Origin of the sequence: Halomonas sp. IOP_6, from assembly GCF_021151565.1 — a bacterium.
Classification (GTDB): domain Bacteria; phylum Pseudomonadota; class Gammaproteobacteria; order Pseudomonadales; family Halomonadaceae; genus Vreelandella; species Vreelandella alkaliphila.
Genome location: NZ_JAIRBO010000008.1, coordinates 57,672 through 113,324, shown reverse-complemented (window position 1 = coordinate 113,324; position 55,653 = coordinate 57,672). Strand labels below are relative to the sequence as shown.

The 55,653-nt window shown below is 52.5% G+C and carries 62 protein-coding genes, 2 pseudogenes and 2 riboswitches (2 of these 66 running past the window's edge); of the genes and pseudogenes, 20 read left to right on the top strand and 44 right to left on the bottom strand.

The features are described 5' to 3' along the window. Together K7H08_RS15005 and K7H08_RS15000 are read right to left on the bottom strand one after the other, a co-directional pair. Positions 1-118, bottom strand: the start of a protein-coding gene (locus K7H08_RS15005) for a tetratricopeptide repeat protein (protein WP_231658416.1). 305 nt of this gene lie to the left of the window's left edge; 118 of the gene's 423 nt are visible here — the first part of the coding sequence; it begins with the start codon at positions 116-118; its stop codon lies off the left edge, out of view. A 100-nt stretch (positions 119-218) separates the two neighbouring features. Further along, a complete protein-coding gene (locus K7H08_RS15000; RefSeq protein ID WP_231658415.1) occupies positions 219-395 on the bottom strand; it encodes a hypothetical protein in 177 nt (58 codons plus the stop codon). A 64-nt stretch (positions 396-459) separates the two neighbouring features. On the opposite strand from K7H08_RS15000, the gene K7H08_RS14995 reads away from it, so the two are divergent. Genes K7H08_RS14995 through K7H08_RS14975 form a run of 5 tightly spaced genes read left to right on the top strand, consistent with a single transcriptional unit; the run spans position 460 to position 3,638 of the window. After that, positions 460-1,026 (top strand): isochorismatase family protein, encoded by a 567-nt coding sequence (locus K7H08_RS14995; RefSeq protein WP_231658414.1) that lies wholly within the window; start codon positions 460-462, stop codon positions 1,024-1,026. Further along, positions 1,001-2,026, top strand: coding sequence for a GlxA family transcriptional regulator (locus K7H08_RS14990; protein ID WP_231658413.1), 1,026 nt, complete (start codon positions 1,001-1,003; stop codon positions 2,024-2,026). The genes K7H08_RS14995 and K7H08_RS14990 overlap by 26 nt, the downstream gene beginning before the upstream one ends. A gap of 45 nt (positions 2,027-2,071) precedes the next feature. After that, positions 2,072-2,875, top strand: a complete 804-nt coding sequence (locus tag K7H08_RS14985) for a helix-turn-helix domain-containing protein (protein ID WP_231658412.1) — start codon at positions 2,072-2,074, stop codon at positions 2,873-2,875. Between the two features lie 52 nt (positions 2,876-2,927). Next, positions 2,928-3,386: a carboxymuconolactone decarboxylase family protein gene (locus K7H08_RS14980; protein WP_231658411.1), complete on the top strand. Its 459-nt coding sequence runs from the start codon at positions 2,928-2,930 to the stop codon at positions 3,384-3,386. A 45-nt stretch (positions 3,387-3,431) separates the two neighbouring features. After that, entirely contained in the window at positions 3,432-3,638 is a 207-nt protein-coding gene (locus K7H08_RS14975; RefSeq protein WP_231658410.1) for a YrhK family protein, read from the top strand. A 137-nt stretch (positions 3,639-3,775) separates the two neighbouring features. Here the strand turns inward: K7H08_RS14975 and K7H08_RS14970 are convergent, their stop codons facing one another. The 10 genes from K7H08_RS14970 to K7H08_RS14925 form a co-directional block, all read right to left on the bottom strand. Continuing rightward, positions 3,776-4,327, bottom strand: coding sequence for a GNAT family N-acetyltransferase (locus K7H08_RS14970; protein WP_231658409.1), 552 nt, complete (start codon positions 4,325-4,327; stop codon positions 3,776-3,778). Positions 4,328-4,394: 67 nt separating this feature from the next. After that, the gene (locus K7H08_RS14965) at positions 4,395-4,952 is read right to left on the bottom strand and encodes a dihydrofolate reductase family protein (protein ID WP_231658408.1); all 558 of its coding nucleotides are present in this window, start codon (positions 4,950-4,952) and stop codon (positions 4,395-4,397) included. Positions 4,953-4,967: 15 nt separating this feature from the next. Then, entirely contained in the window at positions 4,968-5,747 is a 780-nt protein-coding gene (locus K7H08_RS14960; protein ID WP_231658407.1) for an alpha/beta fold hydrolase, read from the bottom strand. A gap of 136 nt (positions 5,748-5,883) precedes the next feature. Further along, positions 5,884-6,462 (bottom strand): DJ-1/PfpI family protein, encoded by a 579-nt coding sequence (locus K7H08_RS14955; RefSeq protein ID WP_231658406.1) that lies wholly within the window; start codon positions 6,460-6,462, stop codon positions 5,884-5,886. A gap of 115 nt (positions 6,463-6,577) precedes the next feature. Then, entirely contained in the window at positions 6,578-7,123 is a 546-nt protein-coding gene (locus K7H08_RS14950) for a nucleotidyltransferase family protein (RefSeq protein WP_198349785.1), read from the bottom strand. Positions 7,124-7,180: 57 nt separating this feature from the next. Next, a complete protein-coding gene (locus K7H08_RS14945; RefSeq protein ID WP_084183690.1) occupies positions 7,181-7,612 on the bottom strand; it encodes a GFA family protein in 432 nt (143 codons plus the stop codon). Positions 7,613-7,667: 55 nt separating this feature from the next. Beyond that, on the bottom strand, positions 7,668-8,093 hold the full coding sequence (locus tag K7H08_RS14940) for an N-acetyltransferase (RefSeq protein ID WP_038483506.1): 426 nt from the start codon (positions 8,091-8,093) through the stop codon (positions 7,668-7,670). A gap of 38 nt (positions 8,094-8,131) precedes the next feature. Then, positions 8,132-8,596: an NUDIX hydrolase gene (locus K7H08_RS14935; RefSeq protein ID WP_038483503.1), complete on the bottom strand. Its 465-nt coding sequence runs from the start codon at positions 8,594-8,596 to the stop codon at positions 8,132-8,134. A gap of 152 nt (positions 8,597-8,748) precedes the next feature. Next, positions 8,749-9,144 (bottom strand): VOC family protein, encoded by a 396-nt coding sequence (locus K7H08_RS14930; protein ID WP_038483500.1) that lies wholly within the window; start codon positions 9,142-9,144, stop codon positions 8,749-8,751. Positions 9,145-9,286: 142 nt separating this feature from the next. After that, positions 9,287-9,712, bottom strand: coding sequence for a VOC family protein (locus K7H08_RS14925; RefSeq protein ID WP_231658405.1), 426 nt, complete (start codon positions 9,710-9,712; stop codon positions 9,287-9,289). A gap of 103 nt (positions 9,713-9,815) precedes the next feature. On the opposite strand from K7H08_RS14925, the gene soxR reads away from it, so the two are divergent. Together soxR and rlmF are read left to right on the top strand one after the other, a co-directional pair. Beyond that, positions 9,816-10,292, top strand: a complete 477-nt coding sequence (gene soxR / locus K7H08_RS14920) for a redox-sensitive transcriptional activator SoxR (protein ID WP_038483495.1) — start codon at positions 9,816-9,818, stop codon at positions 10,290-10,292. Positions 10,293-10,415: 123 nt separating this feature from the next. Continuing rightward, a complete protein-coding gene (gene rlmF, locus K7H08_RS14915) occupies positions 10,416-11,360 on the top strand; it encodes a 23S rRNA (adenine(1618)-N(6))-methyltransferase RlmF (RefSeq protein ID WP_231658404.1) in 945 nt (314 codons plus the stop codon). A gap of 223 nt (positions 11,361-11,583) precedes the next feature. On the opposite strand, the gene K7H08_RS14910 is transcribed toward rlmF, so the two are convergent. Then, positions 11,584-11,913 (bottom strand): DHCW motif cupin fold protein, encoded by a 330-nt coding sequence (locus tag K7H08_RS14910; protein WP_231658403.1) that lies wholly within the window; start codon positions 11,911-11,913, stop codon positions 11,584-11,586. 561 nt (positions 11,914-12,474) lie between these two features. Between K7H08_RS14910 and K7H08_RS14905 the strand changes: the two genes are divergently transcribed. Beyond that, positions 12,475-13,671, top strand: coding sequence for a DEAD/DEAH box helicase (locus K7H08_RS14905; RefSeq protein ID WP_231658402.1), 1,197 nt, complete (start codon positions 12,475-12,477; stop codon positions 13,669-13,671). Positions 13,672-13,725: 54 nt separating this feature from the next. Here the strand turns inward: K7H08_RS14905 and rho are convergent, their stop codons facing one another. The 8 genes and pseudogenes from rho to K7H08_RS14865 all read right to left on the bottom strand — a co-directional run bounded on the left by rho (position 13,726) and on the right by K7H08_RS14865 (position 21,960). Next, positions 13,726-14,682: a transcription termination factor Rho gene (rho, locus tag K7H08_RS14900; protein ID WP_231658401.1), complete on the bottom strand. Its 957-nt coding sequence runs from the start codon at positions 14,680-14,682 to the stop codon at positions 13,726-13,728. Positions 14,683-15,633: 951 nt separating this feature from the next. After that, positions 15,634-16,344, bottom strand: a complete 711-nt coding sequence (locus tag K7H08_RS14895) for a hypothetical protein (protein ID WP_231658400.1) — start codon at positions 16,342-16,344, stop codon at positions 15,634-15,636. Then, positions 16,325-17,311 carry an MvdC/MvdD family ATP grasp protein gene (locus K7H08_RS14890; RefSeq protein WP_231658399.1) on the bottom strand — a complete coding sequence of 329 codons (987 nt, stop codon included), beginning with the start codon at positions 17,309-17,311 and terminating at the stop codon, positions 16,325-16,327. Before K7H08_RS14890 ends, K7H08_RS14895 begins: the two co-directional genes overlap by 20 nt. After that, complete coding sequence (locus K7H08_RS14885) at positions 17,304-17,732, bottom strand: hypothetical protein (RefSeq protein WP_231658398.1); 429 nt, start codon at positions 17,730-17,732, stop codon at positions 17,304-17,306. The genes K7H08_RS14890 and K7H08_RS14885 overlap by 8 nt, the downstream gene beginning before the upstream one ends. Positions 17,733-17,861: 129 nt before the next feature. Beyond that, positions 17,862-18,356 carry a hypothetical protein gene (locus K7H08_RS14880; RefSeq protein WP_231658397.1) on the bottom strand — a complete coding sequence of 165 codons (495 nt, stop codon included), beginning with the start codon at positions 18,354-18,356 and terminating at the stop codon, positions 17,862-17,864. A 1,365-nt stretch (positions 18,357-19,721) separates the two neighbouring features. Continuing rightward, complete coding sequence (locus K7H08_RS14875; RefSeq protein ID WP_331460291.1) at positions 19,722-19,844, bottom strand: BrnT family toxin; 123 nt, start codon at positions 19,842-19,844, stop codon at positions 19,722-19,724. A 220-nt stretch (positions 19,845-20,064) separates the two neighbouring features. Continuing rightward, positions 20,065-20,991 (bottom strand): annotated as a pseudogene (locus K7H08_RS14870) (pyridoxal-phosphate dependent enzyme). A gap of 342 nt (positions 20,992-21,333) precedes the next feature. After that, on the bottom strand, positions 21,334-21,960 hold the full coding sequence (locus tag K7H08_RS14865) for a helix-turn-helix domain-containing protein (RefSeq protein ID WP_231658396.1): 627 nt from the start codon (positions 21,958-21,960) through the stop codon (positions 21,334-21,336). A gap of 185 nt (positions 21,961-22,145) precedes the next feature. Here K7H08_RS14865 and K7H08_RS14860 point away from each other — a divergent pair, with 185 nt between their 5' ends. From K7H08_RS14860 to K7H08_RS14850, 3 genes and pseudogenes are all read left to right on the top strand, one after another. Next, positions 22,146-22,523 (top strand): RidA family protein, encoded by a 378-nt coding sequence (locus tag K7H08_RS14860; protein ID WP_231658395.1) that lies wholly within the window; start codon positions 22,146-22,148, stop codon positions 22,521-22,523. Positions 22,524-22,573: 50 nt separating this feature from the next. Then, positions 22,574-23,653: a YkvI family membrane protein gene (locus K7H08_RS14855; protein WP_231658394.1), complete on the top strand. Its 1,080-nt coding sequence runs from the start codon at positions 22,574-22,576 to the stop codon at positions 23,651-23,653. A 15-nt stretch (positions 23,654-23,668) separates the two neighbouring features. Beyond that, positions 23,669-23,779 (top strand): annotated as a pseudogene (locus K7H08_RS14850) (FAD-dependent oxidoreductase); the annotation flags it as partial. A gap of 88 nt (positions 23,780-23,867) precedes the next feature. Here K7H08_RS14850 and K7H08_RS14845 read toward each other — a convergent pair. The 8 genes from K7H08_RS14845 to cbiE form a co-directional block, all read right to left on the bottom strand. Beyond that, positions 23,868-24,332 (bottom strand): hypothetical protein, encoded by a 465-nt coding sequence (locus tag K7H08_RS14845; RefSeq protein ID WP_231658393.1) that lies wholly within the window; start codon positions 24,330-24,332, stop codon positions 23,868-23,870. Positions 24,333-24,418: 86 nt separating this feature from the next. Continuing rightward, the gene (locus K7H08_RS14840) at positions 24,419-25,312 is read right to left on the bottom strand and encodes an AbiTii domain-containing protein (protein WP_231658392.1); all 894 of its coding nucleotides are present in this window, start codon (positions 25,310-25,312) and stop codon (positions 24,419-24,421) included. 90 nt (positions 25,313-25,402) lie between these two features. Further along, positions 25,403-26,386, bottom strand: a complete 984-nt coding sequence (locus tag K7H08_RS14835) for a hypothetical protein (protein ID WP_231658391.1) — start codon at positions 26,384-26,386, stop codon at positions 25,403-25,405. A gap of 497 nt (positions 26,387-26,883) precedes the next feature. Further along, positions 26,884-27,324, bottom strand: coding sequence for a YtoQ family protein (locus K7H08_RS14830; protein ID WP_009723617.1), 441 nt, complete (start codon positions 27,322-27,324; stop codon positions 26,884-26,886). Positions 27,325-27,399: 75 nt separating this feature from the next. Beyond that, complete coding sequence (gene cobF, locus K7H08_RS14825) at positions 27,400-28,164, bottom strand: precorrin-6A synthase (deacetylating) (RefSeq protein WP_231658390.1); 765 nt, start codon at positions 28,162-28,164, stop codon at positions 27,400-27,402. Then, on the bottom strand, positions 28,161-28,964 hold the full coding sequence (gene cobM, locus K7H08_RS14820) for a precorrin-4 C(11)-methyltransferase (RefSeq protein WP_231658389.1): 804 nt from the start codon (positions 28,962-28,964) through the stop codon (positions 28,161-28,163). Before cobM ends, cobF begins: the two co-directional genes overlap by 4 nt. A gap of 77 nt (positions 28,965-29,041) precedes the next feature. Next, positions 29,042-29,518 (bottom strand): cobalamin biosynthesis protein, encoded by a 477-nt coding sequence (locus tag K7H08_RS14815; protein ID WP_231658388.1) that lies wholly within the window; start codon positions 29,516-29,518, stop codon positions 29,042-29,044. After that, positions 29,515-30,723: a precorrin-6y C5,15-methyltransferase (decarboxylating) subunit CbiE gene (cbiE, locus tag K7H08_RS14810; RefSeq protein WP_231658387.1), complete on the bottom strand. Its 1,209-nt coding sequence runs from the start codon at positions 30,721-30,723 to the stop codon at positions 29,515-29,517. Before cbiE ends, K7H08_RS14815 begins: the two co-directional genes overlap by 4 nt. Here cbiE and K7H08_RS14805 point away from each other — a divergent pair. Beyond that, positions 30,722-31,459: a cobalt-precorrin-6A reductase gene (locus K7H08_RS14805; protein WP_231658386.1), complete on the top strand. Its 738-nt coding sequence runs from the start codon at positions 30,722-30,724 to the stop codon at positions 31,457-31,459. The two genes, cbiE and K7H08_RS14805, sit on opposite strands and share 2 nt — an antisense overlap. Before the next feature lie 3 nt (positions 31,460-31,462). Here the strand turns inward: K7H08_RS14805 and cobJ are convergent, their stop codons facing one another. The 9 genes from cobJ to K7H08_RS14760 form a co-directional block, all read right to left on the bottom strand. Continuing rightward, complete coding sequence (cobJ, locus tag K7H08_RS14800) at positions 31,463-32,209, bottom strand: precorrin-3B C(17)-methyltransferase (RefSeq protein ID WP_231658385.1); 747 nt, start codon at positions 32,207-32,209, stop codon at positions 31,463-31,465. Then, positions 32,206-32,931, bottom strand: coding sequence for a precorrin-2 C(20)-methyltransferase (gene cobI, locus K7H08_RS14795; protein ID WP_095604250.1), 726 nt, complete (start codon positions 32,929-32,931; stop codon positions 32,206-32,208). Before cobI ends, cobJ begins: the two co-directional genes overlap by 4 nt. Then, positions 32,928-33,557 carry a precorrin-8X methylmutase gene (locus K7H08_RS14790; RefSeq protein ID WP_231658384.1) on the bottom strand — a complete coding sequence of 210 codons (630 nt, stop codon included), beginning with the start codon at positions 33,555-33,557 and terminating at the stop codon, positions 32,928-32,930. The genes cobI and K7H08_RS14790 overlap by 4 nt, the downstream gene beginning before the upstream one ends. Positions 33,558-33,752: 195 nt before the next feature. After that, positions 33,753-34,904 (bottom strand): cobalamin biosynthesis protein CobG, encoded by a 1,152-nt coding sequence (locus tag K7H08_RS14785; RefSeq protein ID WP_231658383.1) that lies wholly within the window; start codon positions 34,902-34,904, stop codon positions 33,753-33,755. After that, positions 34,882-38,721: a cobaltochelatase subunit CobN gene (gene cobN, locus K7H08_RS14780; protein WP_231658382.1), complete on the bottom strand. Its 3,840-nt coding sequence runs from the start codon at positions 38,719-38,721 to the stop codon at positions 34,882-34,884. The genes K7H08_RS14785 and cobN overlap by 23 nt, the downstream gene beginning before the upstream one ends. Next, positions 38,721-39,842: a cobalamin biosynthesis protein CobW gene (gene cobW, locus K7H08_RS14775; protein WP_231658381.1), complete on the bottom strand. Its 1,122-nt coding sequence runs from the start codon at positions 39,840-39,842 to the stop codon at positions 38,721-38,723. The genes cobN and cobW overlap by 1 nt, the downstream gene beginning before the upstream one ends. Beyond that, on the bottom strand, positions 39,829-41,199 hold the full coding sequence (locus K7H08_RS14770; RefSeq protein WP_120387119.1) for a cobyrinate a,c-diamide synthase: 1,371 nt from the start codon (positions 41,197-41,199) through the stop codon (positions 39,829-39,831). Before K7H08_RS14770 ends, cobW begins: the two co-directional genes overlap by 14 nt. Then, positions 41,199-41,792, bottom strand: a complete 594-nt coding sequence (gene cobO / locus K7H08_RS14765; protein ID WP_038483381.1) for a cob(I)yrinic acid a,c-diamide adenosyltransferase — start codon at positions 41,790-41,792, stop codon at positions 41,199-41,201. The genes K7H08_RS14770 and cobO overlap by 1 nt, the downstream gene beginning before the upstream one ends. Next, entirely contained in the window at positions 41,789-43,561 is a 1,773-nt protein-coding gene (locus K7H08_RS14760) for an AAA family ATPase (protein ID WP_231658380.1), read from the bottom strand. Before K7H08_RS14760 ends, cobO begins: the two co-directional genes overlap by 4 nt. A gap of 268 nt (positions 43,562-43,829) precedes the next feature. After that, a riboswitch (cobalamin riboswitch) is annotated at positions 43,830-44,021 on the top strand. A 67-nt stretch (positions 44,022-44,088) separates the two neighbouring features. Between K7H08_RS14760 and K7H08_RS14755 the strand changes: the two genes are divergently transcribed. The 6 genes from K7H08_RS14755 to K7H08_RS14730 all read left to right on the top strand — a co-directional run bounded on the left by K7H08_RS14755 (position 44,089) and on the right by K7H08_RS14730 (position 49,137). After that, positions 44,089-44,271, top strand: a complete 183-nt coding sequence (locus K7H08_RS14755) for a hypothetical protein (protein ID WP_231658379.1) — start codon at positions 44,089-44,091, stop codon at positions 44,269-44,271. 84 nt (positions 44,272-44,355) lie between these two features. Next, positions 44,356-45,369, top strand: coding sequence for an ABC transporter substrate-binding protein (locus K7H08_RS14750; protein ID WP_231658378.1), 1,014 nt, complete (start codon positions 44,356-44,358; stop codon positions 45,367-45,369). Between the two features lie 15 nt (positions 45,370-45,384). Then, on the top strand, positions 45,385-46,449 hold the full coding sequence (locus tag K7H08_RS14745; protein ID WP_095604259.1) for a FecCD family ABC transporter permease: 1,065 nt from the start codon (positions 45,385-45,387) through the stop codon (positions 46,447-46,449). Further along, positions 46,449-47,213, top strand: coding sequence for an ABC transporter ATP-binding protein (locus K7H08_RS14740; RefSeq protein WP_231658377.1), 765 nt, complete (start codon positions 46,449-46,451; stop codon positions 47,211-47,213). The genes K7H08_RS14745 and K7H08_RS14740 overlap by 1 nt, the downstream gene beginning before the upstream one ends. Positions 47,214-47,317: 104 nt before the next feature. After that, positions 47,318-48,142: an AraC family transcriptional regulator gene (locus K7H08_RS14735; RefSeq protein ID WP_231658376.1), complete on the top strand. Its 825-nt coding sequence runs from the start codon at positions 47,318-47,320 to the stop codon at positions 48,140-48,142. A gap of 56 nt (positions 48,143-48,198) precedes the next feature. Next, a complete protein-coding gene (locus tag K7H08_RS14730; RefSeq protein ID WP_231658375.1) occupies positions 48,199-49,137 on the top strand; it encodes a DMT family transporter in 939 nt (312 codons plus the stop codon). 42 nt (positions 49,138-49,179) lie between these two features. Here K7H08_RS14730 and K7H08_RS14725 read toward each other — a convergent pair whose 3' ends face one another. From K7H08_RS14725 to K7H08_RS14710, 4 genes are all read right to left on the bottom strand, one after another. After that, positions 49,180-49,950 carry an ABC transporter ATP-binding protein gene (locus tag K7H08_RS14725; RefSeq protein ID WP_231658374.1) on the bottom strand — a complete coding sequence of 257 codons (771 nt, stop codon included), beginning with the start codon at positions 49,948-49,950 and terminating at the stop codon, positions 49,180-49,182. Beyond that, positions 49,950-50,945, bottom strand: coding sequence for a FecCD family ABC transporter permease (locus tag K7H08_RS14720; protein ID WP_231658373.1), 996 nt, complete (start codon positions 50,943-50,945; stop codon positions 49,950-49,952). Before K7H08_RS14720 ends, K7H08_RS14725 begins: the two co-directional genes overlap by 1 nt. Continuing rightward, positions 50,946-51,818 (bottom strand): cobalamin-binding protein, encoded by an 873-nt coding sequence (locus tag K7H08_RS14715; protein ID WP_231658444.1) that lies wholly within the window; start codon positions 51,816-51,818, stop codon positions 50,946-50,948. Between the two features lie 82 nt (positions 51,819-51,900). Next, the gene (locus K7H08_RS14710) at positions 51,901-53,703 is read right to left on the bottom strand and encodes a TonB-dependent receptor domain-containing protein (RefSeq protein WP_231658372.1); all 1,803 of its coding nucleotides are present in this window, start codon (positions 53,701-53,703) and stop codon (positions 51,901-51,903) included. A gap of 139 nt (positions 53,704-53,842) precedes the next feature. Next, positions 53,843-54,071, bottom strand: a riboswitch (cobalamin riboswitch). A 68-nt stretch (positions 54,072-54,139) separates the two neighbouring features. Here K7H08_RS14710 and K7H08_RS14705 point away from each other — a divergent pair. Then, positions 54,140-54,433: a type II toxin-antitoxin system RelE/ParE family toxin gene (locus tag K7H08_RS14705; protein ID WP_172420527.1), complete on the top strand. Its 294-nt coding sequence runs from the start codon at positions 54,140-54,142 to the stop codon at positions 54,431-54,433. A gap of 2 nt (positions 54,434-54,435) precedes the next feature. Next, on the top strand, positions 54,436-54,732 hold the full coding sequence (locus K7H08_RS14700; protein WP_231658371.1) for an addiction module antidote protein: 297 nt from the start codon (positions 54,436-54,438) through the stop codon (positions 54,730-54,732). 4 nt (positions 54,733-54,736) lie between these two features. Here the strand turns inward: K7H08_RS14700 and K7H08_RS14695 are convergent, their stop codons facing one another. Both K7H08_RS14695 and K7H08_RS14690 read right to left on the bottom strand, forming a co-directional pair. Then, the gene (locus K7H08_RS14695) at positions 54,737-55,165 is read right to left on the bottom strand and encodes a bifunctional adenosylcobinamide kinase/adenosylcobinamide-phosphate guanylyltransferase (RefSeq protein ID WP_231658370.1); all 429 of its coding nucleotides are present in this window, start codon (positions 55,163-55,165) and stop codon (positions 54,737-54,739) included. After that, positions 55,117-55,653, bottom strand: partial view of a histidine phosphatase family protein gene (locus K7H08_RS14690; protein WP_231658369.1) — the 3' portion only. It continues 117 nt past the right edge of the window; 537 of the gene's 654 nt are visible here — the last part of the coding sequence; the start codon falls outside the window, past its right edge; its stop codon occupies positions 55,117-55,119. The genes K7H08_RS14695 and K7H08_RS14690 overlap by 49 nt, the downstream gene beginning before the upstream one ends.

Sequence of the window (55,653 nt, the reverse complement as noted above, 5' to 3'; positions counted from 1 at the left end):
AAATCACCTGCAACTCGGCATAGAGCGGATCAAACGCCTCTCTGTCATCTTTAGCCGCGGCTTTCATTAGCCGTTCGGCTAGTTCATAAACCGCTTTATATATTTTGGTGTTAATCATTACCAGCCACCTTCCTTTCATTAAAACAAACATCAAAATCAACCAACAAGCCGACTTATCTAGGTATCTTCGATAAAAACCATGGAAGCCAGCTTGATAGCTAAAAGTCACGGTAGCGGTATTCCACCATAATCACGCTATTATAGCCTTTGATAGCGTACCACTGGGTGATCATTTTACAGCTTTCGATATCGGCAAGGTGGCTTTTCACTTCTTGCCGACACTTCCCGCCACCAGCCAATACTTGGCCGAAATTGACCGCTTTTAGACCGCGCAAGGTATCGTTGGCTGAAATGGGAATAGCTAATCTGTAGCCTCACTTCAACACGATGAGATTAGCCATGACCCAGTCTAAAACCGCTCTGCTATTAATTGACATTCAAGCCTCCTTCCCCGCCCGCGATTATTGGGTAGAATCTCTGGCGCAAGCATGGCGCCCCAAGCAACGAGCAGTGTTAGACGCGGCGCAGGCAAATAACATACCTGTTGTGCGCATTTTTCATGAAGCACCCGGTAGCCAAGGCGCTTTTGACCCCGCTAATGGCTTAATTCGCCCGCTTGATGGTTTTGACGATGAAGCGGCGGTGACCTTCCATAAGCGTGTTCATAATGCATTCAGCGATACTGAGCTTGAAAATTGGTTACGCGAACGCGACATTACGCAACTTGCGATTAGCGGTATTCGCACAGAACAATGCTGCGAGACAACCACCCGGGTAGCGTCAGATTTAGGCTTTAGCGTTGATTTTGTCAGCGATGCAACGCTAACGTTCCCTATGACGCGTAACGGCATTACATGGTCAGCCAATGATATTAAGGCACGTACCGAACTGGTACTTGAAGACCGTTTTGCGCGTATTATCAGCACACAAGACTTAATCAATGAGTGGCAAAACACGCGTGAGTGAAGAGCAACAAAACAGTCAACTGCTCTCCAAAAGAGCCAGCACCTTGCGGATTGCGGTATTGATGATGCCTGGCCAAGTGCCGCTTGACTTGGTCGGGCCTCTTCAGGTCTTGCAGTGTGCCGACCGACTGTCAATAGATGTTGAGGTTTGCTATGTCGGCCCAAAGACCGCTATGCCGTGGTTAGGACCGCTGACGCTTAGTGGCATTGACCCGTTACCCGAACAGCTGCCGCCTCAACACCTACTGCTAATTCCAGGACAGTATCGCAATAGCGTTGAGCCATTGGCGCAGCAAGAGTGTGTTAGTTGGCTTAAGGCAAACGCATGCTATGCGGACACACTGATGACAGTTTGCTCTGGAACGCTGTTACTAGCTGACGCAGGCTTGCTGGAGGGGCGACGCTGCACCACGCATCACACATTAATCGAGCAGTTACAGACCAAAGCGCCAAAGGCCAAGGTGCAAAGCGATTGTATTTTTATTGAAGATGGCCGCTATTTAACCAGCGCTGGGATTTCAACCGGTATAGATACCATGCTCTACTGGCTTACCCGCGCTTGCGGTCATTCATTAGCGCTAGCGGTGGCGCGAGAGATGGTGCTATATCTGCGCCGCAGTGGACAGGAGCCCCAGTTGGGAGCCTGGCTTGAGGGCCGCAATCATGTGGATGAACGGCTGCATCGCGTTCAAGATGCAATATGTGCCGCCCCCTCGCAAACCTGGCGTATTGAAACATTAGCCACTCAAGCAGCCATGAGTGAGCGCCATTTCCGGCGCCGATTCAAAAGTCTCACCGGCATGCTGGTGGGAGACTACATTATCGGGTTGCGCCTGCAACGCGCTAAAACGTTAATGACCGAGACGCCATGGACGCTGGCAAGGGTGGCCGAAGCAGCCGGTTTCGGTGATGAACGGCAGCTAAGGCGTATCTGGGCTCGCCATGAGAAAGTACCACCGAGTGTATGGCGCCGCGCCAGTTCTCAAAAGCTGCTGGATTAAGCCAATACGAGCTACCATTAGGAAAACATATTGCGGGTTGACCCCATGACCGATCTTATCCTGCCAAGCCACGCTAACTACCTCAATTTTCGGCATCGCCTACCTGATAAGCGTTTAGCCCCGTGGGTACAGTGCCTTTGGTCAATGGGTGGCTCAGGGGATGTTACTGGCCCCAGAACCGAAAAATTTTATCCCGATGCTGGCGCTAGTCTCAGTATCAAGCTAGCTAGCTCTCACCCCATCATTACGCTCTGTTTTAACAGGCGAACGCTAATAGAAACACTCGACGCCCAAACTCCCTGTCTGGGGATTCGCTTTAAAGCAACAGGCGTTCACTGCCTGTTAGGCTTGCTACCCGAAGCATTCGCAGATAAACCGCAGCGCTTAGATAACGAGCTTGAAACACCGGCGTTACAAGGGTTAATGCCCGTAGCGGAGCACCTCTACCGCCTGAACGCACAGCAGGGTTTACGCCTGTTAGAAACATGGTTGTTACACCGGCTAAAGAGCCAGTCACTCGTCAATAGCCGCACCCTCAGGATTGTTCAAGCGATTGGGGAACTAAAGCATCCTCCCCAACAGTTAGGCGCCACACTCGGGGTGACTAGGCGCACCCTGGAACGCAAATTAAAGCGCGAGGTGGGCGTTACGCCAGGCCAATTAGTCGCCTATGCCCGACTAGACCGCGCCCGTCATAGGCTACTTGAAACCACGCTGCCCCTAGCGGAAATAGCCCTACAATGCGGCTACTATGACCAAGCTCACTTCACTCATGCCTTTCAATCACTCGCCTATGAAACGCCCGCCGCCTATCGCAAGCGTAAACTGTCGCAAATTTACAAGGCGTAAAAAAGCCTCGACGTTAAGCTGAGCCCTCAACTTACTCACCGAGGTCACTCATATGTCGACTCGTCTCTCTCAGCAGTCTGTGTATCGCCTTGTCCCACGCCTAGCTAAAAACCTGATTGCATTAGGCAACGTTGCGGAAGATTCAACGCTTAATCGCACCATCGTTCACTTAGTCAACCTGCGTGTTTCGCAAATAAATCACTGCTGCTTTTGCCAACACATGCATTCCCAAGAGGCCAGAGACGACGGCGAGCATCAAGTTCGCCTAGACGTGTTACCGGCCTGGCGGGAAGCCTCCTGCTTTAGCACACAAGAACGTGCCGCACTCGCCTGGGCCGAAGCACTCACACTCATCAGCCAACAGCCCTCCATCAGCGACGACACCTATCAAAACGCGTTAACTGCCTTTGGTGAGCAGGGGCTAATTGACCTAACTGCGATTATTGTTCAAATCAACAGCTGGAATCGGATATCGGTGGGCTTTCAGTTTGCACCGGACATCCGTATCTAAGCCATCTTAGCTACTTGACAATAAAATTTCAGATGGGTAAATGAAATGAACAGTGTGACGAAACAGCGTCAACAGCTCCCCAATCTTCTGGGTCTCTTATCCAGTTTATGTTTTTTCTTTGGCAGTCTTTTATTTCTGCCTATTTTTTCGAGCTATGCAATCGTAGGCGTATGGTGTTTCGTGATGGGTTCACTCATCATGTTTATTATTTACGCAATGAGTATGAAAGATACGGGCAAGAAGTACGTCTAATTGAGTCAATACCCGACGTTAAGATAGCCGCTGGGTTTTTAGCTACCTAGCGGCTTATAAAAGGCCATGTGGCCAGCCTCCTTATGCATGGCTCGCTAGCGCTAGCACTTCCAGTTCTCAGTATCCGGGTATAACCATCAAACACTAGTCACGTTCACAGCATTGCTTTGTAATGCATACCATTGCTGCTGCGCTAACCGGTGCAACCTCACTGGGCGACTGTGGAATTCGATAGTATCAAACTGACTAAATCCGGCCTTCTCTGCGACCTTGAGTGATGCACCATTATCAAGCTCGATAATAACCACCACGGAAGCGAGTTGCTTCTGGCTAAATGCCACACTGAGTACCGCTTGCACTGCTTCAGTCGCCAAGCCCATGCCCCAGTATTGTTTAGCCAGCCGATAACCCAGCCCGATTTCTTCTACACTATTAACCTCTTCGGGGCTAACACCGCAAAAGCCAACAAGCTTATCTGTTCCCTTCTCAATCAAAGCCCACGGCCCAATACGGTGAGACGCATAGCACTCCAAACACCAGTCGATAAATCGCCGCGTTGCGGCTTCATCACAAACGCCTCGGATCGAGTGCTTCATGACGTCAGGATCACTGAGGATCTTGGTCAATTCGGGAACATCGTTTAAGGACAACGTTCGTATAACCAGACGCTCCGTTTCACAAATTTGCACTACTTCCTCCCTGTGCAGGATACCCAAAGCCTCTATTGCTGCGGTACTGCTTAGGCAGCCTTGAAAATCAACTTACCTTGTACTTCGTTTGAATAAAATTGTTTGGGAATGCGATCGCTTCGGCTTCTTCAAGCCTAATCGGTTTGTTAAGGCTTCCAAAAAGAGCTATACCGCCACCTAAAAGCACCGGTGCTTTCGTAATGGTCATTTCATCAATAAGCCCAAGATTGAGAAACGAGGTTATGGTTGAACCACCATCTATATAGGCATGTTCAAACCCTTTACTTTCTAGGTCAGACATTAAGTCCTGAACCTCACCAGCGTACATTTCTACCTTGCCTTGCAGGTTTTCAGGAGGCTCGCTGATTGAATGGCTAAGCACGACAATATGAAGGTCACCATAGGGCCATTGGTCAGGCGCTAAATTCATACTCGAAATAACGTCCATGCACTTACGCCCCATCACCATACAATCAACGGAGTCAATAAATCTCTGAAAGCCCATGTCGGGGTTCTCACGCATATCTGCCTCTAAGTTGCCAGCGGTATGAAGCCAGTCAACGCCCCCGTCTGGGGTCGCAATATATCCGTCAGCACTTGTTGCTATATAGACAGAACACTTCATAAACATCCCCGTAATTTACAAACCATGACCAAGTGCCAACTTAATGTGTGTAGAGAACTTTTCGGGACTTTCTTGGGGCAACATATGCCCCTCGCCAGCAACTTCGTTAATCACAGAGTTGGCTAATAAATGAGCGGTTTGTTGGGCAACAAGCCTAAACATATCACGCGTTTCCGCCCCATAACCTATAACGATTGGAGCACTGATTTTGGAGACCAACTCAGCGTTTATGGCTGGCTGCTCTTGTTGATTCAGTTGATGGGTTAACGTGTACGCTTTAGATATCTGCAACGCTTGGATACTTTCGTCCTGAGTAGAAAAATAACCTTTTCTATTGCCTGAACCGTCAATTAGGTGCTCAACCGCTAATTGCATATTTCCAGCATGAAAATTTTCAAAAACCGGACTAAACATGGCGTTGGCATCCGACTGCCAAGCATCCATTTTCTCTCCTTGTAAACAGCCTGGATAACCAGGCTCGTACAGGAACACGTTGGACAACGCTAAGTCATGTGTCACCAGCATATTAATGATGACATCCGCCCCGTAAGACCAACCAACAATATTAATGGGTTTATCTTTCGCCAAGCTCGACAGTAGTTCAGCTAAATCATTGGCATGCGTGTTGAGGCCAAAACCACCTGAGCAAGGTTTACCAAAGTGCCTCAAAGTAACAGAAACCACCTCATAGTCACCTTTCAGGTATTCAATATGAGGAAGCCACATAGCACCATCGGTGAGCGCCCCATGAACCAGTACTAAGTATTCACCGGTTCCCTCTTGAAAATAGTCCATTACAGTCATTCCTAATTCGGTAGCAAGCTTCCCCTGTACTCCAACTAGCACGGGATTGAGCACAAAACAGCACCACCACAGATTGCAATAACATTCGGGTGGCAATCACTGTGACCTGCATGCAGAAAGCGTAATCCTAGCGATTCCAGCGATATTCCATTTGTCGCGCTGTTTTCTCCGCAAGCTCGGGGCTGCGTAACTTGGCGACCAAGTGTAAGCACATATCGATCCCCGCAGAGATGCCACCTGAACTAATGACACCGCCATCGTCTACCCAGCGCACGTCCTCCACCACATCAAGCTGCGGAAACTGAGTTCGCAAATCACGCTGGTCGTCCCAATGGGTAGTTACTCTGCCTTTCAGGCTAGGTTGAGCATTAGCAACTAGGAAGATACCGGTGCACACTGTGGCCACCTGCTGCACTATGGCTGCTTGATGTGCAATCCAGGCCTTTACCTTTTCGTTTGCCATTTCACCCGTGTGCACACCACCGACAATAATCAATACATCGATAGGCGGGTGATTATCGATGGTGGCATTTGGCAACACCTGGTATCCCGCCCGGGCAGTTACTGGGCCGTCTTTTTCAGCAATTAAAAATACTGAAAACGGCGCGTCTTCATCACTGACGCGACTGGCCGTGGTAAAAACTTCAAAAGGGCCCGAGAAATCTAGTACTTCTGCCTGGTCATAGATATAGATGCCAATGTTCATTTGAGGACGTCCTTAGAATCTAAGTCTGCTATTTGCCAACAGTTAAGAGTAAAGCCACCACTGCTAGCCATGCGTTACACCGCGCACAGTTCAACACTCATTAAATTAGCTGGTGTTAAACATTTACTACCAACTTTGGCCAAGTTTGAAGCCACCGCTTGTTGTATATCCGAGCTTCAAAGTCCGTTCGTTTTGGCCGTTTTGGATTTAATGTAATGGTGTAGCCAAACAGTGGCTCAACGCCAAAAGGAGCCACAATTATTACCTCTCCGCTATCATCCAACGCAGCGCCTACAGCAGTTTCTACTTCTACCCAGAAACTCATGGCATCTTCGGTTGACGTATACGGATAATCGCCATTGCGCTCGTGCATTCTTGCTTGGTTCTTTACTGACCAGGGAAAGGTTGAGACACCCATTAACCTTTGCTGAATCTCACGATCACGAAAATCACTTACGTCGTTCGCATCGAAGTAAATTAAATCAATGTCGTTCAATGGCGTACTCGCTGCAAAGCCATGCAGCTTGTCCCACACCAAATTTCTAACGAACCCAGCAGCGAGACACCAACCCGGCAACTTCTGCGCAGCCGCGATAGTCAGCGCCGCCATGCGATCAGGATCACTCATTATCCATTGCTTGATCAGCGCTTCATGATCCATCACAACACCTTACCATGGCGTTTTATTCTGACTATCGGAAATAAAACAGTGTATTCATCAATTTGTACGCTGTAATGCTTCGTGAAGCGACTTTAAGCTATCAGGGCCATCATCTAACCGAACACTGCTGCATGACGCTAATTCCCATGTCGCCGATGAGGTCAAATGTAGATGCAATGCAACGCATGACCCCGTCTCCCCATCGAGCAGTCCAGCTGGGATCCAGACAAGCTCCGTGTCTCTCAATTTATTGGGCACTGAGCTACCACAGGCCGAACAAAAGTCATTCCGATAACCCGTTGGCTTTTGAAAAGAGCGAATATTGTCTTGACCAGAAATCCACTCGAAGCACTCCTCACTTACAAACGTAGCGGCATTCGCTGAAGAACCTGTCGTTTTCCGACACAAAGAACAGTGGCATTGATAGAGATTTGGTAGTTCTCCTTTGATGCTGAACTTCACCTCTCCGCAGAGACACTCACCTTTCATTCAACACTCCTATAAATCCTTCGCATCCAACAGCTCAAACTAACGCCACACTGTGCTAACAATAATATTCCATGACTAACTCTGGATGGCCAGTTTGTTCATCAACTTGCTCACCTAATGAAATAAACCCCTGCTTTTTATAAAAGTTGATACTGGGAGTATTTTCCCGGTAGACGGTTAGTTGCAAGCACTCCCTTCTACTCTTGGCATCATCAAGCATCGCAGCCCCCACACCTCGCCCCTGCAAGCTTGGCGACACAAAAACGGCAGCCAGCGTATTTCCGTACAAACTGTAGAATCCTGCTATCTGATTGTCAGATTCAAAGACAAAAGTCTCCGAGGCAGGAATATAAACATCACGCATTTCGTTAACCTTTGACGCCCAAAACTCCGCTTCAACAAAAGCGTGCGCTTTAATCGATGCTGAAAGCCAGATCTCCAAAATCTGGTCAATATCCGTCTCTCGGCATTTACGAATCATTTAAATATTCCTTACTGATGGTCAGCTGAACCAATGCACTACAGAGACTCGTTTGATAATCGTTGTTTGTGCAGCACAGAGCGAAGTAAATCAGGAAGCCATTCGGGCTTGAAAAGATCAGGGTCGTTATCGAGCAATTCGTCTAAGCTCCACCATTTCCACTTTTGAATCGTACTCTTTTCTTCATCGGTCCACTCTGCAGCGAACACGTCTCTATTAGCAGGCCATTCAACTAAGAAGTACTGTTCAAGCCACCGTGCTGGCACCGATCTCGCAACGGCATAGACGTCATCTCGCTCTCTAACCATTTCACCAACGTTTTGTATTAAGCCTGTTTCCTCATACAACTCACGTTCAGCAGTCTCAACATAGCTTTCACCGGACTTCAGCTCGCCGCCAACGGTCGCCCAAAATGGCGCATGATGCTCATCGTGGTATAAAAACAGGAGCAAACGCCCCTCTTCATCGACAATTACTAGCCTGGATGATTTTCTTATCTCCATTTATAACGCTCCATAACTCCTTTAGACATTGACACCGGCACACGTGACCGCTGAGATATCCGCAATAGGACTCAAAAAAATTGCATGTACTGAAGGGTATTCAACTTATCACCGCTTAAGTTAGCACCAATAGTAAAACCAGCGGCAATCTTTTAAGTATTGATCTGATTTACGAAACCAGCATCATCCCTTATACCAACGCGGTTGCCATCAGGGTCGGCGATGTTGATAGTTCTACCCCAAGCATTCTCGATAATGGTGGTTTGAATACCCCAAGACCTGATTACCCTTAGTGCCTCTTCCAAGTCATCAACGTTGAATCGCAATTTAAAACTACTTTCTTCTGGCGATTTGACGCCTTTCTTTGCCTTACCGCCCTGCTCGACCATCAAATAACCATGACCGAACTCTAAACAGGTTAGCTTAAAGCCGCCTTCGTCTCTCTCAAACAGCTGATGCAAGCCAAATAGCTCCCGATAGAAAGCGACACACTCCAAGTAGTGTTCAGTATTAAGAATTACTCCGTAACGGACTACATTCGCTTTCATGAACCCTCCTATTACATAGCGCTAGGCTGAGCTGTCGCTCCAGCAGCGACAGCCTGGGCGAGTTGCTTAGTACTGCCCAAAGCAGAATGAAACACAACGGCAACGTTCATTACACTGACCCTTTCCGTTACTGTACTACTGGTTACTGAGCATCGCGGTTTAAATTTCGCTCGGCTGGGATGTCGCTCAGGTACTCGACAAACTCCACTTCAAAACCCGCCGGATCGACAAAATAGACATTTTTCCGAAACGGCTCTATAGCGCCAGGTTTGGCAATGGCATAGCCCGCGTTATTGAGCCTAGCGACAGCGGCATCGAGGTTATCGATCACATAAGCAAAATGAGCCAGCCCAACGGAGTGACCTTTCAAATCGCGGTTCTCCCCTTCGCCGTGATCGCTTAACGCCAAGTAATTTTCATCGTCACCAAAGTGCACCCATTTACGCGGTTTGCCATACCACTCGCCATGACCTTCGTCCCGCACCCGCCAGTGTGGAAAAACTGCCCGATAAAAATCCAGCATGGCATCCATATCAGTAACCACCAGATTAACGTGTTCTAAGTACATAAGAGACTCCTTGCGTTAAGTGAGGTGCCAGGGTAAAACCTCAACTTAAGTTGAGGTAAAGTGGTTTGTAGAAAAAAATGGCAAAAAAAATATGAGGCGAGTAATGGCAGAAGCAGTTTGGAGTGTTGGCAAGGTTGCCAAGCGCTGCGGCATTAAAGTAAGCACCTTGCACTTTTACGAGCAGCAAGGGCTGATCCACAGCTGGCGTAATGCGGGCAATCAGCGGCGTTATAAACCAGAAGTGCTAAGGCGAATTTCGGTGATAAAAGCAGCGCAGAGAGTTGGCGTCAGCCTGGAGGAAATAAAGCAGGCCTTTGAATCATTACCGAATAACCGCACGCCAACGGTTGAAGACTGGCAGCAGCTTTCAAAAAACTGGCAGCAGATGCTGGATGGGCGAATTGCTTACCTGCAAAAACTGCGCGATAACCTAGCGGGATGTATCGGCTGTGGCTGCCTAAGCATGACTAGTTGCCCGCTCTATAACCCCGACGACAAACTGGCTAAATCAGGTAGCGGCCCTGTACTCCTGGATCAGGCAGAGCAGAAAGCCAGAACCCGACAAGAACCAAACGTGTAATGAACCGGAGGCCTCTCGCTACCCTCGAACTGCCAAGCATGCACATCATAACCATTAAGATTATAATCACTGGCTAAGCCAGACCCACTTTACTATCGAACTACAAGCCTCGGGCCTATTACTGTGAGCATCCCCCATCGAAGTGAAAAAAGCCAAGCTAGGTCTGTTCGCAAAGGCCTGCACCCGAGGAATCGACACAACCAAGGCTATGACTTCCCGGCTCTCGTAAAAAGCCACCCAGCGCTAGCCTCCCATGTAAAACCGAACGCGCATGGCGACCTTTCCATTGATTTCGCAGACCCATTGGCAGTAAAAACGCTCAACGCTGCGTTATTAAACCGGTACTACAACATTGTAGATTGGGATATTCCAGAGGGCGCGCTTTGCCCGCCAATCCCAGGCAGAGCTGACTATATCCATTACATGGCTGACTTGCTGGAGACTGGGCCTGGGCTAGAACAGCGCAGTATCAAGCTGCTCGATATCGGCACGGGAGCAAATGGAATTTACCCAATACTGGCCTGCCAAATTTATGGGTGGCAGTGTGTCGGTAGCGATATTAACCCGCAGTCGCTTGAGAACGTAGCCACGATTATCGCCAACAACCCCACACTCAAAGAACGCTTCACGCTGCGCACGCAGCACGATAAAAACCACATTTTTGAGGGGATCATTCAAACCGGGGAATTCTTTGACGTCAGCGTATGCAACCCACCCTTCCATGCCTCGCTTGATGAAGCACTTAAAGGTAGCCGGCTTAAACTCAATAACCTCGCTCGTAGTCGCGGTGAACAAAAGGCAAAAAATCAATCTCCCACTTTGAATTTTGGCGGGTTAGGAGCTGAGCTTTGGTGTAAGGGGGGCGAACAGCTGTTTCTTAAAAAGCTCATAAGAGAAAGCAAGGAGTATTCAGCTCAATGCCGCTGGTTTACTAGCCTGGTTTCAAAAACTGACAATGTTAAGCCTGCCAAGAAGTTGATTAGTAAGCTCGGTGCAGTTGATATACGGGAAATAGAGATGAAGCAGGGAAACAAGATTACGAGAGTATTGGCCTGGACATTCATCTGAGCCGCGCAGGAGGATTACGCTTGCAGGCAACCACGGTAGTCGGCACTAAACACCAAACCAATACGAATTTGATGGCTTGGTGTCGTATGGGCGATTCAAGTTAGGATGCGTTAGCGACACCTGAAGACAATGTGACTTAGTGGCTCGAACTCATCCTGGCAAATCTCCTCGAAGGTGCACGACAATAAAGTAACCATCGCCGTGCCTCTTCAGGCTTATGGTACTAATCAACGACAAACAATTTAGCTCCTTTCTTTGTCGAAGAGCGATGAAGTTCGGCATTATCGGCAACTTGATAGCTCGAACCAGGCGTAAGAACAAAGCAGCGTCCATCGTCTAGCTCAGTATGAAGCTCACCTTCAAGACAGAGCAATATGTGGCCTTTAGCACACCAATGATCCGCCAAATAGCCAGGGCTATATTCAACCATACGCACCCGGATATCCCCAAAATTTCGGGTCTTCCAATAAGCAACACCGTTTTCCCCAGAATGCTCAGTCTGCTTAACTTCAGACCAATCTGTCACCCCAAAAGGTAAGTCTGTAATGTTCAAAGTACTTCTCCATAAGTACGTAGCGCGGAGCGTCTTAAGTGGTTTCCGCGGGATAAAATCAGTCACTAGCGCAACCATCCGTTCGATAGCTGTCGCTTGTGTAATCAGCATACTATGAACTGGGTAGCGATCCCCAGCCATCGCGGGTGCCTTATGGCTCGTTCCTCGCCAAGCGTTACGCCGCGCCACAAACGTGCCATCGTTTTATTTTGTAGTGCGTGGTAAGCGCAGCGCACCCGCAATGGTGGTTCGAAAATATGCGAGGCCTAAAGCGACTCCGCTGCAGTGGCCAGCTATTTAGCAAAAGCTAATCTACTTAGTAAAAGCTAATCATAATTCAAACGCACAGCATTCGAAATTAAAAAAAATCATAAAAAACAAAACGTATTACAAAATATCACTTACCATTCATTTAATTAATGTCTGTAATTTCAACATAAAAGTCGCCATTCGGCACTATGAAGCTAATTGCTCTATTCGAGCAATGAACGGCTGCTTTTACGCTATACTGCGTCATCTTTTATTTTCGACACACCTTACGACCATCTGTCTGAGCACCTCATGCCATTTTCAAAACTAGGCTTATCCCGTCCTCTTGTTCAAGCAATTACCGAACTAGGTTACAAAACGCCAACGCCCATCCAGGAACAAGCGATTCCAGCCATTCTTTCGGGCAAAGACTTAATCGCCACCGCACAAACAGGCACAGGCAAAACTGCTGCCTTTGTTCTGCCACTGCTAGAACGATTCAGCCAAGCGGAAGCGTTACGCGGCAAACGCATACGCGCGCTGATTCTAGTGCCGACCCGCGAGTTAGCGGTTCAGGTCGAAGCCAACGTGGCTCAATACGCTAAACACACGCAGTTAACCTCTTTGGCTGTGTATGGCGGTGTGGATACTGCGCCTCAAAAAGAGCGGCTAATCGAAGGAGTGGATATTCTGGTCGCCACGCCGGGCAGATTGCTGGATCTAGCGCACCAGCGTGCGCTGCACTTTGATGAACTTCAAGTCATGGTGTTGGACGAAGCGGACAGAATGGTCGACATGGGTTTTGTCGATGATATCCACAAAATCTTAGTACGCCTGCCTGAAAACCGTCAGAACCTACTGTTTTCAGCCACCATGACCGGCGACGTTCGCGCCCTCGCCTACGGTTTTTCAGATAGTAAGATGACCGACCTGGCGGCTGACATCTCCATCTCTCCCAATATCCGCGCCGCCGCCAATATCAAACAGTGGCTAATCACGGTAGACAAGGACACCAAGTCCGCCCTGTTGAGTCACTTGATCAACGAGCAAGCGTGGGATCAGGCGCTTATTTTTGTCGAGAAAAAACACAGTGCAGCCAAACTGGTGGCTCAGCTGGAAAAGCGCGGCATTAAAGCAGACTCCATCCATGGCGGTAGAAGCCAGGCCATGCGCGAGAAGGTGTTAGATCAGTTCAAAACTGGCGAACTGAAGTACCTAGTGGCTACGGGTGTAGCCGCTCGGGGGTTGGATATCGGTGAACTGAGCCGTGTGGTGAATTACGATTTACCTTTTCAGCCAGAAGAGTACATCCACCGCATTGGCCGAACCGGCCGTGCAGGCGCCTCAGGTGAAGCCATCTCTCTTGTCGACATCAGTGACTTTAAAAACCTTTGTGCGATTGAAAAGCGGCTGAAAAATACGATTGAGCGCAAAGAGGTTGAGGGCTTTCCGGTTAAAAAAGCAGTACCTGCTTCCAACTTGAACCATGCTAAAAAAAGCAGTCGTTAAGCCTTAACAAAGAAGCTCACCTCTTACAAAAGTGAGCTTCTTGATCGCATACATTTACGAGGCGGGTAAAAACGCATCTAACAGCTCGGCATTAGCTGGATATTTATCCAATAACTCAAGCAACTTCTGCGCGCCTTCTACTGGCTTAAGATGTGTCAACGCTCGACGCAATGCGCGTACTTTTTCAATATCTTTCGCATCAATCAATAGCTCTTCTCGGCGAGTGCTGCTTTTGGCAATATCTATCGCTGGGAAAATCCGTTGACTTGCCACTTCCCGTGACAGCACGATTTCCATATTGCCCGTGCCCTTGAACTCCTCGAAAATCACCTGATCCATACGGCTTCCGGTATCCACCAGCACAGTGGCCAGAATGGTGAGCGATCCGCCGTTTTCGATCTTCCTCGCAGCGCCAAACAGTTTTCGTGGTATTTCCATCGCTCGGCTATCCAGCCCACCCGACATCGTACGACCATTGCCGCGCTGCTCGGCATTATGAACCCGCGACAGTCTCGTAAGCGAATCGATCACAATCATCACATCATGACCCTCGCCTGCCTGCTTACGCGCCGTCTCAAGGAGCTTATTTGCCAAATGCACATGGTGTGAGTAGCTTTCGTCTGAAGACGATGCATGCACGTCTGCCGACACACTGCGCTTAAAATCGGTCACTTCTTCAGGGCGCTCATCAATCAACAAGGCATACAGCTTTATATCAGGATACGCTGCTGCCGCGGCCTGACAAATATGTTTTAACATCGTCGTTTTGCCAGAGCCCGGCGGCGCAACAATCAACCCGCGCTGCCCCATCCCAATGGGCGTAATCAAATCCATTGCCCGCACACTACGCTGCGAAGAGCCAAGCTCTAAAACAATGCGAGGGCTAGGATGAATCGCCACGCCATTTAAAAAACGTTTTTCGGGATCATCAGGAAATGGATTTTCCACTTCATCGGCGGGCTTGGCATCTAACTGCCTTTTCGTTTTCAAACTGAGTGTTTTTCTCGCCATAATATCGATGGATCGCCTTGAATAACCTGGATTAGTAGAATAATTTCATCTGAGCGCTTCTTCACTGAATGGCGCATTGGGTGGTGGGTTACGATAAGGCTCTCAAGGCGGCTTGTAGCTCTTTGGCGACGGCATACAACAGCGCCAAGGCTGGCCATTACCACGTTACCAGCGCCTTAACGTAGCGACGCTAATACAAAATTTAGCTGCAACGTTGCACCCGTGATTAAGGTCGATGGCTTCTTGCAAGTTCTGGGCAATACTCTCTAGGGACTAGCCATGATGCTTCTCCAATGCGGCATTAACAAGCATATTGACCAACTTGGAAAACGCATCTCAATCTACTTTTGAGAGATTTTCGCGCTCGAACACTCGCTCCGAGGAGTATGAACCGGCTCCCCTCATTCCTATTATTTCCGCCCCACCTCAGCCCCGTCATTCCAGAGCCACCTAAGCCCCGTCATTCCAGAGCCACCTAAGCCCCGTCATTCCCGAGTGGGGTTATCGGGAATCCAATTTGACCTTTTCAGCCGAAGCCAAGGTACTTAAATCAAAATAGATTCCCGCTAAAAGCATGCGGGAATGACAGCTAGAGAGAAGCAGTCATTCCCTTCGCCTCATCAGTCAACATTGAAAGCCCAGTATTAACAGCGGGTAGTTACTGATCCTATCTGCTCGTTGCCTTTTAAATCTTCCATGATTCCTCTCAATAGCTGAGTGTGTGCGGTAGACGCGATACTTGCATCAGGATGTAGGTTGTAGCCGCCGATTAATGACTATTTTCTGTCTGTTTTCCGACTATACCAAAACTAGGCATCAGCGGCTTTTACTACAGCCGCAACGCTTGGCTCACGCGCCGGTTTGAAGCCGCGAAGCGGTGGAAATCGGTCGCAGTGCAGCCGATTGTTATGTGGAATAGCTCGGGCCGGAAAGAACTTTAATATCATAGCCTCAACTACCAATCGACTTTTTTATCTTTCTGATCTGGCAATAATTGACGATCAGCCCAATAGTGACAATGCCGAGAATATAGTCTGAGAGCCCTAGGTCAAATCGTAACGAGGGCATTGAGAAATCAATAGTTGGTATCATAGATATATATTTAGCAACTGGTAGAGCGACTAACGCTATTGTGGCAATAAGCAACAACCAAAGAATACGTTTGGTAAACTCATGCGCCATTGTCATATAATCGACCTTTGCATTTATCACATCATAGTTTCTTTTGACTTTATTAACGATATCAACAACTAATCTCTGCCTGTCGCCATGTAAAAAATCTGACTCATCGAAACTATGGTACGCGCGACGCTCCAATGCATTAATTGAATAACGCATAACCTGCAAAATGTATATTATTAGTACTCCAACAAAGACAAGCACCAAATCATGTGCAAAGCTAGGCTGCTCATGGAAAAAAATATCTTTTAAAGCGAAGGCAAGAATTGCCACAACAGTTCCAAAAAAACCTAAGTAGATGCTGGACTTTGATTCAATGGTAGCAATACGATCCCTCTGCTTCTCATACATCAATATTCCAAGCTCAATAGAGGTTTCTATATTTTCATCAGGGATATTTGTATCAGCATCAAGAAAGTCATTGTATGCAGAGGGTTTTCCTTCCAATCTTGGCCAAACAAATTCAATGAGCTTCGCTATCATCTTTCCCTCCTGCCAATAACAATCCCGCAATTTCATCACTTATTGGGTATCCAAGCAAACTTTCAATCCATGCCCATTGACCATTGGGGTTAATTTCTAGAAACCAAAAATGTCCTGAATCGTCTATTATAAAATCTATTGCTGCAAAGTTTAGATTGAAACATTCACAAATCCTTAAGCACATACACTGAATTTCACTAGGAATATCTATTCTTTCGTGCGGAAGAATTGCATCTGATTTTCTCCAGTCAATCATACTCACATCAGAATCCTGTGAAAGTATTTTTGCTCCAAACACTTTATCTCCAACTACGGTAATCCTAATGTCGCTTTGCTTTATAATCTGACGCTGAAGATATATAGGCATAGCTCCATTCGTTGTTATTTTATCAATAAAGTTTGAGTCAACTTTTGTCGTATAAAGCACCTTTCCGACGCCTTCTGGTTCTTCTATAAGGCCGGATTTTAATGGCTTAAATATGCAGTCATCGTGCTTTTTGATGAAATTTGTGCATATTTCAGGGTCGTTCGATATACAAAACTCAGGAACTAAAAAGCCAATGCTTTTGGCCACACTGAGTTGGTATGGCTTGTTTTCAGCAAATCGGATATCAAAAACTGAGTTTAGCCAGAAACGTGACGCCAAACTTCTGTAAACTCCTTCCAAGTAAGTTGAAATTTCTGTTATATAAAACTGTTGCTCACCAAAAGTCAGTCCAGCATCAGGGCGAGGCAGCTTTGGCCTTCTAAAGTACACTGAGCCAAAATCGTTTATGTTGATTAACTTTGACTTCCTGAAATCAAATAATGTATAGCCATCGCCACCAAAAGAAATATTAATAATCGTTCCAATATCTTCAGTATTGAACCTATAGTAGTTAATATTACGCAACTTGAAAGCTTCAATAACGAAATCAACTGTCAGATCCTCCTTGTTAGTGATGACTAAGACATTGTTTCTATTCATCTGATTCTCGCGTGGTTTCTGTCTTGGTAAGGAGCATCAACATTGCATCTGTGTCAGCATCATCAGATTCTCTTTTAGTCGCAGTTTTTGTTGAAAAATGAATCAAAGCTTCGAACGAATCGTCATCTGACTCCCTTTCTACTTTCGTCTTGGTCAGTGATCCAAGCACCTCCTCATTAGACGAGTCATCCGACTCACGAACAACATCGGTCTTAGTTAACATTCCCATGATCAGATTGTCTGCGCTTTCATCTGACTCCCTAGTCGTGTTTGTTTTAGTCATATGCAATACATGAGCACGACTGTTCTCCACAAGACCTTTACCGTCAAGCTTATTTACATCATCGTCGTAGCTATAGCTGATCTTCTCAAAATCACCCGCCCTTTGTTGATGTGCATAATCAAATAACACTGGCTTCATAGTGTATTACCTATTTTTTTGTTTCATGATAAAAGTAGTTTTAGAGACTGGTATAGCCCACCCACATAACGTTTAAGCTGTGCGGCGCAAACGAAGCACACCGCAGTTTGCGTCCGAACGAGCGCATTGTTATGCATTATGTTTACCGACGCGCTTTCTGCGTTCTTTTTCAATGTCAATGCAAAACGCCTCAGGCTCGATCATTTCATGGAAATCAGTTTCGAAGGTAGTAATCATGCGGTTTAGGCAGCTGATAAGCTTATGCGTGTTTTCTGTGGTTTCTCTAATCAGGTCGCCTTTTTCAATATCAGCATCTCCGCCTTCTTCAATATATCGCTGGGTCGCAACACCGCCATCGTGCTCATAGACATGACGGCGAAAGAACATCTTTCTAACGAACACACGATCAGTTGCCATCCCTTGTAGCAAATTGATATCAAAACAATCACGCAAAAGCTTTTCAAACTTATCTAGGTTATGAAACAGTAATCTTTCTAACTGATTCCTTCTTGATTCTTTCATCGGCACACAGGAAATTAACTGGGCCACATAGTCACGCGCGGCCGAGTCAAACTCTGAAACGGATTGCTTAACCGCGCCAGGTGGTGATAGATCGCCGTTCACTAATCGATCCCTAATTTGTTCTAGCGCCACACGTTGTTGCTCTGCAGAGTTCCTCCACCCACACGAAGAGCAATACCCATACTTCCCACGAATATCGTTGTAACTATTACATTCAGAGCATCTGAATTCCGTTTGCTGAGCGATGGACGTGTAGTAAAAGTCCGGCCTCGGCTCATCTGTTATCGAATCAGCCAGAGCGTCCATATTAATAACAACCTCCCTAGTTGAGCCTGGCTCTGCCTCATAAATGGCAGTGTGTAGCGACGCAACATAGTGTGAAATATATGACTTCTGAGGTGGTGTTAAGAAATGATACGACTCTGCTCTCACGCCACAATAAGGACAAGTTAACGGAAACTTTGAAGGGATACTTTCGGAACGGAAATGTTTTTTGCAGCTAGGGCACTCATGGCCGAACCTTCCCTGTGAGTCGGATGCCATCATCACAGCGATGCAGTTGGTGAAGGGAGGGGCATTCCAAGGCTCCCCTATACCTCCCATCACTATATTTCCACACGCAAAACCATCTGGGTGAGCATAGATTCCAACAAGGCTTGCAGGTCGCGGGGACGAGTGAGAGTAACCGATTTGATATTGGACATGCCCATGCGCATCACAAACAATAGTGAATGTAACTTTTCCTCCCGTATGCCCAATCTCGCTGAAGTCCTGTCTAGTCATTTTGTATCTTCGGTATGTGGTGTAAATGCATAACAGTGATTATATAGCCTGCTGTATAACACCGTTGAACATGTCAGCACGTTATTGGTGTTATCTAGCCGTTGCAAAAATCATACACCACTGTTTTTATAGTTTTATTTATCTCGCATGGCAACATATCCAAAATTCGCGTGTCGGCTCGTTTTGCTCTTTTCAATCATACTTTATTCATAAATTTGGCTTAGGTCACGTGACTTTGAAGAAAAATTGAGCTGGAGCAGGCTTTAGGCAGCTAACGCGGCCTTTTGGCTCGTTCCTCGCCAAGCGCTACACCGCATGATTGCTTAAGTGGCGGGGTCTTCGCGCACTAAAGCGCCCTCCCACAACACCACTAATGCAGTGGTTGGGTTTGCAAGAGGCTCTGAGGGCTTAGGCTTTGAGAATGGAACGGAGGATTTCAAATACCTGATCGGTAGTCGTGCACCGTTTATTGCCACTCAAGCTTGAGGTCTTTATGTGACTGGGCACAGTCGCGTAGATAGAGATTCATTAAGCTCTGATACGGTAGATCTTTTTCTTCTGCCAGTTTTTAAAATTCGCGATGGTATCTTCATCCAGCCGAATCGTGACCTATTTTTTAGTTTCTTGGCGTAGGGATTCTCAACTGACTCTGAAAAATCGTAATGTCCACGCATCCCTACCCCTTTAGTAAGTTGTTCGCTCTCGTTTATTCGCCTTGCGTGCGGAAATAATTCGAATGGTTTCGCCATCTCTCACGCAGTGGCACACCAGCAGTAAACGGGAATAAATGCTCGTTCCGAGGAGTATGAACTAACCACCTCAACCCCGTCATTCCCGAGTGTGGTTATCGGGAATCCAATTTGACCTTTTCAGCCGAAGCTAGGGTACCTAAATCGAAATGGATTCCCGCTAACGGCATGCGGGAATGACAGCAGGAGAGAAGCAGTCATTCCCGTCGCCTCATCAGGCAACATTGGAAGCCCGGTGTTAACAGCGGGTAGTTACTGATCTTAGTCGCTTGGCCTGGTTATAGGGCGTGTTTGCCGCTATTCCAATCCCTGATTTGATCAATCGTGGACGTAGCGCCGCCACATACTACGACCAATATATTGCTGAAACTTTCGAGTTCTGATGCATTCTCATACGCCATTGCCAGGCTCGCACCGCAGGCAGGCTCTACCACGATGCGATGATCGTCAAGGAAACGTTCGCAGGCAGTCAGTGCGCTTTGGTCTGATACCACGACGCTGTGGATAGGGTGAGTTTTTGACCATTGGAAAGCATTCTCGCAAACACGTTTGGCACCAAGTGAGGTGGCGATGCTTGTTATCTTTTCCAACTCAACCGTATGACCGGCGTTTACGGCTGCATGAAATGAGGCGGCACCCGTAGTTTCTACGGCGAAAACGGGGATATCACTCCATCCGTTACGATGAAGCCCTTCTACCACACCTGAAAGCAGACCACCTCCGCCAACGGAAAGCACGACGGCGTCGGGCTTAAGACCGGAACGAAAAACTTCATCAATCAGCGTGGCGTGGCCCTGCCAAAGCAGCGGATCATCAAAGGGATGGAGAAATGCATCCGATGCGCCGATCAACGATTGTGCAAAGGCGTTGGCTTCTTGCCAGGAGGCACCATGCACGATGACCTCCGCTTTCTCCAATCGCAGCAGTTCTTTTGCCCTTTCAGTGGTGGTTTCCGGCACTACAACCGTAACCGGAACACCTAGCCGACGACCGGACTAGGCGACAGCCAAGCCAGCATTTCCTCCAGATGAAGAAATGAACCTTCGAGCATCTCGAGCCAGATAGGTTTCGCACGCATGGCCAATGCCCCGTATCTTGAATGAACCGGGCGGCTGCAGTGCATCAAGCTTAATCCAGACCGAACGTCCAGTGGTAACGCTCATTGTGCGGAATTCGATCAGAGGAGTTTCAATGTGTAATGTCATGAGCACCTATCACGAGGCTGAAGAAAAGCCCGATTTCGAGCCGTTTCCGCCGCCTGTTTTCCTTATTCATTTACTCAGCCGGTCATCCGGCTGAATCATCTTAATATCGGCATTCAGCCACTTGAGCGCTCAACTCAAGTGAGTTGAAAACTGTGTTTGCCCTAATAAAGTAACTTATTCCGCTCTGCATTAGCACACCAGCAGCACTTGTTCAGATAGTGCTTTAATCTCATCGGCATGCCGACTGACGAAGCTGGCCAGTGTGGTGAGGTGGGGAACTTGCCAGGGGCTCCCCCTTTACACTCTGTGTTTTCACGAAATTGGCGAGGCCTGATAGGTGGTTCAGCCTTGAAGATCGCCCTCTTTGGGTTCCGACATCACAGCTATTACTTCTGCATCTTCATCACCCTCGGCCAGATAAATATGCCCGATGGAACTGTTGAAGTAAGCCGTTTCTCGTTCACCCAGGCTGATGCTTTCACCATTTTCAAAGTGAATGCAGACGCGCCCCGATAGCACCATGGCAAACTCCTCTCCGGGGTGGCGGATGAAGTCTTCAAACTCACCCAGATCACGCGCCTGAATCCGAGCATAAACCGGCATCATGCTCCGACCGGGAAACTCACCCGCAATAGGATGGTATTCATAGCTGCCAGTAGCATACCCAGTCGCCTCAGAAATTTTGCTGGTGACCACCGTTGGCTTAGCTGAACTGTCTACACCCGATTCAGGGTTGAACAGCTGGGGCAGGCTGACATTCAGAACACGTGCGGCAGCAGCAAGCTTGTCATAGCTGACAGTTGCCTGCCCCAACTCCATTTTCGACAGCGTTGAAAGCGCGACACCACTTTTCTCAGACACCTGTTTCAGGGTGAGTTTCTGTTGTTTACGGTGAGCCCTTAGGCGAGAGCCGACCAGTACTCGGTCGATCAGTGTATCAGACGGCTGGGATTGAGAGTCTGTTGGCATGAAAGCTTCGCGGCTCGACCTGACTATGAATACGAAGTCCTAGTGTATCCCGAAAACAGCTTGACTTTAAGGTTCTCACATTTGATATTCCCTTTTACGAGAATTATCATTTAAGAGAAATTGTGATTCTATCGTGCTGCCCGTGCGGCTCGGTCACTCAATAGCCATCAACGAGATATAACCCCATGTCCAATTCAATCGAACGTATCCCCAGCGACTTGCCCTTCCCATTCTCCCGTGCCGTTCGCGTGGGAGGTTTCCTGATGCTTTCAGGCCAGATTCCCATGACTGCTGAAGGCGAAGTCGTCAAAGGCAGTATCGAAGAGCAAACCGAGGCGGTCATGACCCGTATCGGCGAGTCCCTTGAACACTGTGGCGCGAGTTTTTCGCAGGTCGTTAAAGCGACCGTCTGGCTGTCGGACATGAAGCACTTTGCGGGCTTCAACGAAGTCTATAAACGCTATTTCGAAGCAGGTCTGCCGGTTCGTTCCACCGTGACAGCAGGCCTAGCACTGGGCGTTGATGTCGAAGTAGAAGTGCAAGCCTGGGTCGGTGAAGCCTAATTCAGCCAGCTAACTGGCACAGAAAAATAAGAAACTGAGGATTTGGCACCATGAAAGATGTATTGAAAATCGCGGGCGCTTTTGTCGGATTTCTGGTTGGAGCAGGCTTTGCTTCAGGCCAGGAGCTGCTTCAATTCTTTGTTAGCTTCGGCGCTTGGGGGCTGGCAGGTGTCGCGCTGAGTACTGCCGCTTTTATCTTCCTGGGCATGACGCTGGCGAATCTGGGTAGCGAGCTTCAAGCGACTTCTCACAAGGAAGTTGTACGGGCTATCTGTGGCCCCTGGCTTAGCAAGCCCATCGATTTGCTGATGACATTTTTCATGTTTGCCATAGCCGTAGTGATGCTGGCCGGTGCCGGTGCACTGCTGGAACAAAAACTGGGCCTGCCTGTAGCCTGGGGCAGCGCGCTGGTGACTCTGCTGGTAATTGCAGCCACCTGTCTCAAACTGAAAAAAGTGCTCACGCTGATCAGCAGCATCACTCCTCTGCTGATTTTGGTAGCACTGGGTATCGCGATCTACGCACTGGCAACCCGAGAAACCGACCTGACGACACTGAACCAGTTGGCACTCGACCAAAACGCAGCCACCAGCCATTGGGCACTGGGCGCCATGCTGTACGTTTCGTATAACATCTTCGGCTGCGTCGCGATTCTTGCCATCTCCAGCGGTGCTGCAAAAGACCACCGCAAGGCAACCTGGGGCGGTATTCTTGGCGGCATTACCCTGGGTGCGCTGATGATGACGATCAGTCTGGCCATGCTGTCGCGCCTGGACAGTCTGGTCGATACGCCGATGCCGATGCTGGCTTTGGCACTAGAGGTTTCCCCTGCGCTTTCCTCGCTGGTATCGGTCGTCATTCTGCTGATGATTTTCAATACCGCAGTGGGCTGCCTTTACTCTTTTTCATCCCGATTTTTGCCGGCCGATACCACGTCTTTCCGCGTTGGATCCTTAATAGCAGGCATCATTGCCTATGCCTGCAGCATGTTTGGATTTGTCAGCCTAGTCGGCATGGTGTATCCCGTGTTCGGCTACATCGGGTTCATCCTTATTACCGCAATAACCGTTGCCTGGGTGCGCCAACGCATGAAGCACAGTCACAAGGCACAAACTGCACGAGCCCAATAAGAAATTAATGGATTTATGGAACGTGAGATTCTGGTTCTGGGTGCTGGCATGGTCGGAGTATCCGTTGCCTGGCACCTGCAGCAGAGAGGCGATAAGGCCACACTGGTGGATCGCAAAGTACCTGGGTGCGCCTTGCTCCTAACGCGGAAATAAGCGGCGCCCTGACAAGGGCGTCCGGTGGAGGCCGCAGGCCGGAACGAACTTAATTGATTTGTTATACCTTCTCTGTATTGAGTTCATTGCTGGCGATACGCACTATTTTTTCCAAGGCCACCCGAAAACACTCGTATTCGTGCTCATATATATCGAAACGGGGGTTATCATCCCAAGATAATTTTTCTCTATTCCTGAGCTCTACAAGAACAGCATGTGCCCTAGGTGAGATGACAAAGGCCCCAATATCGGTGACCTTCTTCAGCTTCCAATAAGCCTCAGTGTAGCTTTCCCTAAACTCGCTTTCTCTATCGTCGCTATATCCGGTGCCTTGCCCATAGTCCTCCTTGTGAATTTCACAATGCCGGAGCATGTCATAAAGTGCATCGATTATTCCTGCATACGCCTTTTCGCGACGCTCCCACAACCTCTCTTTCTTGAACCTCCGAACAGCAATCAAGGAACCAAAATAAGCTGATACAAAACCGATGAAGATCGGAGTAAGCCACTCTGACACTGCTTCCAACTTTCCCTCCTGGTATAACGCCCGCATTTGCGGCTGGTTTGGAGCGCAGCGGAAAACCAGCCGCAAATGCGCTTGTTATGAAAGTACTACACGAAAGCTGATAATTGAGTCAGCAAGCCACTTGCTATTATGCTGCCAGCGATACCTTCTAACAAAGATCTAACTGTATTTAAAGATTCCTTTACAATCACTGGTTTTGGTTTAGGTGAAGCAATCTGATGTTCAATTGTTGCGATCTCAGCGCACAGTTCGTCTTTTTCTATTGAATTCAACTGTAATCCATCTACCTGCCCTTTAAGTGCTTCGATGAAACCAGCCAACTGCTTAAAATCCATGTTTACTGTCAGGGATTGAGTAGCATTCGGTGAATCTTGTTGTAATTGAGAGTTTTGCATACTACCAATATTATTAGTTACCTGATATGTAACGGTATGTGCTGACTGTTTCTCTTTTTCTGTGAAGCTCATCCCTTCTCCCAATACTCCTTGCGTTTCAAGTTGTAATGCCCATTCAAGCACTTTATTTCTAACTGCGTCTAGGATTCCAATGACCTCAGTATGAGGCACTAATAGTGAAGGCTGCAAAGGAACATCCATGTGCTCCATTAGCCAATTAACTATGTGTTGCGGATAAGGCATATATAATCTCCCTGAACCATCCTTAGCCACCAGTTCATCTAACTCACCAATAGCTTGAGAGTTCTTTCGGCTGGATAGTTGGTCGGCCATCTTTGGGTCACCGAAATTCAATGGTTGCCAACCATGATATGGATTCCAAATCTTTGGAGTTCCGTAAATCATTCTATAGTCAGGAGTTATATCTTCTTCACGAGGGTATCCATTTAATTCATAATTAATCCACTCTTGAATTTCTGAGATATTTAGCTTTCGAGATATGACAAACGCCTTTCTTAGCAAGTCGCTAACCCTTACATTACGATCAAGAGCATCTCTTTGTAGTTCCAATACCAGTCCAGTCACGTAGTATTTCTCCTGATTTCATAACGCCCGGCTCACGCGTCGGTTTGGAGCCGCAAAGCGGCGGAAAATCGGTCGCTGTGCAGCCGTTTGTTAAGCATTTGCGGCTGCCAGTTTGAAATCCTTGTCAATTGCCAGGTCGGTGTCTAGCCGAATGCGTTTACACATGTGATTTGGTACTTCATCGCTTAAAGGCTCTATACGGAAAAGATTATCGGCACACCAAGATTCCACTTCGAGATTTGTAGACATTACACAGTGCGAGATTCCTAGGTCCTGTTCATCACTTTTAACCGTGACCGTACCCATAACGGATAGTGTGCCGAACGTCTCATGGTGTTCAACTGGGTTTCCCTTCACGTCGACGAACTGAACGTTGTGTGATATCGAGCTTTTTTCAGCAGCGACTTCACATTGCGCTTTTTTATGGCTCCGAATATCAAACTCTGACTGATGGAAAAGCAGAAGCGTGCACAGCGTTATCTTGTCCGATAGAGAAAGGATCACGTCGGTGTCAAATCGTAAGCGATTAGCACCGAGGACACCTACCAACTCGTCGATCAGTTGATCCTGGGTAAAAGCGGCATTGCCACTGATAAAGCTCATTACGTGCTGAATTGCTTCGAAAGTATTTTCCGATAGCTTGCCGTCTTTATACTGAGCGATTTTTGCTTTTTTATCGATTTTAAAGCTGTTTTCTATCCTGCTTTTTAACCGAGAAGCAGTTACGTTAAATTTTTCCTTTAGAATTTCTTCTCCGCATTTTTCAACCTGAAATATCATCAAGCGTTTGATCCAAAGCGGAAACGGCTGTGATAAATCCAATGTCTTTTTGGGTGAATTATATTCTAGGAAGAACCTCATACTAAGATACATGGTTTCAAGAGCTTGGTTTGCCAGCCCTCTGTCCCGACTATCATTATGAGCTACGAAGTCCGCTATCTCTCTGAAGACCCTGTGACTAGAGGAATAAGCGCGCAGCTTCATGAAAAGGTTGTCAATATCGTTTTCATCAAAATCGCCAGCTTCGATCTTATCGACAATCTTTTGGGTTTTAATTTTTTCCGCTGGCTTCACAATGCCACCCTAATCTTGTTGATGCTTAACAGTGATTATATAGCCTGCTGCATAACACCCTTGAACATGTCAGCACGTTATTGGTGTTACCTAGCCGCTCGAAAATCATAAACCACTGTTTTTTTTATATATTTATTTATCCAGCATGGCAACATATTCAAAATTCGCGTGCCGGCTCATTTTTACGATTTAATCATACTTTATTGATAAATTTGGCTTAGGTCACGCGGCTTTGAAGAAAAATTGAGCTGGAGCAGGCTTTGGGCAGCTATCGCGGGTGCTTTTTAGCTCGTTCCTCGCCAAGCGTTACGCCGCGCTACGGGGTGGCTAGATTGCTTATGTGGCGTGATCATCGCGCGCTGAAGCGCCCTCCTACAACACTAGGGCAGAGTATCGATTCAGTGGCGGGGTAGTTTATGGGCCGGGATGGTTGCGCGCTAAAGCGCCCTCCCACAACACCACTAATGCAGTGGCGGTGTTGCAGGAGGCGTTAAGGTTTAGGCTTTGAGGACGTAACGCAGGGTTTCGACGACTTGATCGGTGGTGGTGCACCAGGCCTGGGCTTGAGCATCGACTTCTTTCAGTGGGTGAACGATGTCTTCGCTGTGCAGGGTGATGTAGGGCTTGGCAAGTGCGGCGCAGTAGCCTGCATCAAAGGCGGCGTTCCACTGTTTGTACTTGTCGCCGAAGCGCACAACCACCAGATCCGCTTGCTCGATCATGGTGCGGGTGCGGATGGCATTGACCTTAGAGGACTGATGGTCGCGCCAGAAGCCATTTTCCGGCTTGCCCAGGTGATCGCCTGCAGCGTCACTGGCGTCGTGATCGGTGACGGGTGCGGTGAAGACGATATCCAGGCCCGCTGCATCAGCGCCGCGCTGGATCTCTTCGCGCCAGTCGGTGTGGATCTCGCCAGAAAGATAGACGTAAAAGCTCATAGTCGCTCCTGATAGCTTGGTTATTTAATAGGCAGGATTATTTTATGGAAAAATATTCCATATTGATACCTGGGTTTATTTTTCCGGCTTTTTGGCGAGCAGATAAATATCCATAATCCAGCCGTGGGTGTCGCGTAGTTCCGCGCGGCGTTGGATGATTTGGTCGCTGGCCTCGCTTAGCCAGCCTTTGATTAAGCACTGTTTATCCATGCCCAGGTAGGCGCCCCACCAGATGTAGGTGTCGTCAAACGGCAGCGTGGTAAACGCCCCGCCGCTATCCAGCATCACGGCTACCGTGGCGGCATCGTTCGGCCAGCCGCGCTCGCGTAGGCGGCGGCCGGTGGTGATTTGTACTGGCTCGGCAAGCGCATTGAGGGGAATTTTATGTTCAGCGGTAAGCACCTGCAGGCTGGTGATGCCAGGCACGACCTCGACATCCACCTGCTTACCCGTAGCGTTTAGCCGCTGGCTAATACGCAGGCTGCTGTCGTAAAGCGAGGGGTCGCCCCACACCAGCATGCCGACCCGCCCGCCATTGGGGAGATGTCTATCCATCAACTGCGCCCAAACGCTGGCAATCGCAGCGTGCCAGTCGTCTACCGCACTAAGGTAATCATTATGATCATCGCGACTGGGAAGATCGAACTCGACGATCTTGGTAGTCACCGGTTCTTCTAACAGGCGCTCGCAGAGTAAGCGGCGTAGGTCGATCAAATCCGACTTGGCCTCGCCTTTGCGGGGCAGAAGAATCAGGTCGGCGCTATTGAGGGCGCGCACGGCGGCCAGGGTGACGTGATCAAGGTTGCCGGTGCCGATACCTATTAGCGATAGCGTGATCATGATTCACTCTCTTGGTCTTGGCTTGCCGTGGCAAAAGGCGAATCCGCCGACTGAGGGCGAAAACGGCGGTCGTAGCCTACCGCGTAGAGGCTGCTCTCCTGGAAGTCATCGCTTTCAAGCACTGGCCCCACCAGGATCAATGCGGTGCGCTGCATGGAATCATCGATCAGCCCTTCTATAGTCGCCAGCCGCCCCCGCACCACTCGCTCATCGGGCCAGCTTGCTCGCCACACAATCGCCACCGGACACTGCGCGCCGTAGTAAGGCGTCAGGCTTTCGACTACCTGGGAAAGGTTATGGATCGAGAGATGGATAGCCAGCGTTGCCTCAGTGCGGGCGAAGTTGGCAAGCGTCTCGTGACTGGGCATGGCACTGGCACGACCCGGTGTACGGGTGAGCACCACCGACTGAGCCACGCCGGGCAGCGTTAACTCCTGACCTAAGGTTGCCGCCGCTGCCGCAAACGATGGCACGCCAGGGGTAATGCTGTAGGGGATATTCAACTCGCGCAGGCGGCGCAGTTGCTCGCCCATGGCCGACCATACCGAGAGGTCCCCCGAATGCAGTCTGGCGATGTCCTGGCCTTCAGCGTGGGCGCGGCTAATCTCCTGCATAATCTCATCCAGCGAGAGCTGCGCGGTATTAATTACTCTGGCCCCTGCCGGGCAGTGTTCCAGAATTTGCTCCGGCACTAAAGAACCTGCATACAAGCACACCGGGCAGGCGGCGATTAAGTCGCGCCCGCGTAGGGTAAGCAGATCCGGCGCGCCAGGCCCCGCGCCAATGAAGTGTACTGTCATTAACTAATTCCTAGGCTTTGTACGAAAAGTCGGCGAGCGAAGACTAGACAAGGCAAAAATCAACGAAAAAACGGAGTTTACGTGGTGTAAATGAGTACTTTGATCGGACTCGCGCACGAGGCGATTTTTAACGCCGTATTGTCGAGCGCAGGCAGTTTTCGTGCAAAGCCTAACGCCAGTGCGGCGGTAGCCTGTCTATCCGCTGAGATGATCCTTGGCCCTAGCAGCGTTGCCCCTGGACCTGCGGCTAATAGCGCCACGGCCTCAGCCACGCTGCCTGTGCCGCGCGCCTGCAAACTGTGTGTTGAATGGGTAAGCGTTGTCACTGTTGATAGTTCGGCATCCGCTACGGCGATGACCTCAATGTTACGCAGCCGGCCTAGCTCTTCGACTAACGGCAGCATCGAGCGAGCCGCCGCTAGCCGGTTGATAAGGCCGTACTTGTAGGCAGCACCGTACTGATCAATAAGCTGATCTAACGCTTGAATAAGCGATTCAAGCGTGGCTTCACTGCGAAAGCCAAACCCCGCTACTCTCAACACCGATTGTTTCATCGGACGCCCCGCCACTGAACAATCGGATAGCTGGCTTTCCAGCCCCGTCGTGTGCCGATGGGGGCGGCGTTGGCAAGCTCTAAACGCAGCAGTTCGCCGCCTACCTGCTGGTGCCAGTGTGCCAGCAGCGCTTCGGATTCCAAAGTGACGGCATTGGCGACGATACGCACGCCCTTGGGCAGGCGCTGCCATAAATCGTCTAGCAGCGCTTGAGATAACCCGCCGCCGATAAATACCGCATCAGGCAGCGGCGTATCGTTGAGTACGTCAGGCGCGCGGCCCTGTTTTACTGCTAGCCAGTCAACGCCCAGGTTGTTTGCATTGCTGCGTGCTCGCGCTGCACGTTCAGCGTTTTGCTCAAAGCCCACCGCCTGATTATCCGTATGCGCGAGCAGCCACTCAATGGCAACGGAGCCTGAGCCGGTGCCGATATCCCACAGCCGTTCGCCGGGCATGGGGGCCAGTGCCGCCAGGGTGATGGCGCGAATGGTCTGTTTGGTGATCTGGCCATCGTGGTCAAAAAAATGATCCGGCAGGCCGGGCGTCAGCGGCAAGGCGGGGCCGTTACCGGCAACTTCCAGCCCTACCGCAACCGGGTGGGCAATGTCGTCGGGCAAGCTGGCGTCGCTACGGCAATGGCGAATGCGCTCACTATCACCACCCAAAGATTCCAGCAGCGTTAGCTGGGTATCTCCAAAGCCAACGCTATTTACCAGCGCCGCCAGCTCGGTCACCGCCTCGCCGTCTCTTACCAACACCAGCAAGCGTCTACCGGCATGCAGGTAGGGCCGAATACGGGTTAGCGGTTTGGCGTGTAAACCCAGGCAAGTGCAACGCTCCAGCGGCCAGCCCAAACGTGCAGCCGCTAGGCTAAAAGAGGACGGGGCTGGCAGTGCCTGCCACTCGTTTACGCTGAGATGCTGCGCGAATGTAGTACCCGCCCCAAACCAAAACGGGTCGTTTGAGACCAGCATCACCACCCGGCGGCCACGCTGGTTTAGCAGCTTTTTAATGCCATCGGCAAAGGGCACTGGCCACTCAATCACCTCAGCGTTTAGCGGCGGTAAAAGGCGCAGGTGACGGCGTGCGCCGAACACCACTTCGGCACGTTCCAATGCCTGTCGGCTTGCCGCTGTCAGCCCCTGTGTGCCACCCTCTCCCCAACCTAAAAGGGTAAGCCAGGGAGCGTTGTTAACCTCAGCCATGATCAAAATCCTAATTCTCGGCGGAACCAGCGAGGCCAGCGCCCTGGCCAGCGCTGTTGCCAAGCGTGGCATTCCCGCCATTTTTAGCTATGCAGGGCGCGTTAGCACGCCGAAACCCCAGCCTCTACCCACCCGCATTGGCGGCTTTGGCGGCGTTAATGGGCTGGTCACGTTTTTAGCCCAGGAGCGCATTACCCATATTGTTGATGCCACCCACCCGTTTGCCGCACAAATGAGCAGCAACGTATTAGCCGCGGCGGCACAGTACGGTGTAAAGGCCGCCGCTTTTACCCGGCCTGCCTGGCAGCCTGTTACCGGCGACCAATGGCAAAGCGTGACAAGTATTGATGAGGCAGTTAACGCCTTGGCTGGCCCGCCCCAACGGGTGCTGCTTGCGATTGGGCGAATGCACCTTAACGCCTTTGCCGCTCAGCCTCAGCACCATTATGTGCTGCGTTTAGTTGACCCGCCGACCAGCCCATTGCCGCTTCCGGATGTCAGCACTGTGATTGATAGAGGCCCGTTTACGCTGGAAGGCGATCTCGCCCTGCTGGAAAATCAGCGGATCCAACGCATCGTGTGTAAAAACGCTGGCGGCGAAGGTGCGTCGTCCAAACTGACCGCGGCAAGAAGGTTCGGCCTGCCCATTGTAATGATCGAGCGGCCAGCACTGCCGCTACGCCATGAAGTTCATCGTATCGATGACGTGTTTAGCTGGCTTAGTGACCACTATTAATCATCACGCCGAACGCGGCGTATAAACCAGCGGCACGCCACTGCGTTCAATCAAGCGGGTTTGCTGGGAACCAACGATGACCAGCGTGCGCATATCAGCCATATCCGGCGTTGCTTGCTCTAATGTGGTAACGCGAATTGCTTCTTCCGGGGTCGAAACCGCGCGGGCAAAGATGATCAATCGATCTGGCCCGCAGGCTTCGCGCAGTACCTCTAGCGTTCGTTCAAACCCCGCTGGCCGTGCCTTGGAGCGCGGATTGTAAAACGCCATGGCGAAGTCGGCCTCGGCAGCCAAGCGCAGGCGCTTTTCAATCAGCGCCCAGGGTTTGAGGTTGTCGGATAGATTAATGCAGCAGAAGTCGTGCCCCAGTGGTGCGCCGACGCTGGCGCTGGCGGCCAGCATGGCGGAAATGCCCGGCAGTACCTGAATATCCAGCGTGCGCCACTGGGCATCGCCCGCTTCCAAGGCTTCGAACACTGCGGCGGCCATGGCAAATACGCCAGGGTCGCCAGAGGAGACAACCACTACCCGGTGGCCCTCAAGCGCTAGCTGTAGCGCCTGCTCCGCCCGGCGAATCTCTTCGCGGTTATCAGAGCCATGGCGGACTAATCCAGCCCTGGGAGCCACGCGATTCACGTAGGGCACATAGCCCACTACATCGGTGGCTTCCAGCAGCGCAGCCGAAACCTCCGGGGTAATCATGGCGTCGGCACCCGGCCCGAGGCCAACGATTTTCAGCCAACCGCTCATGGCCGCCTCCCGTTGCCATGAATCAGCACAATCGAGAAGTAAGGCACGCTTTCGCCAACCTCACTCAGTGGCAGCACACGCTGCTGGGTCATGGCGGCGTACTCGATCAGCCACGCTTCACCTTCACGGCCAGCATGCGTCAGCGCTCGGCGTAGCTTGGCCAGGTTGCGGCCAATTTTCATCACCACCAGTGCATCGGTTTGGGCGATGCGCTCGGCCAGGGTCTCTTCCGGCAGCGTGGCCATCAGCACCGTCATAATGTCATCGCCCCAGGTAATTGGCTGCGCGGTCGCCGTCCAGGCCGCCGACATGCCGGTAATACCCGGCACTACCGAGACCGGCACGCGGTTCAGCAGCCGCGTGTAGAGGTGCATAAAGGAGCCGTAGAAGAACGGGTCGCCTTCGCAAAGCACCACTACATCGCACCCGGCCTCTGCCATCTCGATTAGTTGGGCTACGCTGCGTTCGTAAAAGGCCGACAGCAGTTCATTGTAGCGCGGGTCGTCAAACGGAATTTCCGTGGTAACCGGATACTCCATGGGCAGCTCGGTTGCGCCGGGGGCGATCAATCCTTCCACAATGGTACGCGCATGCCCGCTGCGGCCCTGCTTGCGAAAATAGGCCACATGGCTGGCACCACGGATCAAGCGGTCGGCACGCACGCTCATTAGGTCTTGGCTGCCGGGCCCTAAGCCAACCCCGTAAATGGTTCCTTGGGTCATTCGATACGATCCGCCATGGCGTTGATGGCCGCTACCGTGACGGCGCTACCACCCAGGCGGCCACGCACGATACAGCTGGACAGCGCGGGGTTAGCCAACAGCGCTTCTTTGGATTCTGCCGCCCCAACAAAGCCGACCGGGCAGCCAATAATAGCCGCCGGGCGCGGGCATTCTGGGTCTTCGAGCATATTAAGCAGATGAAACAACGCGGTGGGCGCGTTGCCAATGGCAACAACCGCGCCTTCCAGATGCGGCCGCCACAGTTCCAGCGCTGCCGCTGAACGGGTATTGGCCATTTCCTGGGCAAGGCCAGGGGTGCGCTCATCGTTAAGAGTACAGATAATCTGGTTATTAGCGGGCAGCCGTTTGCGGGTAATGCCTTCGGAGACCATCCGAGCATCGCAAAGAATCGGTGCGCCCTGCTCTAACGCTGAGCGCGCACGATTGACCACATCATTCTGAAAATGGATATGCGCCGCCAGCTCCACCAGCCCAGCTGCGTGAATCATGCGTACCGCAACCGTTTCTTCTTCCGCTGAAAAGCGATCAAGCTCAGCTTCATTGCGAATAATCGCAAACGACTGCCGGTAAATCGCCGGTCCGTGTGTTTCATAAACGTGAGGCACCCAAACTCTCCAAATAAACTAATTCGCAGTTACTGTTCTGCAAGGCATCCGTGCTAGGGCAGGTTTCCGCGAGGGCGCTGTGAACCCATCCATGGGCGCTACTTTCGACATCCATGTCGAAAGACCCTCGCTACAACCTGCCCTGGCACTCAGCTATCCAGCATATAAGCTACTATTTTTTTAATCTCGATAAACCTAACGGCTTTCGCTGAGCTTTTTAATAACATCCAACGCCTCACTCTCAGTAAGGCCTGACTTAACCGGTGCGCTATCGGCGCGACCGTTAATAATCACGTCAAAGCGCCTATCGCAGCCGGTTAGGCACAGCGCTGCTGGCTGTTGGCGGGCGCAGCCTTTGGCGCACCCAGATATATGTACGCTTGCTGCCACCCAGCCGCTTAGCCGTTCGGCAAGCGGCTGGGTGGCAACACTCGCCTGTTCGCAGTATGGCGCACCGGGGCAGGCGTCCATCGCTAACCGCGGGTCGCTATTATGACGGATTAAGCCATCAACCGCGGGTAGTGTATCGCAATCCTTCAACAATAAGCGCCGCCAGGGCGTGACCTGCACAGTGTGGACATTTGTCTGTGAGACAGCCTCACGCAGCGTATTAGCCGCCACCCGGCCAAAAGGCAGCCCCACCACCATACCGTTGCTATGTTTGCCCAGCGCCAGCTTCTCGCCAGGGGATGCGGGGGCAGTATCAGCGGCCGCCCAGTCAGGCAGCGGTGCTGTGTGCCGCCGCATGCGCCCAGAGTCCCAGCCGCCGCTGTCCACAAACCAATGGGTCAGGCGTATTAACTGCTCAACGGCGGCTTCGGGCTCGTTCACCGCCGTGCCACACTCATAGCCATCGGCGCGTACTATCAAACCGCCTTCCACCGAGCGCTCAATACGAAAATCAGCGGCGCTATCGCACAGCACCGGTGCTTTTCCCGCATCAATCGCAATGCCGATTTTGCCAGGCATGGGCGCTAATTCGCTGCCTCGCGTTTGCAACAGGTGGGCAATGGTATGAGTGTCATCGCCCTCTTGCCAAGCAGGTGCCAGCATCAGTTGCGGCTGGCGTTCTGCTTGCGTGTCGTCGTTCACCAACTGATGCTCAACCAGAAAGGCCATCAGCGGTGGCCAGCTGGCCTCGCTCACTCCCCGCAGCTGAATATTGGCCCGACTGGTTAGCTCGATCAAACCGCTGCCGAAGGTCTCGGCGGCTTCACACAGTGCCACTACCTGCTGCCGTGAAAGCTGGCCCAGCGGTGGGCGTACACGTACCAACAGGCCATCGCCGGTGGCCATAGGCCGCCACGCGCCGGGGCACCAGCCTTTAATGCGCGGGCTGGTGGTCATAGTGCCCCGTCTCTTTGGCTTCATCCATTTCCAGCAGCAGGTCTTGTAATGCCTGGCCGTGTTCGCCGGGGGCTTGCCACATGCCTCGCTGGGCGGCTTCGAGTAAGCGTTCCGCCATCTCTTCTATGGCCGCGGGGTTATGCTCACGCAGAAACTGCTGATTAGCGGCATCGAGCACTAGGGCGTCACTCACCTGGGCGTACTGGTAGTCGGCGACTAGATCAGTAGTGGCATCGTAAGCAAACAGGTAGTCCACCGTGGCAGCCATTTCAAAGGCGCCTTTATAGCCGTGCTCGCGCATGGCATTGATCCACTTGGGATTCAACACGCGCGAGCGAATCACCCTCGCCAGTTCCTCTTTCAAGGTACGAATCTTGGGCACCGCGGGATTGGCGTGGTCGGCGTGATAAATGGTCGGTGCTTTTCCACTTAGTGAGCGCGTGGCGTTGGCCATGCCACCCTGAAAAGCGTAGTAGCTGTTGGAATCAAGAATATCGTGCTCGCGGTTATCCTGGTTCTGCATCACCGCATCCAGCCCTTGGAGTTGCTGCTCGAACGCCGCCCGCGCAGCAGTGCCGGAAGCCTTGAACTGGCCGTAGGCGTAGGCACCTGTATCCATGTAGGCCTCGGCTAAATCGTCGGCGCTGTCCCAAGAACGATTTTCAATTAGCCGGTTCAAGCCCGCGCCATACTCACCGGGCTTGCTGCCGAAGATACGGTAGCTTGCCTCTTGGGCGGCCATCTCTGGGCTTAGCCCTTGGTCTTCCAGTGCTTGCTGGCGAGCAAGCACCGCCTCGCGGATGGTGTTGCTGTTACCCGGCTCTTCATAACTGGCCACCGCTTGCACGGCGGCGTCAAATAGGCGAATCACATTAGGGAAGGCGTCGCGGAAGAACCCGGATACCCGCAGCGTGACATCAACCCTTGGCCGATTGAGCAGCATCGAGGGGATCACTTCAAAATCACTCACCCGCTGGGAGCCCAGAGACCATTTAGGGCGCACGCCCATCAGCGCGAAGGCCTGGGCGATATCATCACCGCCGGTGCGCATGGTGGCGGTGCCCCAAATCGAAAGCCCCAACCGACGCGGATAGTCGCCGTTATCCTGCAGGTAGCGCTCGACAAACGCCTGGGCAGATTTTTCGCCCAGCGTCCAGGCAGCAGGCGATGGAATTGAACGGTTATCGACGCTGAAAAAGTTACGCCCGGTGGGCAGCGTATCCAGCCGCCCTCGGCTGGGCGCGCCACTAGGCCCGGCGGGAACGAAAATACCTTCTAGGCCATCGAGCAGCGACTGAATCTCCATCTTGACGCCGCGCTGCATTGCGACCCATAGCTGGTCGCGGGCATAGCGCAGCTGCTCCGCCGTGTTGGGGTAATCTTGGGCCAGTTCCTCCAGGCAACCAGGGGCTAATACGTAGTCGGCCACCCAGCGCTCGGCCAGCAGTTCAAGGCGCTCGCGGGTATCCGCGCCGGTGCGCCAAGGGGTATCGAGCAGCTCCCTTAGAACAACGGGTTTAAGCTCCTGCCAAGGTTCGTTGCCAGCGGCCAACGGATCAAAATCCAACCCTAAATCACTCGCTAGATTGTGCAGCAGTCCGCGGCTGGCCACCGCTTCACCACGGGGTAGTCGCAACAGCGCCACCAAGGTGCCCGCCCGCTTCTCTTCAGGCGGCAGCGTGCCGAGTATGTGCAAGCCATGGCGAATCTGCGACTCTTTGATATCGCACAGAAAGGTATCCAGCTCGTTGAGAATGTCGGCATCATCAGTACTGTTTTCACAACCGTCGACGGCGTGCGCCAGTTCCTGATCGATACCGGTATCACGCAGGTGAGCGAGAATCTGGCTGCGTATCAACGCTTCCCGGCGCGGGTCCATATCCAGCGCTTGATAATACTCATCACATAGCGCTTCAAGCTCGGCCATAGCACCGTAGAGTTCGGCTCGTGCTAGCGGCGGCATCAGGTGGTCGATAATCACCGCCTGACTGCGGCGCTTAGCCTGGGCACCCTCGCCGGGGTCATTCACAATAAACGGATAAAAGTGCGGCAGCGGCCCCAGGGCAATATCCGGCCAACAGTCAGCGCTCAAGGCGATGCTTTTACCCGGCAGCCACTCTAAATTGCCGTGTTTGCCCACGTGGATAACCGCGTCGACTTGATAGTGCTCGCGCAGCCAGTAGTAAAACGCCAGGTAGCTGTGGGGTGGCGCCAGCTCCATATCGTGATAGGACTGGGTGAGATCGTCGATAAAGTCGCGTTCCGGCTGAATCCCCACAAAGGTTTCGCCTAAGCGGATACCGGCGATCATCAAACGCCCCTGGCGGCATTTGGGGTCTTCGTGAGGCGCCCCCCAGCGCGTCCATACGGTTTCCTGCAGCTCACTGGGCAAGGTTTTAAACCAAGCAAGGTAGTCGTCAACGCTGATACTCTGCCAGCAGGCGCGCTGGTCGAGGCTGCCGTGATCGTTGGTCACCGCGCCCTGAAGCTGGCGGATCAACGCATCGCCATTTTCCGACAGCTCGCTTAACGGATAACCCGCTTCTTTCAGGGCGCTGAGAATCTGCAGCGTCGACGCTGGGGTATCCAGCCCGACCCCGTTACCGATCCGGCCATCCCGATTGGGGTAGTTAGCCATGATCAGCGCGATACGCTTCTGTCCATTGGGGGTTAGCCGTAGCGAACAGATGCGCCGCGCCAGCTCGGCTACAAAGGCGGCCCGTTCCGGATGAATCACATGGTGGGTCACCGCCAACTGACAGCGCTGGTTATAGTGGGCTTCGGCTTTAAACCCCACCGCCCGAGTGATAATGCGACCATCCATTTCGGGGAGCACCACCTGCATGGCCACATCGCGGCTATGCAGTCCGGCGGCCATGTCCTGCCAGTCTTCACTGGTGCTGCTGGCAAGAATCGCCTGGAGCACCACGGGTCGCCCCACAAACAGGCTGTCGGGTAGCTTTTCACCCAGAGCATCCAGGCCGTCGGCGTTGCGATTGACCGCAAAGCTGGTGGTATTAATCACCAGCATAGCGCCGGTCTGCTCAATCAAGTGATTGATAAAATCAATGCATGGCCCCTCTTTCAAGGAGGCCACGGCCACCGCTAGCGGCTCTAGGCCTTTTTCTCTGAGCGCGGCCAGCAATCCGTCTGGGACAGCGGTATTCGCCCCCTGCAAGTGGCTGCGATAAAACAGCAGCAGGCACACCGGCCGCCCGGGCACCTGGCGGTCGCGCCACTCGCTAAGGCTTAGCGCCTGCTGGTCTTGCGACGCATAAATCACCGCGGCCGGAATAACTTTCGGCTCCTGCCAGGCCAGAGAAAGCGATAAACATTCGCTGGCGATAAAGCGCAGCAACTGCTCGGCGTTATCCACACCGCCTTCTCTTAAATAGCGCCACACGCGGTAAGCGCCATCAAAGGCGATGGTGGAGTCTTCTAACAGGGCATCATCCGGTGCGTCGCAACCCGGCACCAAAATCAGCCGGCGTTCGGGTTTGGCTGCCGCCCAGGCGAGCAGGCGCTCATGACCATACTGCCAGTAGGCTTTACCGCCCAGCAGTGAAACGATGACCAATTGGGCGTTTTCCAGCACCCGATCTTCGTAGAGATCATAGGCCGCCGGTTTTACCAAATTCATCCAGTTGGCTAGCCGTACCGAGGGGTAAGCTTCACCCAGGCGGTCAACCGCCTGGGCCAGTGCCGATAGATTGCTATCAGCGGCGGACAGTATCACGACCTCGGCGGGGCTCTGCTGTAGGTCGATAATGCCTTCATCATCGACAAAGCCTCCGGGCTTGGCGGCAAATAAGTGCATTAGCTGGCCGTTTGAACCTCTGCCTCAGTTAGCGCTTCACGCAGCGCGGCGCTATCCAGCGATTTGCCAATAATGACTAGCTGGGTCTGGCGCGTCTCGTCTTGGCTCCAGAGCCGATCGAAGTAACCTTCCAAGCGCTCGCCCACTGCTTGAATAACCCGGCGCATGGGTTTGCCCGGAATTGCCGCAAAGCCTTTGGCGCGGTAAATCTCGTGGCTTTTCAGCAGTTGCTGCAGCTTGCTGGCCAAAGCGTCGCCATCCACTTCACCCAGGGTAATCACGCAGGAATCAAAGTTATCGTGGGCGTGGTCGTGGTGCGCGCCTTCAGCGTGATGCTTATCGTGATGATTGGTGATGCTGTCAATATGCTCTTCGCTGGCCGCACCAATGCCCATCAGCGCTTCCAACTGGGCGGTGTCGGTGGTTTGGGTCTGATCGATAAACAGCGTTTTTACCGATTCGCTCACCCGCGACTGAATCACCGCTTCAACCTGCGTGCGCTCTTCCGGGCTAAGTAGGTCCGCCTTGCTGACCAGCACCAGATCTGCCGCGCTTAGCTGGTCATCCAGTAGCTCGCGCAGGCTGGGGTCGTGATCCAAGCTTTCATCAGCGCGACGCTGGGCTTCAACCTTATCCACATCGCTGGCATAACGACCGGCGGCTACCGCAGGGCCATCAATCACGGTAATAATCGCATCGACGGTGCAGTGCTGACGCACGTCGGGCCAGTTAAACGCCTGCACCAGCGGCTTAGGCAGTGCCAGACCGCTGGTTTCGATCAGAATGTGGTCGATATCATTGCGGCGGGCAACCAGCTTCTTCATCACCGGCAGAAACTCCTCTTCCACCGTGCAGCAGATGCAGCCATTGGCCAGCTCATAGATGCTGCCATCTTCCCCGTCTAGCTGCCCGCCTTCACTACCCTCTTCACAGCCCAGTGCACAGCTGCGCAAAAGGCTAGAGTCGATATCCTGCTCGCCGAACTCATTGACGATCACGGCGATCCGCTTGCCGGTGACTTGGCGCAGAATATTGGCCAGCAGCGTGGTTTTGCCGCTGCCGAGAAAACCGGTGACGACCGTGGCGGGAATCTTATTCAGCTGTACTTTATTGGGCTGCATGGGTAAATGCCTCGCTGTGCTGCAGTTCGCAGTGCGCCGGGCTGGCAGAAAAAAGCCTCGCCACAGCGTCAGGATTGTTGGGGAAAAACAGATGTAAATAGGTCGCCGTTAAGCGATTCTGACGGTAAATCGCTTCCCCCGGTGCGGGGTGGCGCTGGCGACGGCCATGAGCAATCGGCTCAGGGGTGCCTTCTGCCATAGAGCGGTGGTGCGCATGGCCGCGAACCGGGCCTTCCGGCAATTCGGCAGTTTGCATCCCCTGGCAGCCACGCCGACCGCGCATCGCCCCCTGCCCTGGCAGCAAGCCGAGCATGGGATGGGTGATATCGTCGTAGTCGGTCAGGGTTTCCAGGCAGTACAGCAGGCCGCCACACTCAGCCAGAATGGGCTTATCGGCGCGATAGAAAGCCTCAATGGCCGAACGCATGGCGCTGTTATTCGCCAGTTGCAGGGCATGAAGTTCCGGGTAGCCTCCCGGCAACCACAGCGCATCGCATTGCGGCAGACAACTATCCGTCAGCGGTGAGAAAAAGCGCAGCGTTGCACCCATCTGCTCCAGCAGATCGAGATTGGCCTGATAGATAAAGCTGAAGGCGGCGTCACGAGCTACGCCAATGGTGCGGCCTTTAAGTACAGGCTTAACGGCCGCAAGCTGCTCTTGCGGAGCGGCAAAAGTCACCGGTGGCAGTGCTGCAAGCGCTTCAAGCAGCCCAGCCGCTTCCAGCGCTCGGGCACCCGCTTCAAAGCGTGCCTCTAAATCCTCGCGAATCTCCGCAGCTTGCACCAGCCCAAGATGGCGTTCGGGGAGCGCTAAATCAGGGTCTCGTGGCACAGCGGCCAGCAGGGGAATCGTCGCTGGCAGCGCCCCTTCGATCAGCTCGCGATGGCGCTGCGAGCCGCAGGCATTGGCGACTAATCCAGCGATATAGATATCATCACGAAAGCTGGCAAGCCCTGATACCAGCGCGGCAGCGGTCTGGGCCATGCCTTTTACATCCATGACAATTGCCATAGGAATAGCAAACAAGGCCGCCAAGTCAGCGCTAGAAGGCTCGCCGTCAAACAGCCCCATGGCACCCTCGACCAAAATCAAATCCGCTTCACAGGCGGCGTCATAAAAACGCTGGCGGCAGTAGGCTTCGCCTGCCATCCATAAATCTAACTGATCTACCGGTTGACCTGAGGCCTGAGCCAATATTTGCGGGTCCAGATAATCAGGCCCGGTTTTAAACACCCGCACCACCTTGCCCTGATTACGCAGCAGCCGCGCCAAGCCCGCCGTGACGGTAGTTTTACCCTGACCAGAAGCCGGGGCAGCGATAAACAGCGCGGGGCAGCGAGCGGTTGGCGTACTCATTAGTATTCGATCCCCGCCTGGGCTTTGACACCGCCGCGAAACGCGTGGCGCTCATCCTGAACAACGCTGATGGTATCGGCGATTTCCTGCAGCGGCGTGGCCATGGTGCGCCCAGTAATGATCACGTTCTGGTGCGCCGGGCGGCGTTGCAAGGCTTCTACCACCGGTTCGGGGTCAAGATAGCCGTACTTGAACATGTAGCTCATCTCATCCAGCACGATCATATGATAAGCAGGGTTCTCCAGCAGCCCTTTAGCGACTGCCCAGGCGGCTTGGGCGGCTTCGATATCCCGCTCGCGGTTCTGGGTTTCCCAGGTAAAGCCATGGCCCATGATGTGCCAATCAAGCTTGGGATGATCGCGAAAGAACAGGTATTCGCCGGTTTCGCGGCGGCCTTTAATAAACTGAATGACCGCACACTGCTGACCGTGCCCTAGTGAACGCGCCATGGTGCCAAAGGCCGAGCTGCTTTTGCCCTTGCCGTTGCCTTTAAGCAGAATCAGCACGCCACGCTCTTCGGTGGCGCGGCTAATGCGCTCATCGACCACGTCTTTTTTGCGCTGCATGCGGTTTAGATGGCTAGCGTCACTCATGGGCTTTCCCCAGGTTGATGTGCAAAAACAGAATGTGCGAAAACAGGATGTGCCAAAGATGGTTTACCAAACGAGGCTGGCCAATAACGGGCGCCTAATTGCTGAGCGATGCGTGCGCCCTGCCCGCGTTTAACTCTCGATTGCTCGGTATCGATCAGCAGGCAGTCACCTAGCGGGGCGAGGTCGTCAACCGATTCCCGTGTGCGGCCATCGGTAATCAAATAAGTACGTACCTGTAAGCCAGGCTCGCGGCGCTGCCAATGTTGAATTAGCCGTTTGGCTTCAACAATCGCTTCCCGCAGCGGGGTGCCACCGCCGCCCTTGGCACTGTCAAGCGTGCCCCGCGCGTTTTTGGGAGCACGACGACGGGAGAGTATCGACACCACGCCACCATTACCAAACCCCAGCACCGCGACCTGCTCCCGCGCAGCATAAGCTTGGGTGACCAGTGACTCAACCAGCCCTTTGGCTTGGCCTAACAGACGCTGCCCCAAGGTGGAACCAGAGGTATCCAGCAGCACCAAATGGGCTACCGCCTGCCCAGCGCGAGATTTGCGCATTTTTAACTGCCGCCAAGGCCACTGGCCACGATTGGCGATCAGCGTCGCGAACCCGTCTAGCCGCGGGGTTTCCGCCTGAGAGCGCCCTCGACCGGAGACACCTCCCTTGCCTGAGCTAGCCGCTGTATCGGCGCGTTGCGCACGCGGGGAAAAGGTATTGCTCTCGGGCAGGTTAACCGCTGACTGGTTAATGGATTCCTGCGCTACCGGCGGCATAGCGCCCCACTGGCCCTGCTCACCATTTTGGTGGGATGATCCGCCGGTGGGCGCGTTATTAGCTGACGACGATCCGCCCTCCCCATTTGAAGGCGTTTGATTAGGCGGGGAGGACGGCGGATGTTGCTCTGGCGGCTGGGTTCGACGATGTGCCAGCACCCAGGGCGCCACCGTATCGATATCTACTTGGCTGACGCTTTCCGCCCCCCGCCAGGCTGCATGAGCCTGAGCTGCTCGATGCCAGGTAACGTCTGCCCGTAGCCCTTCAACACCTGCGGCTTCGCAGCGTGCAGCAATGGTCTCGTACACCCAGCCTTCGCAAGTCACTGACGCTAGTGCCTGTTGGGCATGGTGAACCTGCTGAGTCAGCGCTGCTTGCTCTACCGCAAACTGTTGTATATAAGCTTGGGGGTCGTGGTCAAAGGCTTCGCGCTGCTGAACAATAGCAATGCGCTGTTTAACGCTGACGCGGTCAGCCTGTTCAATACAGAGCCCAAAACGGTCGAGCAGCTGCGGGCGCAGCTCGCCCTCATCAGGGTTCATGGTGCCAATCAAACTAAAACGCGCCGAGTGTGAGTGGCTGATACCATCACGCTCAACGATATTGATCCCGCTAGCGGCCACGTCTAGCAGCAGGTCAACCAGCATATCCGGCAGCAGATTAACTTCATCGACATACATCACCCCGCCGTGGGCTTTGGCGAGGAGCCCTTCATGAAAAGTGGCTTGCTGCTCGGCTAGCACCTTTTGCAAATCTAAACTCCCCACTAGCCGGTCTTCGCTGGCACCGAGGGGTAAGGTGACAAAGGGTGGCTTTTTGCCATTGGTGTCGTTAGGCAAAACCGCCGCCAGTGCCCGCGCCAGGGTGGATTTCGCACTACCCCGAGGGCCGCTGATCAGCACACCGCCAATGCGCGGATTAATCGCATTCAGCAGCAAGGCGGTTTTCAGCGCTTCCTGGCCGACAACACCTACAAAGGGAAAGTCACTCAACCGAACCTCCCATGCAGAGCATGCCCGAAGCTTGAACTTGATTCATGATGACTTGGTAAGTAATGATAAAACCATTCATAAGGAAGCGATGAAATAAAACGTTGCAGTATAGAGGAAGGAACAGCGTCGAAGCCAGCTTAGCGGCCAGCGCCTCTATGAGGCAGCCCTCACTAGCACATGATCAGACCCGCATTGGATTAATTATCAAAGTCAATGGATGAAGATAGCCGAAAGATCATGCTTTCTGTTGTTCTACCTTTACCCGCCACCTAGAATAGCTGCCGTCGGTGTTCCTCACGGAACTTAATAGAGAATCCGCTGCGGCTTAGCCGCGAAACGGAACTGCCCCCGCAACTGTAGGCGGTTAGCGATGCTCAATGAGCCACTGGACGCATTGTCTGGGAAGGCGAGCTAGCCATGACCCGTCAGTCAGGAGACCTGCCGACCATGTTAATTAATCGAGCGAGACAGTTCGGCCAGATATTTTTTCTGGCTGTATGCATCGCTCGTCATGCACGGGAGTGTACATGATTGAGGTAACAGGACATGAAGAAAGCATCTGGGGCATTCAGTGCTTACCAAGCGACACCATGGGATTGGTCATGCGAACCCAGATGTTCTATCCCCCCGCTTCTGAGAGCAACCTACCCGATAACCTACCGCCTGCCGCACGGCAACGATTTTTAGATATTTTGTCTGCAAACAGCTGAGACACGCTAGTGTTCTTCGCTCAGGCAACAATAATGTTATATTATAACAAATAATCTAAAAACTCTCTTCTGTAGGAATCTGCAATGAAGCATGTATGTTACTCACTGATAGCCGCATCGCTGCTGCCCGCCTCATTCGCACTGGCCAGTGACACTACTTACCCCGTGAACTTAACCAACTGCGGCGTAGAGATAAGTGTGGCGTCGCCACCCGAGCAAACGGTAACGGTGGGTCAATTAGCCACAGAGATCCTTTACTCACTAGGGCTCGCTGATAGAGTGGTTGGTACCTCAGTCTGGTTTAATCCGGTCTTGCCGCAATTTACTGACGTCAATGAACAGATCGAGCGGATCGCCAACGACGACCCCAGCTTCGAAGCCGTGGTCAATAAACGCCCTGACTTGGTTGCAGTGCAGTACGAGTGGCACGTGGGGCCTACCGGGAGCGTGGCCAGCCGAGATCAGTTCCATGAACTAGGCATCGCCACTTACATCATGCCCGCCGATTGCGACACCAAGGATAACTCTACTGGCGGCGATGGCACCCGCACCGCCGCTTTCTCCACAGAGTCCATCTATAAAGGAATCACCGAGCTAGCCGAAATTTACGATGTTCAAGACGCTGGTAAAGCTCTGGTGACAGATCTCAACGCCCGAGAAGAACACGCTATCAACCTGGCAAGCAGCCTTGATTTGCCGGAAGACCTATCGGCAGTCTTTTGGTTTTCATCAACGGATCTGGGGGTTAGCCCTTTCGTTGCCGGCCAACTGGGTGCACCGGGCTATATGATGGACAAACTGGGCATTCGCAATGTCATTGAGTCTGATGAAGAGTGGCCCACCGTTGGCTGGGAAAGCATCGCCAAGGCTGACCCCGATGTGATTGTTATCGCCGCCATGGATCGTCGCCGTTTTCCTGCTGACGACATCGAAGCAAAGCGTGAGTTTCTGCACAATGACCCGGTTACCAGCGAAATGACGGCGGTTAGAAATAACCGCATCGTAGAGATGGACGCCCATGCCATGAGTGCCACTATGCGCAGCATTTACGGCCTTGAGTCACTAGCCGAGGCGCTATCGACGATGTCTTTCAACTGATATGGCTTTTTACGCATGAGCATAGCGCTAACACGGCCCATAACTAAGCGCTTCGGGTTGCGCTGGCTTTGGGTGACGCCACTTGTGCTGGTGGCCGCACTCATCGCGGGCACCGCCATCGGCGAGACATCAATTCCCGTTGATACGATACTCAAAGTGCTCGCCAATCAACTACTTGGCGCGGATTACCCGGTTGATCGAATCGACGAGGGTATTATCTGGAACTACCGCCTCAGTCGCGCCGTCGTTGCCGCTTGCTGCGGCACCAGCTTGGCGCTGGCGGGAGTGGTATTGCAGGCCCTGCTGCGCAATCCACTAGCCGACCCCTATTTAATGGGCATTTCTGCTGGAGCCTCTACGGGTGCCGTTGCAGTGGCGGTTGCTGGGTTAGGCGCTGGCATGCTGTCGTTATCGTTGGGTGCCTTCGCTGGTGCCCTCCTCGCCTTTGGCATCGTAGTGATGCTCGCCCATGCGGCCAACAGCGGTGTTGGTGGTGGGCGTGGTGTTCAGGCAGCAGGAGCAATTATTCTGGCGGGGATTGCAGGTTCGCAGCTGTTTAATGCCCTAACCGCATTTATCATTACCAAGTCAGCAAGTGCTGAACAAGCGCGGGGCATTATGTTTTGGCTGATGGGCAATCTCTCCGGAGTGCGCTGGGCTGATGCTACCCTAGCGGTGCCTGCCGCGCTGTTCGGGCTAGTGGTTTGCCTATGGCACCGCCGTTCCTTGGATGCGTTTACCTTCGGGGCCGATAGCGCCGCGTCGATGGGAATTGCTGTGCGCCCGGTGCGCGGCATGCTGATTATCGCGATGGCGCTGGTCACTGCGGTAATGGTTTCCATCGTAGGAGCGATTGGCTTTGTTGGCTTAGTGATTCCCCATGCGATGCGCTTTATTGTCGGCAGCCAACACACGCGTTTGATACCCGCCACCGCGCTTGCTGGCGCGGTATTTTTAATCGGTTCAGACATTCTTTCGCGCACTCTAGTGTCTGGTCAGGTGCTTCCCATCGGGGTGATTACATCACTGATTGGCGCGCCCGCTTTTGCGCTTATTCTTGTCCGTGGCAAGAGGCATTAATGCAATTATCCGCAGAACAACTCACCTGGGCGGTACATGGCACGCCACTGGTCGTTGACGTCAATCTCACCGTCGAGCCCGGTCAAACCTTTGGTTTGGTGGGCCCCAACGGCTCGGGAAAAACGTCCCTGCTGCGTCTGCTGGCCGGTTTGAACAAACCAAAGACAGGCCTGGTGCGGATTGATAACCAGCCTTTGCACGCCCTCAAACAACGCACTATCGCTCAATCTATTGCCTTGGTTGAGCAACAGGCTGACACCACCGATAGAATTACCGTGCGCCAAGTGGTCGCGCTAGGTCGCACGCCTTTTCTTTCCGCCTTACGCGCCTGGTCAATTGAAGATGATGCCATCGTGGTTAAAGCGCTGATAGATGTTGATATGGCGCATATGGCAGATCGGCTTTGGCATACACTTTCTGGCGGTGAGCGCCAGCGCGTGCATATTGCTCGGGCATTGGCCCAACAGCCTAAGATCCTGCTGCTGGATGAACCCACCAACCATCTGGATATTCGCCACCAGTTGTCGATTCTTAAACTGGTCAGGCAACTGCCGATTACGGTGATTATTTCCCTGCACGACCTTAACCAAGCCATGGAGTGCGACCGCATTGGCGTTATGGATAGCGGCCACCTGATCGATAGTGGCCCACCCCACGACGTGCTCACCGCCAGTAGGCTACAACAGACCTTTGGTGTGCATGCCCATGTGATCGATGACCCTGTCGATGGCAAGCAGGTCATGCGTTTTCGCAATGCTGTTTAGAAACGTTGGCAAGGGGTAAATGACATGAGGTAAAAGCCAAGTAAAAGGCGGCGATACCTCAGGGTATAGTGAGGCGTTTTCTTGGTTAAGATATTGGGGCCCAAATGAGTACTGACCACTCACCAAATACGCATCTTGCTAAATGGGAAAATGCTAAAAACCCTGTGGTGTCGATGTTTAAAGAGTACCCTGCGGGCCATCACATCCCTCCCCATCAACACCAGCGTGGACAGTTAATCTATGCCAGCACAGGTACGATGAGACTATGCACCCGCGATGAATACTGGTTATTACCTCCGTTTCGTGGCGTCTGGATGCCTCCTTACGTAGAACATGAAATGAGCGCCAGCACACCAGTTTCTTTGCGGACGTTATATGTCAATGTCGAATCGTTCACCTTAAACCTGCCTAGTCATCCAGTAGGAATAGGCGTCACTGCGCTTTTACGCGAGCTGCTGATCAGGGCCTCCTCTTTTTCAATCACCTATCATCCAGACAGCTTCGAAGAGCGCTTATTGCGGCTAGCATTAGAAGAGATGAAGCAGGCCTTCGAGTGTGGATTAAAACTGCCCATGGGCAGAGATAAGCGTTTGAAAAAGATCTGCGATACGTTGCTGGAACATCCGGGGGATGTGCGTTCACTGGCAGACTGGGCGAATGAGGTCGGAGCAACGACGCGGACACTATCCCGACTATTTCGCACTGAGACAGGTATTTCTTTTATTCAATGGCGAGAGCAGGTACGCATTGTAAGTGCCATGTCGGGGTTAAGCACTGGGCAACGCGTTAGCCAAGTTGCAGAGCATCTAGGATATGCTTCACAAGGGGCGTTTAGCGTTATGTTCAAACGTGTCACGGGTAAATCTCCCCGCGAGTATTTAAACGATCTGTCCTGTTCTCAAACAAAGTTGTCTCGCATGGAAGAATAGAATCCGCGTGAGATTGATATTGTTTCTCTACTTCTTGAAATAATCGGTAGAGGAATATGAAACGTTCACTAACGTCACTCACTGACCACTATTACGTTCTGATAATCGCATCTACATTCCTGCAAGGGTCTTCTTTTGTCAGCACTAAGCTCGTCATGGAACAGATGTCGCCTTTATGGGCAGCGTCTGCTCGCTTCCTGGTCGCAGCAGTATCTTTGTCGCCTTTTGTTTTTATCCAAATGCGCAGGCATAAAATATCTCTTAAAGACCTCCCTTGGGTAAAACTGCTAATAATTGGTGGTTTTCAAACAGCCGGTGTCATGTCGCTACTCAACATTGGACTAACGGCGACTAGCCCTTCAATAGCGGCCATTCTTATGGCCAGTAACCCTTTACTGGTGGTTGTCTTAGCATGGTTTATTTTAGGCGAGCGCTCCTCGACGCTTGCCTTATTCGGCTTAGCCTCTGCATTTATTGGAGTGGTTATTTGTATTGGGATCGACGTTGACGGCTACCACGGAGTCGGGCGTGGAGAAGTATTTGTGATGCTGGCATCTACCTGCTGGGCCTGTTCTACCGTGTTAAGCAAGAAATTTGCCATGACGCTCTCACCCTGGATAGTCACTTTCTGGCAGATGTTGATTGGCTCCCTGCTGCTTATGGTGATAGCTGCATTCAGCAAACAACCTTTTTCCCTGCCGACGGATGCTTACCACTGGGGAATGTTTATGTGGCTGGCAATTCCCGCATCGACTGGAGCTATCGGGCTTTGGTTTGCGGCGTTAAAGATTGGCGGCTCCGTACATACAAGCGGCTTCTTGTTTCTGTGCCCACTGTTTGCCGCCCTAGTTGCATTTATATTGATCGGACAACATCCGGCATGGCATGAAGTGATTGGCGGGGTTTTGGTGGGCGCAGGCCTGTTTCTGATGTCCCGCCAGCGTCAGCCAAACCAGCGACAGCAAAAACCAGCCCCCCTATTAAATGCCCGCTAACGTAGCAGCGAGCGCTAACTGTTGAGCTAGCTAAGCTTGTCATCACTCTTTTATGGGCACGAATACCGGTGCCCCTTCAACCTCGACCACCGCCAGCCGCTGCTGGTAAAGGCGTTCTAATGCACTGGGCACCAGCATGCTGTCTCGCGCTCCCCAGCAAGCCTCGCCACTGGGGTAAAGCAGCAAAAGGTGATCACACCAGCGGGCGGCTAGATTTAAATCGTGCAGGCACATCATCACCGCGCTGCCCTGGGATGCCTGCTGGGCCATCAGCGCCATTACTACGCTTTGGTGGTGTAGGTCGAGGTGGTTGGTGGGTTCGTCAGCCAACCAGATACTGGGTGCCTGAGTCAGTACCGTGGCCATCGCCACACGCTGGCGCTCACCGCCAGAAAGCGTACTCACCAAACGGTCGCGCAGGTGCGCAACGTCTAACCGTTCAAGCGCTGCTTCGGCTTGGGCGTAGTCATCTGCTCCCTCCATTTGCCACAGCGATAGATAGGGGTGGCGACCAATCAGTGCGGTTTCCAGCACGGTCGCGGGAAAACCATCCAAGCGTTCCTGGAAGACAATTCCCAACATTTGCGCAACTTGCCGCCTGCTCAGCGTCTCAAGGGGCTGCTCCCCCAGCAGCACTTGCCCGGAGCGCGGCGCGTTCAGCCCTGCCAAAGTGTGCAGCAGCGTCGTTTTACCTGCTCCGTTGGGGCCAAGCACGCCCCATACCTGCCCTGGTTCGATGGCAATATTCAGCGCCGTGCCATCACCTCTTTCCGGCACGTTGATGATCAGGTCTTGGGTAACCAAACGGCTCATCAGCGGCTCCGGTAAAGCAGAAAGAGAAACGTCGGCACACCTAATAGCGCAGTAATCACTCCCACTGGCAGTTGTTCCGGAGCAATCATCGTGCGCGCCAGTGTATCGGCCAGCACCAGTAAGGTGCCCCCAGCCAGAGCACAGGCCGGTAAGATTAACCGCTGATCATTACCCAGCAATAGGCGCAGCATATGTGGCACTACCAAGCCGACAAAGCCGATGCTGCCCGCCGTAGTAACAGCCGCGGCGGTTAACAAACTGGCGACAATATAGATGCACCACTCAAGTGGCCGGACGGCAACGCCCAGCGCAGCAGCTTGCTGCGGGCCACGGGCCAGCACATTTAAGCTGCGTCCAAGGGGCATCAGTACCACGCAGGTAGCCAGTAACAGCAGCAGCGGCGGCCAAGGTGCGCGCGCGTAAGAAAGATCGCCCATGAGCCAATACAGCATGCCCGGTAACCGCTCAGCAGGGCTCAGCGCCAACATCAGGGTGATCACCGCGCCCCAACCTGCCGCAACCACTACGCCGGTTAGCAGTAACCGAGAAGGTGTCCAACTACCGCTGCCGTGGGCCAAGCCAAAGACTAATAACGTCGAAAATAGCGCACCGCCAAATGCCGAGCCTGAAATTGCCACTCCCCCAAGACCACCTAGCATGGCAGCAAGTGCACCAATTGAGGCACCGCCGGAAAGCCCGAGTACATAAGGGTCTGCAAGAGGATTACGCAACAGCACTTGCATCAGAGCACCCGCTACCGCCAACAAACCACCGACAGCAAAAGCCGAAAGCGCCCTTGGCAAGCGCAGCTCCAGCACCATGGTACGCGCAAGCGCATTGCCCTCGTCCTGGCCGATATAACCAAGATGACCGAGAACCACTTGCCAAACTTGCCCAGGGGAAAGCTGCGCACTGCCAATACCAAGGGCGATAATCAGAGAAGCCAGTGCCGCCAGCAGCAACAGGCCAAGCGGGAAGCCCAATCGTGCTAACATTTAATCGCGCTCGCGTTTTTGTCGGGCAATATCAAGCTTCTCGCAGAGAATTTGGCTACCTTCCATCAAGCGTGGAGTAGGCCGCTGAATTAAAGAAGGCGGTACAAAAAAGAGATTATCATCGGCAACCGCCGTTACGTTTGAGTACTGCTCCCAGTGGGTCAACCAATGGCGATTCTCTTCCCCCATCCCTCCGGCAACAATCGCTTCAGGGTTTGCCGCCAGGACAGCCTCATCATCAATGCGAGGCACTAGGCGAGCTTGCTCACCAAATACATTTACACCGCCACAGATCTCGATCACCTGGCCGATAAGATGTGCGTCATTGACACTCATTAACGGCTCATCCCACACTTGATAGAAGATGCGCACTGGCTCCCGATCACGATAGCGAACTGCCAGTTCAGCCATCCTCGACCGGAAATTATCAGCGACCGACTGACCGGCGCTTTCAGTGCCAGCCAGCTTCGCCAAACGCTCAATTGCGCTGGCCACTCCCTCAAAATTCCTAGGCTCAATATAGAATACCGGCATACCCAGCGCTTCAAGGGTTTCCAACTGTTCAGCGGGGTTCCCGGTTACCCAGCCGATCACTAAATCAGGCGCCAGCCCTACCAGGGCTTCTAAATCAATGCGCGTGTGGCTGCCAACAGACGCTACGTCTTTGGCCTCTGGTGGATAATCACTGTAACTAACCACCGCCACCACCTGATCCCCGGCGCCCGCAGCGTAGGTCAGCTCCGTCGCCCCTGGCGAAAGCGTGGCAATACGTTGTGCTGACGTGTATAGACACACTTCACGCTCACGATCATCCACCGCGCAGCGGCTGTGGTCATCTGCCAATACGTCGTTTGCAACCACACCACTGAGCATCGATAAGCTTAGTATCAATCGATTTAATAACAGTGCGGGGCCAGTGGCCCCGCGATGTTTAAACAATCTCTGATTCGCTTTTTTATTGGCCAAAGTGAACACTTAAAAACCCTGCGCGGCCTGCGTTAATGTAGTCGGCACCATCAAACGAGCGCGTTGTAATGTAATCTTGATCCAACGCGTTTTCCAGCGTTACTCGCGCACTCCACAGTGGGGCAAACTGCCAACCTGCACGCAGGTTAACCAGCCCGTAACCGCTTAAGCGGTCTTGATTCTGCGCATCACGATAACGGTGGTTTTGAGCAATCCAGGAGCCACCCACCGACCAGTCGCCAAGCTCACGGTCTACGTCTAAGCGAAGGCTTTGTGAGGCACGGTTTTGCAGGCGCTTACCGGTTAGGCGGTTTTCAGGGTCGGTGTAGGTCAGCGCGGCGGCTAGTGTCCAATCGTCGAGCTCGACGCCTGCAGCCAGCTCAGCTCCACGAATGCGGGTTTCGGGTACGTTAAACAGCAACCCCTGACCAGCAATCAAGTTGTCGATATCGGTTTGATAGAGTGCCGCATCCCAGAACCAATGGCCGTACTGACCGCGCACACCTACCTCAATGCTTTGCGACGTTTCAGACTCTAAGTCGGGATTACCAAAGCCTGGGAAGTAGAGCTGGTTGTAGGTGGGTGCGTTAAAGGCTGTACCGTAGTTGGCACGCAAGGTGTGGTGGCCGTCTACGTCATAGCCCACGCCTACGCTGCCGGTGACTTCTTCACCGTAAGCTTCATTGTCATCAAAGCGCAAGCTGGCTTGCAGAGTAAACGGCGCAAAATCGAGCAAGGCTTGGGTAAATACCGCCGCGTTGCTACGGCTAGTCTCATCGTACGCCGTAGTGCTATTAACGCGATCTTCGCTGTATTCAGCGCCTGCAATCAGCTCGTGGGCACCCGCCGTTAAGGTATTTTCCCAGCGCGCGGTACTCACCTTGGTGTTAAACACGGAGTCACCAAAGTTATCGATGTTATCGCTTTCATCACGAGATTCGCTGAGTGTTAAGCGGCTGCGCCAGTTATCGGTTATCGGCAGCTCACCGTAGACACCCGCCACCTGCTGAACGAAATCGTTTTCACCGCCATCGTATTCGTTATGACCACGGGCACGAAGCGCCAACACGCCCGCTTCTGCACCACTTTCAAAGGTGTGAGATACCCGCGCTAACGCCGTGGTGTTGTCATAGCCCTTATCGTCGCCATCGCGTCGAATCGGTTGACCATCCGTGGTGAAGTGGCTAGCGGAAAAGCTATAGCGGGTGCCGCCCTCTTTGCCGCTAATGCCGGCACTCAGGCGCTGGGTATTAAACGAACCACCACCGACAGAAATACGCGGTTGCGGACCCTCTTCTTCGCCTTGGGGGGTAAACAACTGAATAACGCCGCCAATTGCGTCAGCACCGTATAGGCTGCCACGCGGACCACGCACAATTTCAGCACGATCAAACATGCGCGGCTCCAGATGCTGCCAGGCAGCCCCACCACTGGTGGCAGAACGAAGACGAATCCCGTCAATCAACAGGACATTTTGGCCGCTACCGCTGCCGCGAATAAAAACGCTGCTGTTTTTACCAAAGCTGCCATTTGTAGAAACATCCACCCCAGGCTGGCCGCGCAACAAGTCGGTAATACTTACCGGATCTTGGCGGCGTAACGTTGCTTCGTCCAGCACGGTAACCGAGGACAGGCTTTCATTGGCAGTACGCGGCACAAGTGCGGCGGTAACAACAACGGGGTTTAATGTATTCGCAGCAGGCTGTGCGTTAGATTGGGCTTGAACGGCCATGGGCAATGCGGCCATCGCAAACGCCGCCAGAGTGGCGGTGGAATGAAAACGGTAAGACATGAGGAGATCCCTTGCTCACTGTGCTCACCCGCACAGCGTATTTTTTTGACCGGGCAGAGGGATGATAGGGAGATCAGCAGCCTAAGCTAGCGATGTCACCCTGAGCACGCCCTCCGCGTCTCGGCATGTTGTGGTCCTGTAGAACCATGCCTCTTAGGCCGGTCTCCGGGCTGACGAGCGAAAAGCGGATAACAGCATCATGCCTTTCCGAACGACCACCTTCCCATGCGTTAGCACAGTGGCGTCTTTAGCCGTTCTTATCTCGATCACCGTTGCGGGGGCAGCGTTGGATTCACGTAAGTGTTCACCAACTTCCCGTTTAACTGATGGCGATAATGACCATCAGCACCTGAGAGTGCGCGTAAACTAGCAACTTGTTAGGAGCTGGTCAATTTAGCTATTGCAGAACATGTAGTTTATAAACTACATTAATAAGATGGCTGACATAAAGCAGACAGACACTTTCCGGAAGTGGGAAAGCAAGCTCAAAGACACTCGGGCTAAAGCCACTATTGCTGCACGCATTTTTCGCCTGGCAAATGGTCTGTCTGGTGATGTTCAGCCAGTCGGGCAAGGAGTCAGTGAACTGCGCATTCATTATGGGCCTGGCTATCGGGTCTACTTTTGTCAGCGCGGTGATGAATTTATTTTACTTCTATGTGGCGGTAATAAGAGTACTCAGCAGAAAGATATAGATACGGCTCATCGCCTTGCTAAGGCGTGGAGGTAAATATGAGTGAACGACTTTACGATTATGATCCTGCTGCAGCGCTGGATAGCGAAGCAGCCATTGCGATATTTCTTGCAGATGCTTTTGAAACCGGTGATGCCAGCTACATCGCAAAAGCTGTTGGCGTTGCCGCCAGAGCGAAAGGCATGTCTCAACTAGCGACTGAAACGGGATTGTCACGTGAACAGCTTTACCGCTCCTTTGGCGAATCGGGTAACCCAACTCTCAAGACCATGTTAGCGGTAACCCGGGCGCTAGGGATCGATATCACCGCCCGACCTCATAAACCAGCCGCCTAGCCTGCTACTTAAGCGCTTGCACGAGCCCATGCCGTACATGCCAGACCTGCTCGGATTGGGCGGCAGCGTCTTGGCTAAACCAGCCGCTTAAATCGCGCAGGCGACGCTGGTCTTTAGCCATGGGGACGATTCCCCGTCCTAACTCGTTCATGATGACCACCAGCGTTACACCGTGGGTTTGTGCGGCAGTGGCCAAGCTTTGCAGATCTCCCCGCCACTGCGCGCGCGACGCATCGCTGCTCATATCCGAGTGCAGCACGGCCGCTAACCACTCAAACACACCGTGCAGAACGAGCGGCATATTAGGCTGCATGATGTGGGTCGCTTCGTGTAAACGCTGCCCTGGAGAAAGCCGCCACCAAACAGCGCTGGGAAAGCGTGCTTTTACAACATCGCGCTTACCTGCGCAGGCACCGCCGATGAACAGCTGCATTGCCACTCTCCTTTGCCATCTTCACGTTTTAAATACGTCAGTTGCCAACGCCGTCCTTGTGCTTGGTGAACGATGCCTTCCCAAAAACCAATGGTTTCGAAGCGACGCCGCAACTCGCGTATTACCCCGCCGTGGGTAACAACCAGCACTTTCTGATAATGATGTTCGCGGGCGTGCGCCGCCACCTCTTCAAGCCAAGCATTTAAACGCTCACGTAGCTGGCCGGAAGATTCGCCGCCGGGAATTTGCAGCTCACCCACGCTGTCAATCCAAGCGCGATAATGGGGTAAGTCTTTTAGTTCATCGTAAACTTTGCCTTCATAGTCACCAAAATCCAGCTCCCGTAATCGTGGTTCTAGATACAGCGGCACACCCGGCTTTGCCGCCTGCGACCACTCGAAGGTTTGCTGACAGCGGTTTAAATCGCTTGAATAAACAGCGTCAAAGCACTCTTCTGCCAATGCGTCACGCAGTGCCAGCAGCCCCGC

Excerpts from the sequence above, each read along its gene's own strand:
- K7H08_RS14995 (WP_231658414.1), top strand. The coding sequence starts at position 460 with ATGACCCAGTCTAAAACCGCTCTGCTATTAATTGACATTCAAGCCTCC.
- K7H08_RS14990 (WP_231658413.1), top strand. The coding sequence starts at position 1,001 with ATGAGTGGCAAAACACGCGTGAGTGAAGAGCAACAAAACAGTCAACTG.
- K7H08_RS14985 (WP_231658412.1), top strand. The coding sequence starts at position 2,072 with ATGACCGATCTTATCCTGCCAAGCCACGCTAACTACCTCAATTTTCGG.
- K7H08_RS14980 (WP_231658411.1), top strand. The coding sequence starts at position 2,928 with ATGTCGACTCGTCTCTCTCAGCAGTCTGTGTATCGCCTTGTCCCACGC.
- K7H08_RS14975 (WP_231658410.1), top strand. The coding sequence starts at position 3,432 with ATGAACAGTGTGACGAAACAGCGTCAACAGCTCCCCAATCTTCTGGGT.
- K7H08_RS14965 (WP_231658408.1), bottom strand. The coding sequence starts at position 4,952 with ATGAAGTGTTCTGTCTATATAGCAACAAGTGCTGACGGATATATTGCG.
- K7H08_RS14960 (WP_231658407.1), bottom strand. The coding sequence starts at position 5,747 with ATGGACTATTTTCAAGAGGGAACCGGTGAATACTTAGTACTGGTTCAT.
- K7H08_RS14955 (WP_231658406.1), bottom strand. The coding sequence starts at position 6,462 with ATGAACATTGGCATCTATATCTATGACCAGGCAGAAGTACTAGATTTC.
- K7H08_RS14950 (WP_198349785.1), bottom strand. The coding sequence starts at position 7,123 with ATGGATCATGAAGCGCTGATCAAGCAATGGATAATGAGTGATCCTGAT.
- K7H08_RS14945 (WP_084183690.1), bottom strand. The coding sequence starts at position 7,612 with ATGAAAGGTGAGTGTCTCTGCGGAGAGGTGAAGTTCAGCATCAAAGGA.
- K7H08_RS14940 (WP_038483506.1), bottom strand. The coding sequence starts at position 8,093 with ATGATTCGTAAATGCCGAGAGACGGATATTGACCAGATTTTGGAGATC.
- K7H08_RS14935 (WP_038483503.1), bottom strand. The coding sequence starts at position 8,596 with ATGGAGATAAGAAAATCATCCAGGCTAGTAATTGTCGATGAAGAGGGG.
- K7H08_RS14930 (WP_038483500.1), bottom strand. The coding sequence starts at position 9,144 with ATGAAAGCGAATGTAGTCCGTTACGGAGTAATTCTTAATACTGAACAC.
- K7H08_RS14925 (WP_231658405.1), bottom strand. The coding sequence starts at position 9,712 with ATGTACTTAGAACACGTTAATCTGGTGGTTACTGATATGGATGCCATG.
- soxR (WP_038483495.1), top strand. The coding sequence starts at position 9,816 with ATGGCAGAAGCAGTTTGGAGTGTTGGCAAGGTTGCCAAGCGCTGCGGC.
- K7H08_RS14905 (WP_231658402.1), top strand. The coding sequence starts at position 12,475 with ATGCCATTTTCAAAACTAGGCTTATCCCGTCCTCTTGTTCAAGCAATT.
- rho (WP_231658401.1), bottom strand. The coding sequence starts at position 14,682 with ATGGCGAGAAAAACACTCAGTTTGAAAACGAAAAGGCAGTTAGATGCC.
- K7H08_RS14895 (WP_231658400.1), bottom strand. The coding sequence starts at position 16,344 with ATGATAGCGAAGCTCATTGAATTTGTTTGGCCAAGATTGGAAGGAAAA.
- K7H08_RS14890 (WP_231658399.1), bottom strand. The coding sequence starts at position 17,311 with ATGAATAGAAACAATGTCTTAGTCATCACTAACAAGGAGGATCTGACA.
- K7H08_RS14885 (WP_231658398.1), bottom strand. The coding sequence starts at position 17,732 with ATGAAGCCAGTGTTATTTGATTATGCACATCAACAAAGGGCGGGTGAT.
- K7H08_RS14865 (WP_231658396.1), bottom strand. The coding sequence starts at position 21,960 with ATGCCAACAGACTCTCAATCCCAGCCGTCTGATACACTGATCGACCGA.
- K7H08_RS14860 (WP_231658395.1), top strand. The coding sequence starts at position 22,146 with ATGTCCAATTCAATCGAACGTATCCCCAGCGACTTGCCCTTCCCATTC.
- K7H08_RS14855 (WP_231658394.1), top strand. The coding sequence starts at position 22,574 with ATGAAAGATGTATTGAAAATCGCGGGCGCTTTTGTCGGATTTCTGGTT.
- K7H08_RS14830 (WP_009723617.1), bottom strand. The coding sequence starts at position 27,324 with ATGAGCTTTTACGTCTATCTTTCTGGCGAGATCCACACCGACTGGCGC.
- cobF (WP_231658390.1), bottom strand. The coding sequence starts at position 28,164 with ATGATCACGCTATCGCTAATAGGTATCGGCACCGGCAACCTTGATCAC.
- cobM (WP_231658389.1), bottom strand. The coding sequence starts at position 28,964 with ATGACAGTACACTTCATTGGCGCGGGGCCTGGCGCGCCGGATCTGCTT.
- K7H08_RS14815 (WP_231658388.1), bottom strand. The coding sequence starts at position 29,518 with ATGAAACAATCGGTGTTGAGAGTAGCGGGGTTTGGCTTTCGCAGTGAA.
- K7H08_RS14805 (WP_231658386.1), top strand. The coding sequence starts at position 30,722 with ATGATCAAAATCCTAATTCTCGGCGGAACCAGCGAGGCCAGCGCCCTG.
- cbiE (WP_231658387.1), bottom strand. The coding sequence starts at position 30,723 with ATGGCTGAGGTTAACAACGCTCCCTGGCTTACCCTTTTAGGTTGGGGA.
- cobJ (WP_231658385.1), bottom strand. The coding sequence starts at position 32,209 with ATGAGCGGTTGGCTGAAAATCGTTGGCCTCGGGCCGGGTGCCGACGCC.
- cobI (WP_095604250.1), bottom strand. The coding sequence starts at position 32,931 with ATGACCCAAGGAACCATTTACGGGGTTGGCTTAGGGCCCGGCAGCCAA.
- K7H08_RS14785 (WP_231658383.1), bottom strand. The coding sequence starts at position 34,904 with ATGACCACCAGCCCGCGCATTAAAGGCTGGTGCCCCGGCGCGTGGCGG.
- cobN (WP_231658382.1), bottom strand. The coding sequence starts at position 38,721 with ATGCACTTATTTGCCGCCAAGCCCGGAGGCTTTGTCGATGATGAAGGC.
- cobW (WP_231658381.1), bottom strand. The coding sequence starts at position 39,842 with ATGCAGCCCAATAAAGTACAGCTGAATAAGATTCCCGCCACGGTCGTC.
- K7H08_RS14770 (WP_120387119.1), bottom strand. The coding sequence starts at position 41,199 with ATGAGTACGCCAACCGCTCGCTGCCCCGCGCTGTTTATCGCTGCCCCG.
- cobO (WP_038483381.1), bottom strand. The coding sequence starts at position 41,792 with ATGAGTGACGCTAGCCATCTAAACCGCATGCAGCGCAAAAAAGACGTG.
- K7H08_RS14755 (WP_231658379.1), top strand. The coding sequence starts at position 44,089 with ATGATTGAGGTAACAGGACATGAAGAAAGCATCTGGGGCATTCAGTGC.
- K7H08_RS14750 (WP_231658378.1), top strand. The coding sequence starts at position 44,356 with ATGAAGCATGTATGTTACTCACTGATAGCCGCATCGCTGCTGCCCGCC.
- K7H08_RS14745 (WP_095604259.1), top strand. The coding sequence starts at position 45,385 with ATGAGCATAGCGCTAACACGGCCCATAACTAAGCGCTTCGGGTTGCGC.
- K7H08_RS14740 (WP_231658377.1), top strand. The coding sequence starts at position 46,449 with ATGCAATTATCCGCAGAACAACTCACCTGGGCGGTACATGGCACGCCA.
- K7H08_RS14735 (WP_231658376.1), top strand. The coding sequence starts at position 47,318 with ATGAGTACTGACCACTCACCAAATACGCATCTTGCTAAATGGGAAAAT.
- K7H08_RS14730 (WP_231658375.1), top strand. The coding sequence starts at position 48,199 with ATGAAACGTTCACTAACGTCACTCACTGACCACTATTACGTTCTGATA.
- K7H08_RS14725 (WP_231658374.1), bottom strand. The coding sequence starts at position 49,950 with ATGAGCCGTTTGGTTACCCAAGACCTGATCATCAACGTGCCGGAAAGA.
- K7H08_RS14720 (WP_231658373.1), bottom strand. The coding sequence starts at position 50,945 with ATGTTAGCACGATTGGGCTTCCCGCTTGGCCTGTTGCTGCTGGCGGCA.
- K7H08_RS14715 (WP_231658444.1), bottom strand. The coding sequence starts at position 51,818 with ATGCTCAGTGGTGTGGTTGCAAACGACGTATTGGCAGATGACCACAGC.
- K7H08_RS14710 (WP_231658372.1), bottom strand. The coding sequence starts at position 53,703 with ATGTCTTACCGTTTTCATTCCACCGCCACTCTGGCGGCGTTTGCGATG.
- K7H08_RS14705 (WP_172420527.1), top strand. The coding sequence starts at position 54,140 with ATGGCTGACATAAAGCAGACAGACACTTTCCGGAAGTGGGAAAGCAAG.
- K7H08_RS14700 (WP_231658371.1), top strand. The coding sequence starts at position 54,436 with ATGAGTGAACGACTTTACGATTATGATCCTGCTGCAGCGCTGGATAGC.
- K7H08_RS14695 (WP_231658370.1), bottom strand. The coding sequence starts at position 55,165 with ATGCAGCTGTTCATCGGCGGTGCCTGCGCAGGTAAGCGCGATGTTGTA.